This window comes from Janibacter sp. CoH_79_TC_3 (assembly GCF_058197955.1).
The window spans coordinates 1-41,097 of the sequence record NZ_JBXWIV010000025.1; the positions used below are offsets into that span (position 1 = coordinate 1).

The 41,097-nt window shown below is 42.1% G+C and carries 34 protein-coding genes and 1 pseudogene; 14 read left to right on the forward strand and 21 right to left on the reverse strand.

The genetic code is table 11. The features are described 5' to 3' along the window. Positions 1-48 precede the first annotated feature (48 nt). From AC2FA3_RS13735 to AC2FA3_RS13745, 3 genes are all read right to left on the reverse strand, one after another. Complete coding sequence (locus AC2FA3_RS13735) at positions 49-876, reverse strand: APC family permease (protein WP_490510067.1); 828 nt, start codon at positions 874-876, stop codon at positions 49-51. A 255-nt stretch (positions 877-1,131) separates the two neighbouring features. Then, complete coding sequence (gene gabT / locus AC2FA3_RS13740; protein WP_490510068.1) at positions 1,132-2,436, reverse strand: 4-aminobutyrate--2-oxoglutarate transaminase; 1,305 nt, start codon at positions 2,434-2,436, stop codon at positions 1,132-1,134. 163 nt (positions 2,437-2,599) lie between these two features. Continuing rightward, on the reverse strand, positions 2,600-4,072 hold the full coding sequence (locus AC2FA3_RS13745) for an NAD-dependent succinate-semialdehyde dehydrogenase (RefSeq protein WP_490510069.1): 1,473 nt from the start codon (positions 4,070-4,072) through the stop codon (positions 2,600-2,602). A 277-nt stretch (positions 4,073-4,349) separates the two neighbouring features. On the opposite strand from AC2FA3_RS13745, the gene AC2FA3_RS13750 reads away from it, so the two are divergent. Continuing rightward, positions 4,350-5,108, forward strand: a complete 759-nt coding sequence (locus tag AC2FA3_RS13750) for an IclR family transcriptional regulator (protein WP_490510070.1) — start codon at positions 4,350-4,352, stop codon at positions 5,106-5,108. Positions 5,109-5,171: 63 nt separating this feature from the next. Here AC2FA3_RS13750 and AC2FA3_RS13755 read toward each other — a convergent pair whose 3' ends face one another. Continuing rightward, positions 5,172-6,371, reverse strand: coding sequence for a CaiB/BaiF CoA transferase family protein (locus AC2FA3_RS13755; RefSeq protein WP_490510071.1), 1,200 nt, complete (start codon positions 6,369-6,371; stop codon positions 5,172-5,174). Positions 6,372-6,644: 273 nt separating this feature from the next. Then, entirely contained in the window at positions 6,645-7,829 is a 1,185-nt protein-coding gene (locus AC2FA3_RS13760) for an acyl-CoA dehydrogenase (RefSeq protein ID WP_490510072.1), read from the reverse strand. 175 nt (positions 7,830-8,004) lie between these two features. On the opposite strand from AC2FA3_RS13760, the gene AC2FA3_RS13765 reads away from it, so the two are divergent. After that, entirely contained in the window at positions 8,005-8,832 is an 828-nt protein-coding gene (locus tag AC2FA3_RS13765; protein ID WP_490510074.1) for an IclR family transcriptional regulator, read from the forward strand. A gap of 114 nt (positions 8,833-8,946) precedes the next feature. Here AC2FA3_RS13765 and AC2FA3_RS13770 read toward each other — a convergent pair whose 3' ends face one another. From AC2FA3_RS13770 to AC2FA3_RS13785, 4 genes are all read right to left on the reverse strand, one after another. Continuing rightward, complete coding sequence (locus AC2FA3_RS13770; RefSeq protein WP_490510099.1) at positions 8,947-9,369, reverse strand: transposase; 423 nt, start codon at positions 9,367-9,369, stop codon at positions 8,947-8,949. A 229-nt stretch (positions 9,370-9,598) separates the two neighbouring features. Next, a complete protein-coding gene (locus AC2FA3_RS13775) occupies positions 9,599-10,747 on the reverse strand; it encodes a catalase family protein (protein WP_490510075.1) in 1,149 nt (382 codons plus the stop codon). 61 nt (positions 10,748-10,808) lie between these two features. After that, entirely contained in the window at positions 10,809-12,383 is a 1,575-nt protein-coding gene (locus tag AC2FA3_RS13780) for a Dyp-type peroxidase (RefSeq protein WP_490510076.1), read from the reverse strand. A gap of 127 nt (positions 12,384-12,510) precedes the next feature. After that, the gene (locus tag AC2FA3_RS13785; RefSeq protein ID WP_296194071.1) at positions 12,511-13,143 is read right to left on the reverse strand and encodes a hypothetical protein; all 633 of its coding nucleotides are present in this window, start codon (positions 13,141-13,143) and stop codon (positions 12,511-12,513) included. Positions 13,144-13,635: 492 nt separating this feature from the next. Between AC2FA3_RS13785 and AC2FA3_RS13790 the strand changes: the two genes are divergently transcribed. Both AC2FA3_RS13790 and AC2FA3_RS13795 read left to right on the forward strand, forming a co-directional pair. Further along, positions 13,636-13,842 (forward strand): transposase, encoded by a 207-nt coding sequence (locus tag AC2FA3_RS13790; RefSeq protein WP_490510078.1) that lies wholly within the window; start codon positions 13,636-13,638, stop codon positions 13,840-13,842. Next, positions 13,839-13,961: a hypothetical protein gene (locus AC2FA3_RS13795; protein ID WP_490510079.1), complete on the forward strand. Its 123-nt coding sequence runs from the start codon at positions 13,839-13,841 to the stop codon at positions 13,959-13,961. Before AC2FA3_RS13790 ends, AC2FA3_RS13795 begins: the two co-directional genes overlap by 4 nt. A 77-nt stretch (positions 13,962-14,038) precedes the next feature. Here the strand turns inward: AC2FA3_RS13795 and AC2FA3_RS13800 are convergent, their stop codons facing one another. From AC2FA3_RS13800 to AC2FA3_RS13820, 5 genes are all read right to left on the reverse strand, one after another. Then, a complete protein-coding gene (locus AC2FA3_RS13800) occupies positions 14,039-15,229 on the reverse strand; it encodes an endonuclease/exonuclease/phosphatase family protein (protein ID WP_490510100.1) in 1,191 nt (396 codons plus the stop codon). Beyond that, positions 15,226-15,633, reverse strand: coding sequence for a PKD domain-containing protein (locus tag AC2FA3_RS13805; protein WP_490510081.1), 408 nt, complete (start codon positions 15,631-15,633; stop codon positions 15,226-15,228). Before AC2FA3_RS13805 ends, AC2FA3_RS13800 begins: the two co-directional genes overlap by 4 nt. A 229-nt stretch (positions 15,634-15,862) precedes the next feature. Then, positions 15,863-17,827 (reverse strand): alkaline phosphatase D family protein, encoded by a 1,965-nt coding sequence (locus AC2FA3_RS13810; protein WP_490510082.1) that lies wholly within the window; start codon positions 17,825-17,827, stop codon positions 15,863-15,865. Positions 17,828-18,247: 420 nt separating this feature from the next. Further along, positions 18,248-18,463 carry a hypothetical protein gene (locus tag AC2FA3_RS13815; RefSeq protein ID WP_201624534.1) on the reverse strand — a complete coding sequence of 72 codons (216 nt, stop codon included), beginning with the start codon at positions 18,461-18,463 and terminating at the stop codon, positions 18,248-18,250. A gap of 697 nt (positions 18,464-19,160) precedes the next feature. Further along, entirely contained in the window at positions 19,161-20,654 is a 1,494-nt protein-coding gene (locus AC2FA3_RS13820; protein ID WP_490510083.1) for an esterase-like activity of phytase family protein, read from the reverse strand. A gap of 777 nt (positions 20,655-21,431) precedes the next feature. Here AC2FA3_RS13820 and AC2FA3_RS13825 point away from each other — a divergent pair. Then, the gene (locus AC2FA3_RS13825) at positions 21,432-22,496 is read left to right on the forward strand and encodes a 2,3-butanediol dehydrogenase (protein ID WP_490510084.1); all 1,065 of its coding nucleotides are present in this window, start codon (positions 21,432-21,434) and stop codon (positions 22,494-22,496) included. A 416-nt stretch (positions 22,497-22,912) separates the two neighbouring features. Further along, a complete protein-coding gene (locus AC2FA3_RS13830) occupies positions 22,913-23,068 on the forward strand; it encodes a hypothetical protein (RefSeq protein WP_490510085.1) in 156 nt (51 codons plus the stop codon). Positions 23,069-23,140: 72 nt separating this feature from the next. On the opposite strand, the gene AC2FA3_RS13835 is transcribed toward AC2FA3_RS13830, so the two are convergent. The 4 genes from AC2FA3_RS13835 to AC2FA3_RS13850 form a co-directional block, all read right to left on the reverse strand. Continuing rightward, positions 23,141-23,395 (reverse strand): Txe/YoeB family addiction module toxin, encoded by a 255-nt coding sequence (locus AC2FA3_RS13835; protein ID WP_201624209.1) that lies wholly within the window; start codon positions 23,393-23,395, stop codon positions 23,141-23,143. Beyond that, a complete protein-coding gene (locus AC2FA3_RS13840) occupies positions 23,392-23,682 on the reverse strand; it encodes a type II toxin-antitoxin system Phd/YefM family antitoxin (RefSeq protein WP_490510086.1) in 291 nt (96 codons plus the stop codon). The genes AC2FA3_RS13835 and AC2FA3_RS13840 overlap by 4 nt, the downstream gene beginning before the upstream one ends. Before the next feature lie 718 nt (positions 23,683-24,400). Beyond that, complete coding sequence (locus AC2FA3_RS13845) at positions 24,401-25,381, reverse strand: IS30 family transposase (protein ID WP_490510087.1); 981 nt, start codon at positions 25,379-25,381, stop codon at positions 24,401-24,403. Positions 25,382-25,586: 205 nt separating this feature from the next. Then, entirely contained in the window at positions 25,587-25,718 is a 132-nt protein-coding gene (locus AC2FA3_RS13850) for a hypothetical protein (RefSeq protein ID WP_265088027.1), read from the reverse strand. Between AC2FA3_RS13850 and AC2FA3_RS13855 the strand changes: the two genes are divergently transcribed. The 3 genes from AC2FA3_RS13855 (at position 25,717) to AC2FA3_RS13865 (ending at position 29,638) form a co-directional block, all read left to right on the forward strand. Continuing rightward, positions 25,717-26,220 (forward strand): hypothetical protein, encoded by a 504-nt coding sequence (locus AC2FA3_RS13855; RefSeq protein WP_490510088.1) that lies wholly within the window; start codon positions 25,717-25,719, stop codon positions 26,218-26,220. The two genes, AC2FA3_RS13850 and AC2FA3_RS13855, sit on opposite strands and share 2 nt — an antisense overlap. A 258-nt stretch (positions 26,221-26,478) precedes the next feature. Further along, complete coding sequence (locus AC2FA3_RS13860; RefSeq protein WP_490510089.1) at positions 26,479-28,782, forward strand: TonB-dependent receptor; 2,304 nt, start codon at positions 26,479-26,481, stop codon at positions 28,780-28,782. An 88-nt stretch (positions 28,783-28,870) separates the two neighbouring features. Continuing rightward, positions 28,871-29,638, forward strand: a complete 768-nt coding sequence (locus AC2FA3_RS13865; RefSeq protein WP_490510090.1) for a sulfite exporter TauE/SafE family protein — start codon at positions 28,871-28,873, stop codon at positions 29,636-29,638. 75 nt (positions 29,639-29,713) lie between these two features. Here AC2FA3_RS13865 and AC2FA3_RS13870 read toward each other — a convergent pair whose 3' ends face one another. Both AC2FA3_RS13870 and AC2FA3_RS13875 read right to left on the reverse strand, forming a co-directional pair. Further along, positions 29,714-30,652, reverse strand: a complete 939-nt coding sequence (locus tag AC2FA3_RS13870; protein ID WP_490510091.1) for a response regulator — start codon at positions 30,650-30,652, stop codon at positions 29,714-29,716. 33 nt (positions 30,653-30,685) lie between these two features. Next, positions 30,686-33,043, reverse strand: a complete 2,358-nt coding sequence (locus tag AC2FA3_RS13875) for an ATP-binding protein (RefSeq protein WP_490510093.1) — start codon at positions 33,041-33,043, stop codon at positions 30,686-30,688. 308 nt (positions 33,044-33,351) lie between these two features. On the opposite strand from AC2FA3_RS13875, the gene AC2FA3_RS13880 reads away from it, so the two are divergent. Beyond that, positions 33,352-33,555: a hypothetical protein gene (locus AC2FA3_RS13880; RefSeq protein WP_490510094.1), complete on the forward strand. Its 204-nt coding sequence runs from the start codon at positions 33,352-33,354 to the stop codon at positions 33,553-33,555. 53 nt (positions 33,556-33,608) lie between these two features. Here the strand turns inward: AC2FA3_RS13880 and AC2FA3_RS13885 are convergent. Beyond that, a pseudogene (locus tag AC2FA3_RS13885) lies at positions 33,609-33,752 on the reverse strand (transposase); the annotation flags it as partial. Between the two features lie 320 nt (positions 33,753-34,072). On the opposite strand from AC2FA3_RS13885, the gene AC2FA3_RS13890 reads away from it, so the two are divergent. The 4 genes from AC2FA3_RS13890 to AC2FA3_RS13905 all read left to right on the forward strand — a co-directional run bounded on the left by AC2FA3_RS13890 (position 34,073) and on the right by AC2FA3_RS13905 (position 41,028). After that, positions 34,073-35,866 carry a DUF1302 domain-containing protein gene (locus AC2FA3_RS13890; protein WP_490510096.1) on the forward strand — a complete coding sequence of 598 codons (1,794 nt, stop codon included), beginning with the start codon at positions 34,073-34,075 and terminating at the stop codon, positions 35,864-35,866. A 75-nt stretch (positions 35,867-35,941) separates the two neighbouring features. Further along, positions 35,942-37,117: a saccharopine dehydrogenase family protein gene (locus AC2FA3_RS13895; RefSeq protein WP_490510097.1), complete on the forward strand. Its 1,176-nt coding sequence runs from the start codon at positions 35,942-35,944 to the stop codon at positions 37,115-37,117. Between the two features lie 35 nt (positions 37,118-37,152). Next, positions 37,153-39,642: a LuxR C-terminal-related transcriptional regulator gene (locus tag AC2FA3_RS13900; RefSeq protein ID WP_490510098.1), complete on the forward strand. Its 2,490-nt coding sequence runs from the start codon at positions 37,153-37,155 to the stop codon at positions 39,640-39,642. Between the two features lie 114 nt (positions 39,643-39,756). Next, the gene (locus AC2FA3_RS13905; RefSeq protein ID WP_490510101.1) at positions 39,757-41,028 is read left to right on the forward strand and encodes an MFS transporter; all 1,272 of its coding nucleotides are present in this window, start codon (positions 39,757-39,759) and stop codon (positions 41,026-41,028) included. Positions 41,029-41,097 lie beyond the last annotated feature (69 nt).

Consider the following 41,097-nt stretch of genomic DNA (forward strand, 5'->3'; position numbering starts at 1 on the left):
ATTATGATAATTTAACCCTGTCAGGCATTGCTGCCTGACTCAAGTAAATCACTCTCCGATAAAGTCGGGGCGGTTCACTTGTGCTTCTAGCAGCGGCAAGGTTCGACCGACGCTCCATGCCACACCGACATACCACATCACTGCTATAACAATCGAGATAATCAAGAATTTACCAATATTAGGACGGGTAAGATCGATCTCTTCTGCTGCTTGCGGAATAACATCAAAGCCTACGAACATAAAAGGAACCATAACAATAACCGTCATCATGCCACCGATCCCACCGATAAATGCTGGCGCTTGTACGGCTGTCGACGTCGCAGGATTATAGAGCACTGCCCCAATAAATAGCAAAGTACCGACAAACAAGATACCCAATACTGCTGTTTTCTGAAACCAAGCGCTGACTTCCATACCACGAATATTGAGCCAGGTGACAATCACTGAGCCAAGCATACCTACCCCAACCCAAGTAGCATAAACATCCCACCCAGCGATGGTCCATAGATAACCTTGGTTATAATTGGGAATAAAATATTCAACCACCGTAGGCAATGCTACAGCTTCGAAAGCCACAACTGAGAAGTAACCAAATAAAATACTCCATGAGCAAATAAAGGAAACTGTGACCCCTAAAGCACGATGGGTATAAGTATGTTCACCGCCAGTAACCGGCATCGACGAGGCCAATTCAGCATAATTGACCCCTATCATAATAACAGCTAGGCCACCAACCATGAACGCTAACATCGCGCCCCATGTTCCTGCCGAGAGAATCCAATCACCCGCCAGAACTACCCAGCCCCAACCGACCATAGCACCGAATGCTAAGGCAATAATATCAAACATACCTAGCGTTTTTTTTAGCTCAGACATAACTTCCTCCTTGTCCGTGTATCATCCATGTCAATCCTTTGTGATTCACTATTTTTTGTTTAGCAGGGTAGTACCCATCATCTTCATCTTTCCGTACTGTCAATTGATAATTTTGATCGAATTTCCTAAAGGCTCGCCTAAAGTATAGATAGCAGAAACAAAAACGGCGTCTTATATTACAAGGCGCCGTTGTAAATCTTTTACTCAGAATAGAGAGCCTGAGAGCGTCTTTTTAATGTTCTTATTAATCATTAATTAACACTTAAGCAGTCCAGTAACACTAATAGGCTGATTAGAGTTCTTGGCTACTAATATGTCTTTTATAATATCTAAGCCTTCTTGTAGCACTTCATCTTCGACCGTTAAAGGCACCATCACACGAATAGCGTTACCATACATACCGCAAGACGCAAGCAGCAATCCTTGTTCAAAGGCTTTGGCTTTTAAATTAGCTGTTGCTTCAACATCCGGCTTGCCTTCGCTATCGATTAGCTCAAACGCTAGCATGGCGCCTTTATGTCGAATATGACCGATGCTGCTTAAGTTTAAATCCTTTAAGAAAGCTTCAATTTTGTCGCCAATCTCAATACTGCGCTCAAGTAGGTTTTCTTCTTCGATAACTTCCATGACGGCTAAAGCTGCCACACAAGCCAGTGGGTTACCAGCATAAGTACCACCCAACCCACCGACTTGCGGCGCATCCATAATATCCGCGCGACCGATCACGGCAGAGATAGGATAACCACCCGCCAAACTCTTGGCACTGGTCATTAGATCCGGCTCAACACCCAATTGCTCAGACGCAAACAACGTACCCGTACGGGCAAAACCACACTGTACTTCATCAAAAATCAGTACAATGCCATGCTCATCACAGATATCGCGTAGAGACTTAGCAAATGAGGGGGTAACTTGATGGAAACCGCCCTCGCCTTGTACTGGCTCGATAATCATCGCCGCCACTTCGCTTGGGTCGATATCCGCTTGGAAAATCATCTCAAGGCTATGCAATGCTTGTGCTTCAGTGACATTTAGCTCTTCAGCTGGGAATAGCGCATGAAATACAGGACCTGGCATCGGACCAAAGTTCTTTTTGTAAGGCAATACTTTACCCGTCAGGCTCATGCACATAAGCGTGCGACCATGCCAACCGCCAACGAAAGAAATCACACCCGGACGACCGGTTTTTGCACGAGCAATTTTGATACAGTTTTCAACTGCTTCTGCACCAGTGGTCAAAAAGAAGGCTTTGGTATCACCGCTGATAGGGGCTTTTTGGCAAAGCTTTTCAGCAAGCTCAACATAGCATTCATAGTTAATCATTTGCGCGGCAGTATGGGTAAACTTGTCTAGCTGCTCATGTACACGCTGAGTGATTTTTGGATGGCTGTGACCGGTATTTAGTACTGAGATGCCACCAACGAAGTCGATATAACGATTGCCTTCAATATCCCAAACTTCTGAGTTTTTTGCTTTTTCTGCGAAGATAGGAAAAGCGACACCCAGTCCGGTTGGTAATACAGCTTTACGGCGTGCAAGTAGTGATTGATTGGTAGTCATAAGAATATCCTTTTCTTTCTTTTTACGTAGATGCCAGTGATGTGATGGCGGTTTATAGAATAAGGTTTAGTAATATTGGGGATTCATGGAGCTGAATCCCGTTTCATGCTGTGTGACTATTAAAAATGATATTTATATAAAAATTTAAAATATAAATCAGAGCTTAGCTGACATCAGAGCACCAATACTTGGTCACGACATATTCTTCGATGCCGTATTTTGAGCCTTCACGACCAAATCCTGACTGCTTGACGCCGCCAAATGGTGCAACTTCGGTAGAAATAAGACCGGTATTATGACCGATGATGCCGTATTCAAGACCTTCAGTAACGCGCCATGAGCGTGCGTAGCTACCACTGTAGAAGTAAGCAGCCAACCCATAAATAGTATCGTTAGCTTGACGAATCACGTCGGCTTCATCTTTAAAGGTAAAGATGGTCGCGATAGGACCAAAGATTTCTTCGTGGGCGATATCCATGTCACTACTGATATCGGTAATCACCGTAGGATTATAAGTCAGCTCTGACGCGCCATTGGTGCTGCCGCCCGTAATAAGGGTTGCGCCTTTATCTAAGGCGTCTTTTAGCAGGGCTTGCACTTTTTCCAAGGCTTTTTTGTTAATCAATGGGCCAATATCAACGCCTTCATCCATGCCGTTACCGACATTCAGCTCAGCGACTTTTTTCACAAATACGTCTAGGAATTTGTCTTTGATACTGTCTTGCACATAGACACGGTTGGCGCAAACACAAGTTTGACCCGCGTTACGATATTTAGAAGCGATTAAGCCTTCAGCAGCTTTTTCAAGATCGGCATCATCAAAGACGATAAATGGCGCATTGCCGCCTAGCTCTAATGACAGTTTTTTGATGGTTGGGGCGCATTGAGCCATCAAGGTACGACCGACTTCGGTAGAGCCGGTGAATGATAATTTATGAATGCGGGCATCGCCGGTCAGGATATCACCGATGACTGATGATTTGCCCGTTACTACTTGGATGACGCCTGCTGGAATACCCGCTTGCTCAGCCAATGCAACCAGTGCCAAGGCAGAAAATGGCGTTTCGGTTGCAGGTTTGATAATCATGGTACAGCCCGCTGCTAGTGCAGGTGCGGCTTTACGGGTAATCATCGCTGCAGGAAAATTCCAAGGCGTGATAGCCGCGCAAACACCAACAGGCTGTTTTAGGATGACATGGCGCAGCTGTGCTTGATTGGCAGGGATAACATCGCCGTAAACACGCTTGCCTTCTTCAGCAAACCAGCGGATAAAGCTATTGGCATAGCCAACTTCCCCGCGTGACTCGGTTAAAGGTTTACCTTGCTCGGCGGTCATGATGATGGCCAAATCTTCTTTATTGGCATCGATAAGATCTGCCCACTTTTGTAGTAGTTCAGCGCGCTCTTTTGGGGTTTTGGCCGCCCACGTGATTTGTGCTTCATGAGAAGCCGCAACCGAATCGTTGACATCGTCGGTCGTCAGGCTTGGCACGCTACCGATAATCTCGCCGTTAAAAGGATTGCTGACGTCAATAGTCGCGTCATCACTAGCACCATGCCAGCCATCTTTGATGTAGCACTGCTGTTTGAGTAGGTCTGGGTTTGATAGCGGTAACGTATGTGGCAGTTGTGACATGTTGATACTCCTTGTCAGCGTTATTATGAAAATAGGGTTTGCAGATTTATAGCGATAAACGAATGGCTAAAAATAAAAACAACTAAAAATAAAGGTTATTGCTTAAATATTTATTGATAACTTATTATTTGTTCAATATACTGAACATCTATTCTATATATGAGACATCATTATAAGAATGATAATCTCCTATTTGCAACCCCTATTATCAATTTTGTGCTGATTTAACATTTTATTTTGATAATTTTTCAATTTTATCGACTTCTATAGGTTCCTTATGAGCACTACCGCCGTTCCTGCTTTGGACAAAACTTTTCAGATTTTAGATTTGATAACTGACAGCGCCCAACCTTTAACGGCGGCGCATATTGCCAAAGCGCTTAATCTGCCACGTAGCTCAACCCACAATATTTTGCAAAGTTTATTAGCCAAACATGTCATCTATAAAGACAGCGACAACCGCTTTTATCTAGGCTCTTACCTGATGTACTGGGCAGGCAAATATGAGCAGCAGCAAAGCGTTATCCAGTTATTTAAAGACCTTATTGTCCAGTACCCGATTCTTTTGCAGCATACGGTGACTTTATCTAAACTAGATTTAGGTGAAGTAGTATTTTTGGCCTGTCATGAAGCGCCGGCTCCGCTTGGCTTTACTTTCCGTGCTGGTGTTCGCGTTCCAGCAGTATTTTCTGCTACCGGTAAAGCCATGCTTTCTACCTTTTCTATGGAAAGTATAAAATCCATCTATGCCAGCGGTTTCCCTACGCCTATTACCCAGCATGGTGTCGATAACTTTAATGACTTATCCACCGAGCTGGCGGCTATTCAAAACAGTCGCATCTCCCTTGACGATGGGCAACTGCGCGAAGGTATGTATTGCTTAGGCACTTATATTCGTAATGCGTCAGGAAATGCCGTAGCAGGTATGGCAGTCAGCTTTTTACAAGCAGAGTATGAGTCTAAACGAGCTGAGGTCAGTGCTGTCCTGATTGAATTGGCAGAACAAATTGAGCAGCGTTTAGGTTTTAAGGCGTAGCATTGAGCATAACGTTGATATTATTCAATGCTCGCGCCTCATTACCTTTGGCGAAAAACCAGCTTAAACAATCCCATCTGCTTTAAGCTTGGCTATCATCTCACTGTCATAGCCCAAATTAGCAAGCGTGCTATCGGTATGTTCGCTCAAGCGCGGTGGCGGCGTACGATAAGTGACCGGTGATGCAGATAATTTAATCGGACTACCAAGCGCTCTTACCGGACTGCCTTGATCGGCAAAATCAACCACCATCTCACGTGCCAACGTTTGTGGCATCGCTAATGCCTCAGCGATATTATGAATCGCCCCACAAGGAATACCCGCTTTATCCAACACCTCTAACCAATAGGTGCGAGGTTGCTCGGCAAATTGCTTAGTCAATTCATCACAAAGTAGCTCACGATTGGCAACGCGTTGTGGATTGGTCGCAAAACGGCTGTCGCTATGCCAATCAACGCCCAACATATTACAAAGCTTGGCGAACTGACTGTCATTACCACAAGCTAAAATAAAGTGCTCTTCTCCTGCTGCTGCAAATACTTGATAAGGCACGATATTGGGATGTTGATTACCCAGTCTTGGCGGGACTTTGTCGGATGCCAAATAATTCATACCGACGTTAGCTAACATCGCAAGCGCGCTATCAAGCAATGCCACATCGACATGCTGCCCAAGACCAGTATTTTGACGCGCTAATAATGCCGCTTGAATACCAATGGTCAGCTGCAAACCTGCAAACAAATCGACCACTGCCACGCCAACCTTATGCGGTTCGCCATCACTCGGACCCGTAATACTCATCAAGCCTGATAAACCCTGAATAATATAGTCATAACCGGGACGCTTGGCATCTGGTCCTGTCTGACCAAAGCCCGTCAATGAGGCATAAATCAGGCGCGGATTTTCTTGTTTCAGACTGTCATAATCTAAGCCGTACTTCTTAAGACCACCAACCTTAAAGTTCTCAACCACAATATCGCTCCTAGCGATAAGTTGCTTGATAATGGTTTGCCCTGCAGGGGTAGTGATATCGACAGTAAGGGATTTTTTATTGCGGTTAATGGTGGCGTAATAAGCGGAGGTGTCATCGCTGAATTTTGGCGGTGCCCAATGACGCGTCTCATCGCCAATATGCGGACGCTCAACCTTGATGACTTCAGCGCCCAAATCTGCAAGTACTTGGGTACAAGAAGGACCGGCCAATACTCTCGATAAGTCGAGCACCTTAATACCGTGTAATGCGCCTTTTGCCATATCAGTCATAATCTTCCCTTATTATGTCACTTATTCTTTGATAAAGATTTGATAAAAAATTACTATGTATCATTTAGCTTTTACTGTCTTTTCTTCAATGCCTTAATACCTTTTAAGAACAGGCACTGCTAAATAAATGATGCATAACAACGATGGATAAAAATAATTAACAAAAACTCAGAAGCGTACGCTCCTGTTTATAACAGCTTATGAAAAAGCCAAACAGTAACGTACGTTAATGGTCTAAAAACTAGCCAGCACTTATTACCTAACAACCATTAATTAATAAAACGCTTGAATCCCTGTCTGCGCGCGACCTAAGATGAGCGCGTGAATATCGTGCGTCCCTTCATAGGTGTTTACTGCCTCTAGGTTCATCACATGACGGATAATGTGGAACTCATCAGAGATACCATTGCCGCCGTGCATATCACGAGCAATACGTGCAATATCTAACGCTTTACCGCAGTTATTACGTTTAATAAGTGAGATCATCTCGGGAGCGGCATTGTTTTCATCCATCAGTCGACCAACACGTAGCGCTGCTTGCAGACCCAACGTGATTTCTGTTTGCATATTGGCAAGCTTCAACTGTACCAACTGCGTCGCAGCTAGCGGACGACCAAATTGCTTACGGTCTAGCGTATACTGACGGGCAGCTTTCCAGCAGAACTCAGCCGCACCCATTGCACCCCATGCGATACCGTAACGGGCTTTATTTAAGCAACCAAATGGGCCTTTTAGACCACGAATATCTGGAAAAGCATTGGCTTCAGGAACAAATACCTTGTCCATAACGATTTCACCGGTAACTGAAGCACGTAGTGAAAACTTGCCTTCAATTTTTGGTGCTGATAACCCTTTCATACCTTTGTCTAAAACAAAACCGCGAATCTCACCGGCATCGTCCTTTGCCCAAACGACAAACACATCAGCGATAGGGCTGTTGGTAATCCACATTTTATTACCCGTCAGCTCATAACCGCCATCAACCGCGCGTGCACGGGTCGACATCGAGGCTGGATCTGACCCCGAATCCGGCTCAGTCAGACCAAAACAGCCAACATATTCGCCACTAGCAAGCTTAGGCAAATATCTCTCTCTTTGCTCTTCAGTACCGTATGCATGGATAGGATGCATCACTAAGCTTGATTGCACACTCATCGCTGAACGATAGCCTGAGTCAACGGCTTCTACTTCTTTGGCAATCAAACCATAAGCAACACTAGATAAACCCGCACAGCCGTAACCTTCAATCGTGACGCCAAGCAAACCCATCTCACCCATTTGACGCATGATATTACGGTCAAAATTCTCATGACGATTGGCTTCAACGATGCCAGGCATCAGCTCTTTTTGAAAAAACTGGCGCGCGCTGTCCGTTACCATGCGCTCTTCATCCGTCAACTGATCGCGCAATAAAAAAGAATCTTCCCAGTCAAAACTTGGACGCGTAGATGTTGCCATGTGGATCTCCTTGATGTCAGTCATCCTGACCGACGAGTAGTGATTAATGAGTAAATTTACTTCATAGAGTATTGACTTGCTAATTCCGCTGTGCGAAACTTAGTTTCATAATTTAAATCTATTTAAGCAAAGTTTTACGGCGCTGTAAACCTTTATCAAAGAAAATGAGTGCAAAATGACAAAAAACGTATCAGCGGCTCTCCCGTTACTGGGTCGAATCAATAAAGTCCTTGCACAAAGTAAGGAAGATAACGATAGACAGTTTGTGACTGCCTTAGGCCGTGGACTGACTTTGTTAGCGGCGTTTGAGCAGCATCAGCAGCTTAGTCATCAGCAATTGTGTCAAATGACTAATTTGCCAAAAGCGACTATCACTCGGCTTATTCATACTTTGATGACACTTGGTTTTTTACGCGTAACCGAGCACGGACAGTATCAATTGGGCAGTAGCGCGGTGCGACTCAGCGCGACTGCATGGAGTCGTCATGATATGGTCGCGGCAGCTGAGCCGTTACTAAGACAGTTTGCCAGTAGAAATGAAGTATCAGTAAATTTGGCAACTGAGGTCGAAGGAGAAATGCGCTATCACGCTTGCTGTCGTAGCCCTGCTCGCCTATCAGTCAATTTGCAAGTTGGCTCAGCGGTACCTGTCACACGAACGGCTATTGGACGCGCTTTTTATGCAGCTAGCTCGCCAGCGAGACAGGCTTCAATTCGTAATAATTTACAAGAGCACTTATCTACAGAAGATTATAACCATGCGCAGTCTGCTCTATCTGACGCTGCAGAGCATTATAGATTGCATGGCTATACGGTATCAGATGGTGATTTTTCTACGGATATATTGGCAGTAGCCGTTGGTGTCTTTGATGTTGCCACTGGGCAGTATGCTTATTCGCTTAATGCCAGTGTGCCTCGCGCTAATTGGGAAGCAGAAGAATATAAGACGATGATTGTACCAAAGCTACAAATGTTAGCGCAGCAGATTGGTAATGGCGTTTAGAGAGACTACTTTAATCTATAGTTATGTCTTTATAAAATCGATATAGCCTATGTCATGAAATAGTTTAGGCAGATTATTCTCCATTCAGCCTTGGCTTAGAAACTTAGCCTGTGCCTATTTTTTCTCGATGAGATTTAGATCAGGACTGTAGGGTGGGAGCCATAGAATACGATGGCCGTGCCTGTTCAGGGTTTTTTGAATATGCTTATGAAAGCGAATCATTCGAGCACAGCTCTCAGCTTTCGCTCGGGCAAAGCAGTGCTTTGCTTTATCCTCGCTCATATCCATAACGATCACGCATTTAGTTTTAAGACTTAGAATAAGCTTAAACTTGCTCCAGTCATAAAATATATTGCCATTGATATTCTGTTCAAAATAGTCCAGCGCAAACAGCATCTTTTCATACAGAGCACCGATAACATTAGTACGTCTTGAAGCTTGCCAGTTGTAGCGATCAATACAAGGCTTACCTATCGGCGCATAGCCGTAAGAACGAATAGTTTCAGCCTCAAAGCCACTTTCTTCCGTATATACGATGGGATAGCCTTGCTACGTAACTAAAATCTCCCAAGTTTAATTATACGGATTTGACGACAGGGGCCATGGCTGATTGGTTTAATAAAATATGATTGCATAGCACAATTGGTTATATGACACCTTTTGAATTTGAAAAGAGGTATTATGATAATTTGATTCGGTCAGGCATTGCTGCCTGACTCAAGTAAAACGCTCTCCGATATAGTCGGGCGGTTCAATTTAAACATAGTTAAAAGAATGACTTATCAAAGGTTTCTTTTAAGCTCTTAGGCTCGCGGCGTTTAACGTCATTCAGTTTATGACGAGTCTGCGACGCTATTTGATATGCTTTTAGACGCGACTGTTGCAAATTACCAATCGGACGGTTTTCCTCTAAGCAACGAAATGGCGTAAAAGACAAGTTTTCCATAATATCAAAATGACCGTCATCAGGCACATCTTGGCAAGGAATCGTCAACGTTGCTACCGTCACAAATGGCGCATCAGACTCTTTCCATTCGGTGGTTATCTCTTCAATTGGCTGCTTTTTTAAATCACGACAAAGCTGAATCTGGACATCAAACTGATAATCATGCTCGCGTATTTCATCGATAATCAGCGGGCGAACAGCTTCCTCGCGTGCATTTACATCAAGCTCACGACGGGTAATTTTCTTAGCCGCTGCTTTGGTTGGCGTGACTCTTATCTTCGCCATATAGTCGCCATGACGCACCACGCCTTGTGAATGGAAATCATAAAGTAAGGTATTTTTTGGCTCAATCGTTGTAAATCCACCAACTGCTTTAAAGGTTTTAAAAGATTCTCTAGTCGGTAACCTTGAGCCATAGTTGGTTAACCAATTAAAAGCCAATTGCGCTTTACCTCTTCCGCCTTTTTCAGTGTATTTTGGTAGCTCTAAAAACAGCTTAGAGATATAAGCATAATCTTCGATTCGATTACAGAAAAACACCGGATGATTGATCAAATTAAAATCAAAGTTAGTGCTGTCTTCTTCGCCTGGCGCGAGTTTTTTACCTGCTACATCAAAGACCTTAATCGCTAAACCTTGCGCTAAGCCAAGCTTACGATCAGGCGAAACACGCGAGGCACCATTAGAAAAACGGATAACGGCATCATGAATGCCTGATTTGGCATAAAAACCTTGCGCGTATTCAGCAGGCAGATTGTCTAATATCTCAAACTTGGCTTTAAGGGCGCAGTAGCCTTTGGCATGAGCATCGCGCGTATGATAATCGATGTTGCTGGCTTTATCACTTCGAGCGATATAGTTTTTAATATCGTCGGTAATGGTGCGGATATTACGTTCGTCTTCTGCGCTCAGTTGAATATATTTTGCATCATAAGGCACATATTTAGTTTTGAATAATTTTTTTAACATGATTTTGCAGTCCTTTTTTATAAATAGCTATTCTTGTAAATGAAACGGTATTTTTAAACTTTTAAGACAATTCACTAATCCATTTTAATGCCGATAAGCTTGGGATAAATAAATACTCACCGCCGTACAAGGTATTAAAGGTTTCGATACCGTGATAGCGCTGACGAATAGGGTCAGCAGGTACGGTAAAGGTATCGGCAGCAGCATCTTTATCGCCGTGATGCACACCAAGCATCGGATCTTTCTCTTCTCCCAAGCTCATAAAATTACCATCATTGATCCATTGCGATTGCAAAAACTCAACGGTCTCCATAGCATGGGCGTTGATACCAATAAAAAATAGCCCGCGCTCTTTGCCATCATCCTCAGTTACATCGGGTGACAATGCCTCACCAAAACCAACGCTGCGTCTAACGATACGATGCAAACGCACATCAGATAAAATAAAGTCTTTGCTGTCTCTTGGATTCATACGCCTAGCATGCGCGCCAAATGGACATTTTTTACCATAAGGGTCATCTTTATAACCGAAATCATTATTACGGCTTGGATCATCACCAAGCGTTTGGTCATCATGCTCAGGAGACAAGACTAAAGGCGCACCTGAACGCCAACGTCCCCACATCTTGGCACCTAGTAACTCAGCTTCTTCAGCGTTTGCGCTATTGTCTTTTAGGAATTTATTAAAGGCGGCCACATGACTGTTATAAGCCCTCAATACCATAAACGAGCCGTTTTTTCCCAAGACTTCTGGCTGCGGTATTGGTGCTATCGTACCCGCCTCGCCTTCATAACCTAATACAAACTCCCCTGCTGCAATGGCATCATCTGTATTACTGGACGGTGTCTGAATACCGCTGCCTTTAATCTCTGGATTACTGATACCATCACGATAACCAAAGACATTTTTGACATTATTGTCTGAACCGAAAGCATGCTCCATGAGAATTTCAATATCGCCTTTTGCTGGATTATTCTCATCGATATATGACTTGATATTGTCTTGCAGCTCCTTCAGCTTTATTTGCCACTTTTCTTTGCTATCAGCAATAATCGCCGCGCAAACATGGATATCGCCCTGTTCACCAAAAGGAGCAACCCAATTTCCTGGTGCATTGACGCCAGCATCACGTAATTTATCAGCGCGTCCTGCCATACCTGCTTTAAAGGATTCTGGAAAACTATCTAATGACGACTGTGGAACGCCTAGCGCCTCCAAGCCCTGGTAAGTCATGACAATAGATAGCGTCGCCTGCATGTCTTTATGCCACGCCTTACTGCAAGTCACGTCTGTCAAAACGGTTTTGAGTAGTTGCCGCCCGACTTGCGCATTGTTAATCTTTAGGGCGACGACCGTGCCGAAATAAGGCGTCGGTCGATCGCGTAAAATAATAGATTGAATATCCTCTAATTGCATAGTGACTTTGTTTGGATTAAAGACGCCGCGTGCTTTATGGGCTAGTGTCTCGATACCATCGCCGACTTCTTTTTTAATATCTGCTAACCAAGATTCAAAATTGCTGTCTTCGATACGATTGCCGAACTCGTCTTTCAATTCGTGTAATTTGGTGGTTAAAGGATGATTGTCTTTTGAGGTACTATCATTTTTATTATTATTTCCAGTATTTTTACTCATTATTAAACCTATTCTTATCATTTTATGAGTTTACTTTGCCATTCTTTTACATCGTCCAGCCCATTTAAAAATGGTGATATAAAAGAATGGCATAAATTAGTAATATCTTACCGCTTCACTACCCGCATTAAGATTGTGCTTCATCCAACGCTTTATTAATGCCTTTGACGATGCGGTCTTGGCGGCGAATATCTTGAATTGTAAGATGCGGGATACCCACATACCAACCGGCGGCAGTGATTTGATGATCTAGAATGAACTGTTTGACACTAGGGTCTTTAATGCCGGGCCAACCTTCAACGCTGCCAAATAAGATATCCATTAGCTCAGGGATTTTGGTCGCAAAGTCGTCGATATAAGGGTCCCAATCGCCATCATAAGCGGTACAAAATAGCACTCTAGTATCGTCATCTAAAAATACAAAGCGCAAATCGTGCAACGTCCCAACCCGCGTGGCACCTTTTAGATTGCCGCCAGCGATTTTTAAAATCTCCTTTAGACGCTCTGCACCGCCTTCTTTTAGAGGTGCGATGACCGTTAACTCTGAAACCTTACCTGATTTAAGCCCTTTCTCACCGGCAGTGGTCGTTGAATGATCGTAGCCATCATCCCCGCCTTCTTTTATATTGGCCATCAGAAGATTGGCACGCAGCTTAAAAGCATCGATAGACTCAGTGATTTTGTCTTTTAGATCTTCAGAATTATCGATAACAGGTTTTTTCTTTTTTTTAGCATTATTGTTTTTAGAATCAGTACTCATAATATTCACCCTTATAATTATGTTGTTATAATTTGGAAACGCCTTATAGAAAGATATCTTCTAAAAAGATACCTTGTACAAAATATATTTATAAAAATAAGTTGTCGATTCGCTATCAACTTATTGGTTTTTACCATAACAGACATGATAAAAATCTCGAAGCGGAGCAACTTATTTACACAAAATTAAACAGAGAGTAAACGTCAACCTCATTTAAATCTTGAACAAAATTTCAAATTTATATTGATTGTTTTATAGTTAAGTCTTTATAAAATCGATATAGCCCATGTCAGGAAACAGTTTAGGTAGATAATTTACCATCCATCCTTGGTGCAGAAACTTATGTTGTGCCCAGCTTAATTCTATTTATTAGGTGTCTTAAGTTTGGGAGGGTTACCACATGAATGGATAATAAGGCCCTAGCGGCTGATTTAAAGGCCATCCATGGGGTTGATACGCTTGAGATAGCAGAGGTCAATCTCGAGCAATTCGATGAGGTATGGGCGGGATAAATACTCGCATGTGGTCAAGTCTTGGCGCAGTAATTGGGAGGGCTTAACGGTTTTCTTTAACTACCCTAAAGACATCAGAAAAGCGATTTATACCACTAATGCGATAGAGTCACTAAACAGTGTGATTCGAACGGCGGTGAATAAGCGTAAAATATTCCCTTCTCTGATTAGGCGGCATTCAAAGTGATGTACTTAGTAACGCAGCAGGCATCCAAAAAGTGGTCGATGCCGATCCGTAACTGGACGTCTGCTATTAATCGCTTTATGATTATGTTTGATGACCGTATCAGTAAGCATTTAATCTAAAGGGCGGTAACACAGAATCTGGGATGGTCTCGTCGAGTGGCTTTTAATAAGTAAAATTAAGTTGGTAATTAATCCTCCTATTTAATGACCATTGATACGTCTGTCCAAACCAAACGGTGGTCTGAGCTCTCAAAGTCACTGCTATCTGTCGTGTTGACCAAATAGTAAAGACTGTCTGAATAATTAGGCCAAAACACACCTGTTTGGTTAATATCGAAACCATATGCTGAGGGTAAGACGTAATCTGCTCTCATTTTCCAATTTGCAGTATGATATCTTGCGTTCTTATTATTTGGTGCATTTTGTTTGCCACCTTGACTACTGGGGATCATGTTTTCAGGTGTATCTTCTGATAAAAGTGAGTTGATATGTTTCGACTTTAAAAGCTGATTGATTGCGGTCACCTTATTAACGGTGGTTGCATCACCTTCGGTAGCCGAGGCATTGTAATCACCCAAAATAATAAAGCGGGTAGCCGAGCTCAGCATCACGTTTTTATTTCCACTATCATCATAAAGATAGCTTGATGCTGAGTTGATATAATCTGTCCATAGTCTTATTTCATCAAAGTTACGTCGTCCGTTACGATCTTCTTCACTGTCAAATACTGGTGGAGTTGGATGTGCAGCAAGAATATGCAAAACTTGATTGTCCACTAAAATGGGCACGTCGACATGATTTTTTGAGGATAACCTGAAATTCTGCCATGCTTTTTCTTGGTACCAGCTACTGCCATCAGTATTCAATGGCTGTAAGGCATTAGGCATATCTTTCCATAAAAAATTTTGAAAGGTGTGAATGTTTTGAGTATCAATTGGGTATTTAGAAAAAATAGCCATACAGTATTGACCTGGATAATTACCAAATCCGTAGGCATCGTCAGCATCTTGTGTTTTACCATTATTATTTAAGTCGTAACCTGAAACGATTCCGGTATTACAAGTGGGTGTATAGATGTAAGGGTAATTGATGGGTAAAGTTCCATTTTGTGCTACTTGAAGGTAAGCTGAGTTAAAAGTATTCACTGTTTCTGCATTATCATTACCATCAATTTCATTTAGTAATAATATATCAGGATTGGTACGCTGAATAATCTCAGCTATCTTTTTGGCTTGTGGATTATCACCAGCGCTCAAGGCCTCATTTAATAGCCCTTGTGCAGTCACAGGTTTCTGTTGGCCGTTAGCCCTAATTGCATCTAAACCTGCATTAAAAGTGGCAACACGAATTCCTGCTTTGGGCGGTATAATATACTTTGTAGCATTCAGAACATTGACGAATTCTTGTTGAGTTTTTTGTCTCCCTTAGCATTCGTAGTGAGGAGTTCTACCATATGAGCACCTGGCGTGCTGAACATATGGCTAACACTATCGCCTCGCTTAATGATAGTGTTGTCCCCTTCTAAAAACCTCCATTCATAATGCAGTTCTTGAGCAGCATCTGATTTTTCATCAGTACTAAATGTTAATTTGTGCTTTGTATAAAGGATATTTTGATCTACCTTTATAGTGGGGTTGTCTAAATCCTTTGGCGTATCTGTTGAACTGTCGCTATCGTCGTTGCAGCCTGATAAGGAAGCAGATAATAGAAGCAGACACATAGAAGACATCAAGCGGTATTTGGCTGAGAAATCAGTAGCAGAAAAAGGGGGTTTTACAGAAAAGATGAGCATAGAAATCTTCCTATATGGCGATAAAATCCAGTATTAAAGTGTCTAAACAAACCATCATGACCATGCACAAAGCTAGGCTCCCCTTAGCGTATTCTTTGATTTTGATAGGAAACTTGCAAGTATTCGGTGTCTTTCTGTGCGCAACATAACTTTATAATTGTCTCAATATCACTATTTATTAAAAATTGACCAGTTTTTAACGACTACTGATGTTTAAGCGAACCATTACTTAGTCACTCAACTTATTTTCACCAGCAACCACTTTGAGCGTTTGCCCCACTTCACTGCTATAAGTCTGTTTAAGTATGTCACTGACAAACACCCATTCTGACTGACAGGATTCGGGGGTGGCAGTGATAATCATATATCCACGCTGATTCGGATTCATATATTTCAAATCAGTAATCAACTGTGTCAGTACCGACTGTAATGCCGCTGGTGGAATATTAGGAAGGTATTCTTCAAAACCTGGTGAGCTAACGGAACTGGTCGCAAATTCGACACCGACTGACTCGCCATTCTTATTCGTCAAGTTGCTTGCCCACGCATTGTGGGTGTCGCCAGACAATACCACTAGGTTTTTATTTAATTTTTTGGCAGCATTTAGTAGCCACTCACGCGCTGAACCATAACCGTCCCAAGCGTCGAGATTATAAGGAACCAAAGGCTGTGACAAAATTATTTGTTCTTGCACAGTTAGCTGTTCTGGAATGGTTTGTGCTTTTTGTACCAATCCTAAATAATCATCAATTGCCAACCCAGCATTTGGATTGGCAAGGTTTAAAATGACTGGTGCAGGCAACATCATGCGTGCCATCAGTACTTGTTGACCAAGTATCTGCCATTTTGCGGCTGATTGTTGTAATTGGCTAACCAGCCAGTTGCTTTGCCTTAATCCTAACAATTGTCTTTCGGGGTCATTGGTGGCCAATGCAAATGCATCTGTATCGATATACGGGTTCCCAATACCATCTACTTTAATAAAACTGGCATAATTAAGTTGTTCATCACGCCCAATGACACGTGTATCTAACATATGTAGGCTTATTAAATCACCAAAATCAAAGCGCCGATAGATTTCACTCTGTACTTCATTACGTATTGGCATCCATTCATGATAAGCGGTGACAGCTGCCAGCTTACGATCATCCCATCTTCCTTCAGTATTAGGTTGGTGATTCTCAGCGCCGCCATCATAGGTGTCGTTCGCTAATTCATGATCATCCCATACAGCCATCATGGGCACAGCAGCATGCAATGCTTGCAAATCTGGGTCTGTTCTATATTGGGCATAACGAGTGCGATATTCATTAATATCGACGATTTCCTTCTCTGGCATTACTTCACGATTAAGAGCTGATGCGTTTATCGAAGCATACGCTGGTATGACCATTCCTTGGGAGTCCGTACTGGTACGTCCATATTCGTAGATATAGTCCCCTAAATGGATACAAACATCTAAATCATTGCGTTTGGCTGCATCTGCATATACATGAAAAAACCCTGCTGGATAATTGGCACAGCTAAATACAGCCATTTTTGCGTGATTAACATTGCCAACCGGCAAGGTCTTAGTTCGACCAATAGGACTGGACGTCTTGTTTACTCTAAACTGGTAGTAATAAATGGTATTAGGCTCTAGAGAATCCACATCAACTTTAACAGTATAGTCATTTGTAGCGCTCGTCGTTACCTTACCTTGCGCCACCATATTGCTCATTTGCTCGTCACGCGCCACAACCCATTCAACCAAAAATTGATGAGAACCTGTCTGTTGGGGCGTCACTCGTGTCCACAATATAACGCGATCAGATAAAGGGTCGCCACTGGCAACACCATGTATGAAGCTTGCAACTTCATCATTGGTGTGACTGCCATTTTTTGCGTCATCACCACATCCTGTTAATCCTAGACCAGTCGCTCCTACCGTTGTCACACCCAGTGTGTAGCCAAAACCTTGGATAAATCGCCGTCTATCTAGGCGTGTTGCATTTTGAGTCTTGTTGAGGCATTTGTTAGAAGCGTTGGTACTAGTAGAGGATTTAGAAATAGGTAGGTTAGTAGGTTGTTCTAATGTATCCACAAAAATATTATGTATAACTTCTTTTGTTGTACCGCCATTTGCATCAGCATTTTTTTTGGTATTTACTTTTACGGTCTTATTTTTTTTCATCTTGTTGTTGTGCTGATTCATGGTTCACCCTTACCTTTATTTACAATCGAGACAGATTAAAGTTGGTACGAGATAAATATAGTATTCAAAAAAATTGGACAGCCTATAAACGGTTTACTCAATAAGGTTCACGCTGTAAGCGTTTTACAAATAATCGCACTGTAGTAACTTATCATCATTGATAGGGCTTATTATTTCTTATAAGTGTGTCATAAATATGACGACCGAACGGTTAGCCCTCCCCCTACCTATATTTCTGCTATTTATTTTGGACTAATGCATAGTCAGGATAAGTATTATCACTACACATTTAAGGTTAGAGCTAAGAAAACGAGCGTTAACTATCAAGATATGGCCCTCTAGTGTACTAGAGGGCCATATCTTGATAGTTAACCGCTAAGGTATTGTCGGAGACCAATACGACAATTCCGGGGCGGTTCTTCAGCCATTGAGTTCATACTCTGGATTAATAGCTACCTTCAACCGACGTATCACAGCACTTAATAACATCTCATCAATATCAGTTAATGAGTTTAGTCCGTAGTCATAAGTTTTTAAAATCATAGCTTGTTGGTCTTGCGTTAAGTGTACAGTTATATCGCCATCTACAGTAAGGTGTCTGTAGTCTCGTAATTTTTTTAGATTTATATTGCTCATTTCCTTATCCTGTTTTTTATTTTATAAGTTGTAGTTTTGGTTTTTTACTTCCACTGCTTTTTGTTGATGTGCCAGCTTGCTGAAATATATTTTTGATGCTGTATCTACTAAGTATATCGAGGATATATTTCAGTAAGAAACGTTATGACAGATAACTTCGGATAGCAGAAGGCGGTTTTCACTAGTTCCCTTGAGGTGTACCCTATACGGCTAAACCTATAGTGCTATATGGAGAATTGGGAAGAGCTTTCCCATATCGTCCAATGGCGACCGTGCCATGACTTTTAAGTCCGAAACGGTTCACTAACGCTGATAACTGTAGCAAGCTCTTTATATAAACTTGCTAATTTAGCTTTGTCAGATGTAACGGATAGTCCCCACAAGACAGTACGAGTGAATTTTAATCTGGATGAGGATAAACACATTACCCTCAAACGGTACGCGCTTGGAAGCCGAAAAACGGTCACTGAGCTATTAACTGAGATGATCGAGGAAAAGCTGGTTGAGAGGTAGGTATAAAAAGTGGGGGCCGTATAGATTTTATATTGAACTGACTATACGCTATATGCCTAAACAGGTAGTCCAGTATCTAGAATGAACTTAACAAACAACAAAAAAGATCAGAGCACTATACTCGGCAATGTTTTGATCTTTTTTAACTTATCCAAAGTAACTCAGCACTGAGTCAAATGAAGGTTTAATATTCCACGCCAGTGGCGATATACAGACGATTACTGTCTATGTTGGTTTTAGTTTTATCCAACTGCTTTTGCTCGAGCACACCATCGGTTGACCAAGTGGCAAAATCATCGTCATTAAGCAAACCAAGACGACCATCACCCATTACCCACAAACCCTCTAGCTTATCATGCGGATAGTTGAAGGCTTTTACGGCGTCTAATACCAGTTTTTTGCTCACAGGTTGAATACCTGATTTGATCAGAGTATCCCAGCCAGAATTTTTATTGAGTGCAGTTATATCAAGCAGATATTGCTCTACAGTTTTGCCAGAAAGCATTAGACCCAGCTTATCGTTTTGCTGAATATTTTTACTTTCTTTAATGCTTTCTAAATCCGTCGCACCATTTAATGAAATTTTATAGATATGCTTTTGTACGCCCGGTTTTTGCAACTCGAAACCACCGTCCCGCTCAATTACCAAGAAGTTATGATTATCTAAAGCCACAATACCGGAGTTCGAGTTTTGAGCTTTCTCTTGCTTATACAGATACTGTGACACTTTACCCGTTTGTAGATTAATGGTCACGATACGAGTGATGTCCTGCTTACGTACTGCTTTAGTCGGATTGTCCATAGTAGACTGCATGATACCGACCAGCGTGGTCTCATCTGGCGTTATCGCAAGCCCTTCCATTCCACGGTTAGCACGGCGGTTGGCAAACTCAGCAGGTAGTAGAACTTGTTTTTGATTCACAATTAAGTTATTGCGCGCATCGTCAGCAAAAGCATTAATACGACCAATTTCTTTACCCGTGGCATCAAAATGAACGATATGTGGGCCGTACTCATCACTTACCCAGAATGTACCGTCTTTGAGAGCGACTAAACCTTCGCCGTCTAGACCAAAGTTATCGGTTTTTGTTGGATTGGTGGTTTTATTAAAGGGCTTAGTGCTGTCGACCAAAATAGGGTTACCCGATACGTCATAAGGCGTCTCACCTGTGCCGCCAAAATTAGCCTGATTAGGCAGACCAGAAATTGGTTTTCCTGAGGTATCTTTGAGTAAAATATCTTTAATTTTGATTATTTTGCCTTCTTGGGTAAGCTCAAATAAGCTAATACGCGGAGTATAGTCTGGTGTTGGGAACATTTTTCCTTCACCCAAAGCGCCTTCACTATTGGCATTGGGTCCGCGATCTGTCAAGGCATAAAACTGCATTAGGTTGGTCGGATGTGCTACCGCATCAGAGCCATAGCCACCATTGCGTATTTCAATCACTTCCCCTGACTTTGCAAGTTTTACTTGTAATAAAGGCGAATAGGGTAGGCTCGTACCTTGCTGGTATGTAGCAATTGTCTCATTCAATATTTGGTTAGTTGCCATGATCGGCGTCTGCGTTTGTACTGGCGCTTGTTGTGTAGTACTACAACCACTGACAACGGATGCAAGGAGTGAGTTGCTTATTGCTGTTATGAGAAGTTTGCTCGAGAAGTTATTAGTCTGATTCATGGTTTAGTCCGATTGATTGAGGGTTTAATCTCTTGCATGTGAAGGTATGATCTGTAGTTTTTGCTTCAAGCCTGATAAGCCGCTTAATCTAAGGCTTAAAGTAAGGTTGTACTAAGTTTTTTATCAAAAAGCATATAGGTTAATTATGTCAGTACGATTAAATCTGAATACCCCCATAATTGTCGGAGACTCAATCCTACCTTGTTAGTAATTTCTGCCTGACTCAGGTAAATTAACCTCCGATAAAGTCGGGTTGGTTCAATGACTTGATAGCAAAGAGCATGCTGAAAAATCTGACTCTTCTGGGCGCAGTACCAGCTATGAGATAGAGCTCACCTAATTTCTACGGAATTGACATCCTACACCAGTTGATAATTGTGGATCATATTGCTCATAGCCTTTGAGCTTGCCTTCATTCACTTTACTCTGCCAATTAGATAACGTTTGCATCTCTATTCCGAGCTACTGAGCAGTTGCACTCAAGTTACGATTGTTGTCTGCTATCTTTTTGACAGTTTCTGCTACAAATTGAGTGCCATGTTATGCCCTTTTAATGCCATAAATCTGATATCGTTCTCTTAGGCTTATATGCGTGTAGCTCACGGTTGCAATCTTGCTTTGGCAGTGGATAATGATTTTGAGGTTGGGGCATCTAGGCCTATTCTTTATCTACTCAGCCAAATATTTACAACCGTCCATTATGGCTACGTTTGATGCCAGCATAATTTCTGATGCACCATCCAATATTTTTTTTAATGACAATCAAAGGAGATTTATATGAAAGCGGCACGTTTTTATGACAAAGGCGATATTCGTATTGAAAATATTCCAGAGCCTACTGTAGAGTCGGGTACCGTTGGAATCGATGTCGCTTGGTGTGGCATCTGTGGTACTGACTTGCATGAGTTTATGGAAGGTCCTATTTTCATTCCCCCTTGCGGTCATCCTCACCCCATCTCAGGAGAGTCTGCCCCAATCACTATGGGTCATGAATTCTCAGGCGTCGTTTATGCTATCGGTGAAGGTGTTGATGATATTGAGATCGGTCAGCATGTTGTGGTTGAACCATATATTATTGCCGATGATGTTTCTACCGCGCCTGGTGAGAATTATCACTTATCAAAAGATATGAACTTCATTGGTCTTGGTGGTCGCGGTGGTGGTTTGTCTGAAAAAATTGCGGTCAAGCGCCGCTGGGTACATCCTATCTCTAATAAAATCCCATTAGATCAAGCAGCCTTGATTGAACCGTTAGCCGTTGGCTATCATGCTTTTGTGCGCAGTGGTGCCAAAGCAGGTGATGTTGCTTTGGTTGGTGGCGGTGGTCCGATTGGATTGTTATTGGCTGCAGTTTTAAAAGCCAAAGGCATTACCGTCATTCTCACTGAATTGAGTGCCAAGCGCAAAGAGAAGGCTAAAGAAAGTGGGGTTGCCGATTACATTTTAGATCCGACTGAAGTAGATTTGACTGAAGAAGTCATGAAGCTTACAGATAACCGCGGTGTGGACGTGGCCTTTGAATGCACCAGCGTCAATAAGGTATTGGACTCACTGGTTGAACTTACTAAACCTACTGGTGTGGTTGTGATTGTCTCTATCTGGAGCCACCCAGCTTCCGTAAATGTACATAGCGTAGTCATGAAGGAGCTCGATGTACGTGGGACTATTGGTTATGTAAACAATCATCAAGAAACCATCAAATTGGTCGAAGATGGCTTAGTGAACCTTGAGCCCTTTATTACTCAACGTATCAAATTGGATGATTTGATTGCTAAAGGCTTTGAGACTTTAATTCACAACAATGAATCAGCAGTGAAAATTATTGTGAACCCAAACCTGTAAACGGTAAGGCAAGGGGATATCTGGCTAGCTAGGGGGTTTTAATCCGCACGTTAGAATCAACCAAATCTCAAGTTGCCCAAATTTACCTAGGAAACCTTAGACACACGGTGACACTCCTAAAGCGATTTAAAGTACTTGTGCCAATTGATTATGACGGTACCTAAAGATTTTACCAGAATCATAGCGAAGGACTAAACAAAACAAAACCTCTGGGAGTTGACTCCCAGAGGTTTTGTTTGTCATACAGACAAGGTTTTTAATATCTGGTTCTTCGTTAAATTGGTTAGGCTTTTCTTGTCATCATTTAGCATAAGCATTTCAATTATTTCGAAGTTAGCACTTAGTACATCTTCATAAGACGCTAAGCTTACGACGATCCTGGGGTTGTTCACTATGAACACCGCTATAGTCGTCAGATGCAAGGTTTTGCAGGCGGTACTGAGAAGCAGCAAATCATCGCAAGTCTCTTAAAAGGTGACCATAGCTATTTTGAAATACAGGTCGTGGCTAAGTGCTCGAGTAAGCTGATTGCTGAGATGCCTCAAGAATTAAAGAGTGCTTATGAGCAGTAACTATCTACCTATCACTATAAAAAAGCGCCTAATTTCAAATCAGGCACTTTTTTTAAGCTGTCATATCCTTACTTAATAATGATAACGGCACTGAACGATAATAATCGCATCATCTTGAACTTCATAAACCAGTCTATGCTCTTGATCAATACGACGAGACCAGTAGCCTGCAAGGTCGTGTTTGAGCGGCTCAGGTTTGCCAATACCCTCAAATGGGTCACGTTTGATGGCTTTGATCAGCTTACCGATCTGTTTAACTTTGTCTTTACTAGTTTTTTGCCAGTATTCATAGTCCTCCCACGCGTCTGCTGTCCAAGATAATATCAAGCGTCTACCTCGTCATCAAAAGTGAGGGGTATATCTTTGCTATCAATCTCACGTTCAATAAAGCGACCAGCTTTAGCATCAGCAATAGAGCGTCTGAGACGCTTGGCATTGGTAGTGCTTCTTAAAAGATGCAGTGTTTCCTCATACGAGTTAAACTCTTCTAGACTCATCAATACTGTCGGTTTGGCGTTTTGTCTGGTAATGAGTATCGGGCCTTTATCCGTATCTACCTTATCGATATATTTGGCTAAACTCTTTCTAAAATCAGTGTAGTTCACAACGTCCATAATAGTTACTCCATATTTAATTATGTTGGTTATATGATCTATCATTATAGATTAATTACCGCTCTAGTATACACTATATATGTACTTATTTCTGTACATATATAAGGGAAGAGCAAAGGGATGCTTTGATATCTGTTTATGTATACCTTTTAAAACGTACGTATGAAAGCTGACATATTTACCTTGTTTTAAATTGTTTGATGCATTTGCCGCATTATATTATCGACAGAACCAGAGTTTACTTAAATACTTAAATACTTAAATACTTAAATACTTAAATACTTAAATACTTAAATACTTAAATACTTAAATACTTAAATTGTCTGAAAAGTCTAACGCTTATTGTCAAGTTAGGGCGTGTGCTCATTTTAAAAATGGTGATAAAAATGAGATAAATTGTGGCCAAACAAAGAAAATAGTGCAGTTAATATCGGGATATTAACCAGCTATTTGACGAAGTTTGGCCATTTTTAGACCATTTAGATGTCTATCGATTGAATTGAGGACACGCCCTAGTACCTTTCAAATCTTCAATTATAGAATGTTGAGCTTCCGAAAACATTAGGACATTTCGAATAAATCTAAATTACATCTAAGATATCGGAGGCAATTTTTTCGAATCAGGATATGTGATTAAAATCTACAAAATTAACCACTATGTATCTGATAGCATTGTGTCTATAAAAAGCCTAGATTAACACACCAAGTGCAACGCTAATTAATGGAATAAAACACCTAGTTTGGCGTTTAATTTGTCTTCAATATTTTGCACCTCATCATCAGATACTTGTCTAAAATCACATCCTTTAGGCAAGTACTCTATAATCAAGCCATTGGTATTTTCGTTTGTTCCTCGTTGCCATGAGGCATAAGCATCAGCAAAGTAGAACCCACTATAGAGTCTTTGCTTAATAGCTTTATGATCCGCAAATTCCTTGCCATTATCGGATGTAATCGTCTTAACGTGTAGTCTCACTGGAGTTAGCATAACTACCATCGCATCCGCGACCAGATGAGCACTCTTTTTAGTCACTCGCTTCATCTTAACCAAACCTGTCTTTCGCTCTACTACTGTCACGATAGCTTGTTTGTGGTTTTGACCAATGATGGTGTCCGCTTCCCAATCACCGATGCGAGATCGCTCTTTTACTACATGAGGGCGCTCATGAATTGAGATCCTGTCATTAATACGCCCACGAGTCTCAGTGGTAAGCCTTTGACGATAGGGTTTGGCTTTGCGTCTTAAATATTGCCATAGCGTGCCGCCTTGCCTCTTATCAGTCCATAAGTAACGATAGATACTCATGTGACTGACTCCACTATGAACGCCTGCTATTTGCTCAGGACTCCACTGCAGTTTAAGCTTAGTCACGACCCAGTCCCAGACGTTTAAAATGATGGTGAAGGCATTATTTGCTCGCCTCGCTTTAGCTGTTTTGTCTGCATGCTTTGCTCGGTACCCTCGTAGGCTTTTATTGCGTCTAAGCTCTCTTGATATGGTGCTTGGACTTCTGCCTAACGCCCCTGCTATAAACTTAATACTATGTTGTGCCCCTCTAAGGGCATAAATCTGATATCGTTCCCCTAGGCTTAGATGTGTATAGTTCATGGTTGCAATCTCACTTTGGCGGTGGATAGTAGCTTTGATGCTAGCGCATCTAGGCCTACTTTTCACCTGCTCTTTGATATTGCACTTCATGTGTTAATCTAAGTTTATTATTAAATGACTATAATTGACTACTACAGTCGCTACAAAAACAATGCAAACTTGAAGCTTGTAAAGGATATACCCATTGTCTTAGAATGGCATTGTTAACGATAATGTCTATTTTGTTAAGTATTCTTTCTAAAATCTTTTAAACTGATGTTTTAAGTTAGCACACCTCCTTAATTATAAATGTTACCTATGCATCATCAGCATGCTGGTAATACGATGACCCTATCATGTCTACTAAGCGCCACAAGCTTGTTTTACGATATTCATCACCGATAACGATGTGGTTCGGCATGTTGGTCGCATGTTTTGCTTGGATCATGCACATCACGCTGTTGCTCACACCTCTATGGAATGATAATGCCCACTTAGGTCATGGTATCTGTGCAGAGCTTGCACCGATTGTATCGGCAGCCAAACAGTATGAGCAAATACAGACTGATATTGCGCAAACGAATCACAACATACCCATTGATAGTGCCGCTCGTCATTTCCTTCATCATAATGCATCCTTATCTTTAGCATCGCCTGCGACCGTTAAGCCAGTCATAACGGTTGATGCTGCACCTTTACAGGAAGCCTTATATAGCAAAGATAAGATTGAAAGCTCTGAATCTAACCCTGATGCCGTAAAATACAGTGGCTGCGACCTTTGCACTGCCATGTCTGCGGCACTATTGCCAGTCGCTTTTACACATACTGACTCGGCTTTGATTGAGCTATCTACTGTCTCAGTCACTTTTTTGTATCGCTCACATACCTACTCTCCTAGTAATTTTTTACGACCCCTCGCACGCGCTCCACCATCAGACACACCCATATAATCATCCATATTTATAGTCAAATATTTTTAGAGCATTAATGACAATGTTCTCAATCAACGCGCTCATTTGACGCTCTGATTGAGGCACTTGTACCTATTTGCCTAAAATACTGTACTCAAAATACTATCTATTTATATCGGAAAATATTCGGTAAGTGCCTACTCTAAGCCCATAAATAGCTTGGCTTACATTGCAGTTTGGTAAAAAACTGAATAACCGATTTCATAAAATATTTTTGCAAATTTCTGGGAAAATAAGATGTCATCTTCATCAATGAACGCTGTACCTATTTTAAAACTAAGTGTTTTAGCCTTGTCTTTATTGCATATCAGTAGCGCTTATGCCGATTCTACAACCGTAAAGGCGTATATGCATACTACGGATGATGAGCCACATATCCGATTGCCAGAAATCGTCGTTTATGCGACAGCAGCGGATAAGCCATCTAGTACCGATGCACTTGGAACAGCAGCCAGCCTTAATCGAAAATTTATTAGCAGCAAACAAGTGGCAAGCAGTGATACGGCCACTATACTGACAAAAATACCCGGTCTGAATGTACAAAGTGCCGGTGGCATCTCAAACTTGCCCGTGATGAGAGGCTTGGCGGACAACCGTCTGCGTATCTTAGTGGATGGCGTTGACTCAATCGCCTCTTGTCCGAACAGTATGAACTCACCCTTGTCTTATATTGCGCCAAGCGCTATAGACAAGACCACCGTTTATGCAGGTGTGACGCCTGTGAGTGTCGGTGGTAATAGTATTGGCGGTACTATCGCTGTCGAAACAGCAGAGCCTATCTTTTCAACGGATAGCGACATACTAACTTCAGGTGAAATTGGCACATTTTATCGTAGTAATGGTGACGCCTATGGGGCTAACTTGTCGACCACAGCGGCAAACGATCAGCTTAGCCTCACCTATAAAGGCAGCTTCGCACAGGCAGATAACTATAAAGCTGGTGGTGATTTTAAATCTTATACCCAAACAGGTAACCCTAATAAAACATTAGCGAAAGACGAAGTTGGTTCAACCGCTTATGAAAGCAAAAATCAGTCATTAGACATTGCTTATAAGAGTGGCAATCATCTGCTACAAGGAACTTATCTGTGGCAAAACGTCCCAAAAGAGCTATATCCAAATCAGCGGATGGACATGCTCGACAATCAGCTTGACCGCATTAATTTGCGTTACAAAAGCGAGTTAAATTGGGGGCAGTTAGAAGCACAGGCCTATCATGAAAAAGTCGATCACTATATGAACTTTGGAGACGACAAACAGTTCTTATATGGCGCCGCCACAGGCATGCCTATGAATACTAATAGCAAGACTATTGGAGCCAATATTAAAGGTATTATCGATTTAACCAACCAAGGCACGATCAATATAGGTGCTGAATATCAAGACTATAACCTTGATGACACATGGGCGGCATCTGGCGACAGTATGATGTCGCCAAATGACTTTCAAAATATCAACAATGGTCAACGTCAGCGTATCGGTATCTATGGCGAGTGGGAAAAAGCCATCTCTTCTGAATGGACGACCCAGCTTGGTGCGCGCTATGAAAACGTACGTACCAGTGCTGATGAAGTACATGGCTATCAAATCGGTGGTCAAAACAATATGACCAATCAGCTGCGAGATAGCGCTAACTTTAATGCCAGTGACCGCCAAACCACCGATAACAACTTTGATATTACTGCACTCGCACGCTACGACATTGATTCACAAAAAAATCTAGCCTTAGGTCTGTCGCACAAAGAACGCACGCCAAGCTTATATGAACGCTATACCTGGTCCACTTGGAAAATGGCGGCCATCATGAATAATACCGTTGGTGACGGTAATGGCTATTTTGGTGATCCTAATCTACGCCCAGAAAAATCCAACACCCTATCTGCCACCTTAGACTGGCGCGGTGCTGATGATAGCTGGGGCGTTAAAGCCACGCCTTACTATTCAAAAATTGATGACTATGTCGATGCCATACAGTGGAACCCCATGGCAAACACAGCAGCTAGCACTCAAACAGCGAATCAATATAATGTGCTTCGCTATACCAACCAAGATGCTGAGATATATGGCATAGATATCTCAGCCAATCGGGAGCTGGCAGCAAATGCTTGGGGGTACTGGAATATGGTAGGCTCCTTAAGCTATACCAAAGGGAAAAATAAAGACAGCGGCTCAGACTTATATAACATCATGCCATTCAATGGCAGTGTTGCCCTGAATCGGGAAAATAACGGTTGGACAAACCAAATCGAAGTGGTGGGCGTCGCGGCTAAAAATGATATCTCAACCCCTCGCAACGAAATTAAAACGGCGGGTTATGGTCTCTTAAATCTCAGTACAGGCTATCAGTTTAAAGAGGTAGCGATTGAGGCTGGTATCGATAACGTATTCGATAAAAACTATGCCCTACCTCTAGGGGGCGCATACATGGGTCAAGGCAAAACCATGTCGATGAATGGCGAAATAGGCAACGGTTCTAACTGGGGTACTGCCGTCCCTGGCGCGGGACGATCATTGTATGTGGGTGTCAACTATAAGTTTTAGGTGTCATTAAGATAGGTCATTAACTGACTATCATAACGACTAAACCTTCAACGGATTTTATTTATTTTATATCTTAGGAAGCACCTTCATGACTATGGCACTATTAATTGCAGCATTCTTAATGGGATTTTTTGGTTCGCCGCATTGCTTAGGTATGTGTGGCGGTATCGTCACCGCATTCGGACTATCGATAAAAGAAACCAGTCCAGCAAAAAAACGCGGCCTCATTGCAACTTACCATTTGGGGCGCTTACTCAGTTATGCCCTATTGGGCTTAATTGCTGGAGTGATTGGCACCACTGTATTAACCCCTCTGATGGTTGGCAATAGCACACCTCGCATTCTACTAGGGTTGGTCTTGGTATTTGTAGGATTAACCATGCTAGGGTTGCCTTTTTTAAATAGGCTTGAACGTCTTGGTATGCATTTTTGGCAAGCTCTATCACCTCTGCGGCAGAAAGTATTTCCCTTAAACACTTTTCCTCGAGCATTAACAGCAGGTTTATTATGGGGATTTTTACCCTGTGGTCTCGTTTATGGCGCATTACTTATTGCGGTCGTCGGTCATGACCCGCTCACAGGTGCCGTATTAATGTTTGTCTTTGGTCTAGGAACCGTACCCATGCTCGTCGCCACGCACGGAACGGTCAACTGGATGCGCAATCAAATCGGGCGTTTACGCCTAAGACAAGTGAATGGCGCAATCATGATGCTATCTGGCTTAGCCGTCATAGCGGTGCCGATGGTCATGGCCAATATGCATGGTGGACACGGGCAAATGAATCATGAGCAAATGAATCATGAGCAAATGAATCATGAGCAAATGAATCATGAGCAAATGAATCATGAGCAATAAAAACGTCTCTCATGTACATAGGAGGCAATGATATTTTAAATTATGGATAGGGCATTTTTAGCGTGCCCTATTTTTTTATCTGCTAATGCGCCAACCTCTGAACTTAGCAAAGAAACCCTTAAGTCTTTCAGAAAAATTCAAAGCCTCCAATTCTGTTACCTCCTCGACATGATGACGAGCCGCCAGTATCGGCTGCTGCACCAATCTTTCGTGATGATCAAAAGCACGATCCAGACTGATACTCATGATAGAGAAGTTGGTCGGCCGTGGTAGACAACGATATACCTGACCTTTATTAATTAAATCAATGACCATATGGGCATCTTTGAATTCAGTCAACATAAGAACCATCAAATCTGGCTGGATGTTTTTTAAGGCATAAACAATGGGGGTAATATTTTCTTTATTGAGCGTCGAATCCGTAATCGTGACGCCAAAGCGTTTCTTTTGTAATAACTTTGCTGCCTGTTCAAGGTTACTGGCCCAACTCACAGTATAAGCACTCTTAAAGTGACTTTTTATTTGCTGATAGACGCTCTCGTCGTCATCTAACACCAATATATTACGATTGCTACCAGTACTGCCACCACTAACTTGTTGAGTATCATTACCTTGCATAGTGTTTTGGATGGTTTCTTGAGTTTGCTGAGCTATTTCTGTGGCTTTATTGACGATTTGTTTAAGCTCATCATTCTGCCATGGCTTTGTAATATAACGATAAATTTCGCCCTCATTCACAGAGTCAATCACTGCATTCAAATCAGCATAACCGGTCAGCAAAATACGCAGCGTATTTGGTGAGGCCGCTTTGATATCACGTAACACTTCTGTACCTTGCTTATCTGGCATGCGTTGGTCGCTGATGACCACTTGCACATCATGCTCGCTAACATACTTCATCAATTCGCTAGCATCAGTGGTGATAAATACATCATGTGACTGGCGAAAATGCATTTTTAAACTGCGTAAAATGCGTGGCTCATCATCAATAAAAGCGATTTTTGGTTTTTGCATGACGCTCTCTTTAAATAAGTGATTGGAAGTCTCTCAACTTTCAAATAAAGCTTGTGAAGGTTTAGGTTCATGAGCGCTAGACTGTATCGGTAGCGTGAGGGTAAATGTCGTGCCCTCCCCAACTATTGAGCTAACCTCAATGCGTCCATCATGTTGCTCCATAATTTGTGCCGTAATGGCCAATCCCAATCCTGTGCCATCGCCTGCTTTTTTGGTGGTAAAAAACGGCTCAAAGATATGATTTAAAACATCCTCTTTGATACCAGATCCATTGTCTATAATGCGTACCACAACATGTTGCTGCGCCTTATCAACAGACGACGTGACTTGTAATGTCCCTTTATGATCACTCGGTATGGCCTGGGCGGCATTATTAAATAGGTTTAATAGTACTTGGTTGATTTGCGAAGGATTACATTGAATCAGCGGCAGCTCTACTAGATTGGTTTCGACGTCTAGAGTTTTTAAATTATTGCGCGCCATAATCAATGAGGTATTGATGCAATCATTGATATCGACATCTTTTACCTTAGATTCATCAATTCGAGAAAAGTCGCGCAAGCTGACGACCAGCTCGGCAATCTGATCGACGCCGTAAAGTCCATCTTTAATCAAATCGGCCAAATCCTCACTGATCTCATCTTCTTTAATTTCCTCGCAGCACTGCAAGGTCTCCTCTATCAATTGAGTCACTTGCGCTTGGTCAGTCTCTGGTTCTTTTAACGCATGCAATAATTGATCAGTATGTTGTAGCAACTCATCAAAACGCATAAGGTTATCGCCAACCAATTCCATGTTACTACGCACGTAGCCTAGCGGCGTGTTGACCTCATGCGCCACACCTGCCACCATTTGGCCAAGGGTAGCCATTTTTTCAGAACGCACCAGATGCACTTGTGAGGCTTTTAACTCATCCATGGCTTGCTGTAAATCTTGTGTGCGGGCGGCGACTTGTTTTTCTAGATGAACATTGATTTCAGCAAGTGCGCCTTCATTCTCGACGACGCGATCAATCAATTGATTGGTCTGCTCACTAATAACTTGAATCTCACTGACATTTGAATGAGGAAGTTTGTGCGCGCTTAATTGTTGATATTTTTTTTGCTCAATTAACACCCCCATGTCAGCCACTGACTGTGCCATGTGCTTTAGCGGCCGCGTAAAGTAGCGACGAAATACCCATGCGGTCAACAACAAGATAGGAATGAAGCCCAACAGCATGGCTTGAATCAGTTTATTAGACAGGGCATTTGCCACGCTCATCAGGTCATTATCAGGCTTGACGATAACCATCTTCCAATATGTAAACGGCATGCGAAAAACAAAGGCGGTGGCGGGCTGCTGCAACAAAAAGTCATTGGGCACAGCGATGGTGTCGACCAAATGACTGTCTACCAAATTAAACGTTTGATCGATATTTAACAGCAATAATGCTGAGAGCAATTTGGACTCTTGCTCGCTGATTTTATTCAGATTGGTCGTACTTAGAATACTACGAGCAGCGAGCGTATAGCGGCTTTCATCTTTAGTTACTGCCTCGTCTATCAGTGTCTGATTAATACTATCTAGACTGTCCGCAATAGGGGCAAAGCTAGGGTTACTCTCAGCTAACTGCCGTGCCGTTACGACCTGGCCCTGACCGCTATCTTTAGTTGCGTGCATGACCATCGACTGATCTGGAAAGGTCAAAAACCGATTGTCCAAGTCTACTAAAAAGACATAACCACCGAGCTTATCTTGCCACTTTTTCATCGCCTCACCGAGGTTGTCTAATAGCAGATTAAAACTTACAACCCCATCAAAAGCTTGATTGCGACTGTCATACAAAGCCTTGGCGCAAGTCATCATCGGCTGATTACTCATTGGATCGACATAGGCACGACTCCAAACACAGTGGTCATGACGCGCGTACATTGCAGGAATGTACCACCAATCACGATAATAGGGATTGGGAGTTTGGCGCGCTTGATTGTAACGCACTAATGGCTGCATGCTACCTGACTCATCACGTGCCCATACAAACGACTGGCGCTCTCGGCCCTGAGCGTACATGTTGGGGTCAAACCACACGCCGCCGCCTACAATGCGTTGATCCGTTTGTTGCATGAGATTGCCAAAGGTTTCTTTATAAAGGGCGTCTTCTTTTGGTAAGCCACCAGCCATCGTACTGGTGGCTTTGGCCAATCCGTCGACATGATTGATACTCGCCATAATGCTATTGATGGCTTCGTTACCTGTTTCAACCACTGTCTCTGAGGTCATCTCCAGTATGCGCGGCTTAGCTTGGGTTTCGATGACCCAGTACACCAGCAAAATAATGAGTAAAAAAGCCAATGTTAAAATAATCAGTATACGGGTGGAGATACTACCAAACCGATCAACAACCTTCATAAACACACCTGATATCTATGCGCTAACTGTTATCAACAAATCAGTGAATGACTAAAGATATGAGTGATACGCAACCGCTATTTATAGTGAGCTCAAGAATACGATGCCGTTATGACAATATGATGACAATAATCGTGTTTGACCGTATGTTTGCTATTGCCTCGTTATTCGCGGCAGCCATATGATCTCTTCATTATTTATTCCTGCGACTTTTTTTAGCATAAACGACACTCCTCTTATGGGGAGCATATGTCAGGCTGAACCACCCCGGGATTATCGGAGACTTAACATTCTGAGAAAATACAACAATGAAAAAACAAACCTACACTCCCAAGATTAAAGAACGTGCCGTTTGGATACTAATAGAAGCGGCAGGAGATTATCCCTCCACATGGTCAGCCATTCCTGCCTCAGTACAAACGCAAAGCCAAGAACAACGTATTAAAGAGCCTGAACGTGAAAATAAAGATCTCAAGCAAGCCAACAAAAAAAAGCATCAGCTTTGCGTATAATTTTGTTGGCTTGCTTGAGTGAGCTATGCTGCAGAAACCATAGAGATAAACTCAGCTTTGTTTCTCCAGTTTGATAAGGTTTGCATGGCGATGCATAGCTGCTCTGCAGCCGCTAAGATATTCCCGATGTTCTCTGCTGTTTTCTTAACAGCTTCAGTTTTAAATTCTGTGCTGTAAGTTCTGATTTTCTTAGTCATAGTAAACTCTGACTAATAAGCTTAGTTTACAAATTCTACTTGTACGGTTTCTTCAGCATAGCTCAGTAGTTTGACTTTTACCGTCAAACTGCGTAATTAAAATCTCCCAAGTTTAATTGTACAGATTTGACAGCAGGGCCATAGTACTTATCTATTACATCCCCAAACCGATCTTTAGAACTCCTTTAGTATAGATCCATAAGAAAAAAGAGGGGGTAGTGAATTACTCTTTAGAGTAATTTTATCGAGGTAAAGCATTACCTAATATGTTCCTTGTGAGTTGAATACTTTTATTCAATAAAGTACAGGGAGTACTGATTATGAAAATAATGATTCACGGTAATTTGGCGTTAGCAGCATATGGGCTATTATTAAGCTCTCCTGTATTAGCGTTTGAATTTGAAAACGGACCAGTCCATGTTCAACTTGAAAGCAATATCAGCGCTGGTATTGGTTGGTCAACAGATGACCCTGACCCCTCTTTAATTGGTGTAGGCAATGGTGGAACGGCATCTACCCTATCTTCTGATGATCACCGTCTCAACTTCGAAAAAGGTGATAGTTACACACAAGTCATTAAAGGAATGCATGATCTAAAATTAGACTATAAGAATATAGGTTTATTTGCACGCGGTAAGTGGTGGCACGATATTGAGCAAGAGAATCATTCACAGCGTTTATATGATATTAGTAATGAAGGTCGTGACTCTCACGCCCAGACGTCAGGTATCGAGTTATTAGATGCTTATGGCTTTGCTCGTTGGAAAGTGAATGAGCTAGATGGTGAAATTCGTGTCGGTAATCAGGTGGTTACTTGGGGTGATGATGATTATACTCATGCTTTAAACGACCTATACGCTTACGATGGTAATGCCTACCGTCGACCTGGTTCGATTTTAGAAGAGTCTCTTATACCTGCGCCAATGATTAAGCTCACTCAAGAATTAAGCCCTAATATCGATATCGACTTATTTTACCAATCTAAATGGCAAAATACGGTTTTAAGTAATTGTGGTACTTTCTTCTCAACGACAGATGTCGCTCAACTTGGATGTAATACAGGTAATCTTATCTACGGCAGCGATTTTCGACCAAACGATCCAGATTACCTCTACATTCCCCGCTTAGAAAACAATACTCCTAAAGACGGTGGCGAATATGGTGTAGCCTTAGGTTTCAGCAACCCTGCCATTAAAAACACTAAATTCAATTTATATGCTACTCGCTATCATAGTCGGTCTCCCTATTATAGTGTAATAACTAGTAGCATTCTGGATGTAAAAGACCCGCTGTTTGATAATGACTTAGTTGGCAATTCACCTATGGCTGGCTACAAAATGGAATACCCTGAGAATGTAGAATTATATGCCGCTACCTTTAAAACAGAATTAGCAGATGGCACTACCAAATTTTCTGGTGAGTTGAGTATACGTCCTAATATGCCATTACAGATTAATAGTACTGATTTGACCTACACAGCTTTGGGTGTCGATAGTATTTCTCAGGAAATTATCGGTAAGCCGATCAGTCCTACGGTGATCCAAGGCAAAGGTAGCATAGCAGAGGACACTTATGTTAAGGGTTACGATCGCCTACCCCTGTCTCAAGCTCAGCTTGCTTTTAGTCAGTTCTTACCTGGTGCATTCGGTACAGAATGGTTTTTGTTTAGAAGTGAAATTGCTGGGAATCATATAGGTGACTTAAAGACCGGACCGGGTGCAGTTCGGTTTGGACGCGACTCTCTTTATGGTTATGGTGAAGTAGGAGCTGAAGGAGTTTGTGAGACGCTACTTAATGTAGACAACCCACAATATTGTAATGGCGACGGTTTTTATAGTAAAAACTCTTGGGGTTATCGTGCTGCTCTTATTACACAATTTCCAAATGTAGGAAATACAGGTGTCAATTTACGACCAATGCTGATATGGGGTCATGATGTTAATGGTTGGGGACCTAATTTCAACCAAGGTTCTAAATCTGTTGAGCTTTCTTTGACGGCTCTTTATAAAGATCGTTATGAGGCCACATTAAAAACTAAAAACTATTTTGGTGGTGACTACAACTATCTAGTAGACCGAGACTTTGTCTCATTAAGTATGGGTGTGAAATTTTAATTGGCTACGTAGTTAGCCAACATTTAGTCTGACATATATAACGTGCGGGCTTATTTAACTTCAAGGAAAATTATAATGAAAGTATTAGCAATAGGTGGTGGCGGTAGTATGGGACGTGCTGCGGTACGAACTATGAAAACCTTTGATTTTATAGAGCAAGTAGTACTTGCGGGTATAGACTATGATCGTGCATCTCGTTTTGCATCTTCTTTAGAGGACGAACGTTTTTCTGCTCAGTATCTAGATATTACTAACATTGAAGAGATGCGACTTGCTATTCGAGAGTGTGATGTCGTTATTAACTCGGCAGGACCTTTCTTTCGCTTTGGTGTACCTGTATTACAAGCCGCTATTGATGAAGGTAAGCATTATTGCGATATTTGTGATGATTGGGAACCTACTTTAGAAATGATGGATTTACATCAGCAAGCTGTTGATAAAGGTGTTACAGCAGTTATCGGTTTGGGAGCCAGTCCTGGTATCGCTAATATGCTAGCGATGAAAGCCACCCAACAATTGGATCACGTTGATACCCTATATTCTGCTTGGCGCTTATCCAATGCTCATAATGAAGATGACGGTTTCTTTGAAAAAGGCGAAGCTGCTGCGAGTGCGGATGCAGCCGCGGTACATTTAGTTCATTGTTTAACAGAGAAAATCCCTTTAGTACAAGACGGAGTCGTAGAGGATCACATGCCTTTGGAGAAACGTAGTTTTAATTACCCAGGTTATGGTTCACTAGATTTATGGAGCATTGGTCATCCTGAAGCAGTGACTTTCCCACGTAAATTCCCAGACTTAAAAAATTGTATGAACGGTATGCTTGGCGTTGAAGCTATCATTGATGATCTGCAGACGATATCTAATCATGTACGTGAAGGCTCTATGACTATAGATGCTGCTGCTGCCGCTCTCATGAGTGATGGCGGTCGTGAAAAAAGAAGAGAGCGTTTAAATGAAGTTGAAGAAAGAGATGCTCTAGGTATCGTAGCTTATGCTGAAGGAACAAAAAACGGTCTTCCGCTTCGTGTTGGTGCCACTCTTAAAGCAGTTCCTGCTGGCGGGATGAGTGCAGTGACCGGTATTCCACTGGCTCTGTTTTTACCTTTACTCTTAAATAATAAAATTCAAGGTACTGGTGTGATGTCTCCTGAACAAGCAGTAGACCCTGACGCGTTCTTCGAGCTCTTGGATGGGTTTACAGGCGCACAGGGTTGCGGATTAACAGTAACTTGTGAGTCTGGTATTTAAATCGTGTATTAAAGGTTAAATAAGGAGATCTTGCTATGGATTATTTAAGTTCTCCTAGTACTCTCGATGGTGTCATTGCTCGTCCGCGTTTACTGACGGCTTTAGCGCCAGAAAAAATACTTCAAATTAGGCTGTTGTGCGCTCCAGCTGGGTTCGGTAAGACAGTATTAGCATGTCAGTTCTCTGAATTAGACAGTATTTTTAGAGTGCTAAGAATTTCACTACCCTCTAATCAGCCGTTGACGTCAGCGCTCATCATGACTCGGATTTCGGCAGCTCTAGGGCTGCCGGAAACTGAGGATCACAGGTTATGTGAAGACTTACTTGAAGCTTTAGACGCTTGTTCTAACGCTTTAATTATACTGGATGATTATCGGCCTAGTGCTGATACTGATGATTGGTTACTAGACTTTATACAACAGAGTAGTAGCCAGTGGTTGATAACGGCTCGTCATAAACCAAAGTGGCCTCTTGGCCGACTTTTATTAGAGGGGCAACTAATAGAGTTAAATAGTGAGGATTTAGAGCTCACAGTGCCAGAACTCACTTCTATACTAGCTTTAATGTCTCCTGAAGAAAGCTTCTGTGCTAAAAGCTTATATGATCAAACAAATGGCTGGGTTGCAGGAGTTCGTTTATTTCTTTATGCCCAAACTAGTCGCCAATCTCATACGCAAACCAATCTACACCGTTCTCCATATTTACTCGATTACCTTGATCAAGAAGTATTAGGGTTAATGCCTTTGTCTGATAGACATTTGCTTAACGTTATCGCACATGCCCCATTTATTGATAGTGCGATTTGCTCTGTAATATCTGGAGAAAAGTTCTCATTACAGCAACTGATAGCGAGACAATCCTTTCTACGCACGTTACCAGGTAGTACTAATCGTTTTACTGTATATGAGCCTTTACGCTCGGTATTGAGAGAACGTTACCCTGATGCTAAAAAAGCATTAATTGGTGTGCTCGATTGGCTTGATCTTAGCGAACAAAGCTTAACTTTATTTAGCTATGCTATTAGGGTTTCGGATACTACTCGTGCCGTAAAGGCACTTTCTAAAGTTGCTCTTAATCAACTATTTGCTGAAAACAATCTATCTCTTATTTTATCTGGTCTTAATGAATTAGAAGTAGATGATTTTACTCATCAACCTAAAGCCTTAATCGTTGCAACTCGTTCTTTAATTATGGCTGGTAATTTAGAGTTGGCTGAGTGTTATTTGTCTACTCTTCCAAACCAACAGCAGTGGATTGGCAGCAAATTGGCTATACAAGCTGAGTTGGCCTTGCATAGAGGACAAGCTCAAGAAGCTTGTCATTTGAGTAGTCAGGCTTTGATTGAGCTTAATAAAAATAAAGACTGGACTCAAATGATTCTATGCTTTTCTTGTATGACGCGGGCGCAGTTGGCTTTAGGTCAGTATGAACAAGCTCAACGTCACCAAATGCAAGGATTAGAATTGGCTCGTCTTAAAGACAAGATGCTGCTTGAATGTCAATTATTATTAGATCAAGTGCAAGTTGAAGAGTTAGCAGGTCATTTGCATAGAGCTTTGCAAGTACTAGATAAGCTTAAAGTACTAATTGGTCAAAGTGGCGGTTCTACCCTGCTCAGCGGTTCAGAACGTATACGCCACGGATGGCTATTAATGTTAACAGGTGACGATGACGGTGCTCGACTACCCTTAGAGCAAGGACAAGAGTTATCAATGGCATCTGGCACACCAGTATTTTTTTATAGTTATATCTTATTAGCACAGATAGATGCGCGTAATGGTAATCATGAACAGGCACAGCAGCGACTAGCTGAAGTGCAACGAGCCTTATATGCACGAGGTGTATCAGAGCCGATATATCGTAGTGTACTTATCGTAGGAAAAGCTAGTGTTGAGCTATTAGCCCAACAATACCAACCTGTTATGAATATTTTAGAGCGTCTGTGGCAAAAGTATAATGACCCAACTTCACTTACTCCTCCTAGTTCTACTCCTGAACTGTTTGCGTTGATGAGCTTTTTACATGCTCAGGCTCTAACTTCTCAGGGGTCACTAGATAAAGCCATACAAGTATTAACTCAGGTTTTAGAAAAAGCTGAAGGATTCGGCTTTCAAGTTATTGTGAGTCAAGCTTTGATGGCTCTTGGAAAGGCGCGTCATCAACGTGGTGACATACGGCAAGCCGAACGTATGCTCGCCTCTGCAACGGTTATGGCGATTCGTCAGGGACAAGGCCAGATTCTATTAGAGGGTCATTCTAACTCCGCTATAGCGTTTAATGAGAATCCAAAGACGAAAGTACTCCCTACAACCATCACTGCAAGTACTGAAACACTGCTAAGCCCACGTGAGCATGTTGTTCTAGAACTGATAGCTAAAGGTCATTCAAATGCTGAGATTGCAGAAATTTTATCGATTTCACTTCATACCGTAAAGGCTCATGCGAAGCGTATCAATGCAAAATTTCAGGTTAATAGCCGAGCTTTGGCGGTGGCTAGAGCAAAAACACTAGGTTTGCTGATGTAGACACATAGCTTTTCAATATAACAAGGATTTTAATCTTAGGAGATTCAAAGGATGAATCAAAATCGACTTACAGCATCTGGGTTACCAACTCGCTGGTTTGCTCCTTCATATGGCATGGGGAGTCTTGGACCTGCCATATTCATATTAACACCTCAAATTTTACTGCTTTTTTTCATGACGGAAATTTTAAGCATTCCCCCTGGTGCGGCAGGGTTAGGAATTCTTATTCCTAAAATTTGGGAGTTAGTATTTGATCCTCTACTAGGACGGTGGTCCGATCGTCTTAATACTCGTTGGGGACGACGACGTCCAATTATGGCAGTCGGAGCTATAGTATTCTCGATTGCTTTTGTCATGATGTTTTCGCCACCGAATCTATCAAGTTGGCAATCAACTCTGGCATGGATAGTAGTATTTTATACGCTAACAAGTACAGGATATTCACTATTTACAGTCCCTTATGCGACATTACTCGCAGAAGTTACAGACGATCCGCATACTCGTACGCGAATAGCCGCTTGGCGTAGTGCTATCTTGGCGTTAGGTTTTCTATTAGCAGGAGCAGTAGCTCCTCTGTTAGTCTCAAGTAAAGGTGGCGGGTATGATGGTTATACTTACATGTCCATTATCATTGCTTTAATTGCATTTGCTGGCATGGCTAGCGCTGTGATTGGTACTGGTGGATCTCAGATTAAGCGCTCGCAGTTAAATGTAAAAAGTGGCTCGATTCTAGCTCCTTTTCGGAATCGAGCCTTTAGCTGGTTATGGATAGCTTTTTTAATTCAAATGCTATCAGTCGCGTTAAGCACAGCAATGCTGCCATTTTATAGCAAGTATTGGTTAGGTAATAATCCTGAGACTATCTCTAAATTATTCTTAGGTTTAACTTTATTAACAGTCGCTACCACTTGGTGTTGGACTTGGCTTGCGCGCCGCATCGGTAAGCACAACGGTTTCGTCGTTGCGACTATTCTTTATAGCGCTGCTACAGCGTCACTTTGGCTTGCCATGTATGGTCCTGTCGGATTCTGGTTCGCAGTAATATTATTTGGTATAGCCAATGCTGGTCAGCAATTATTTTGCTTTGCGATTGTTCCGGACATTATTGCGCAACAAAGACAAAAAACAGGTGTTGATGATGAGGGTGCGTTTACTGGTATATGGATTTGGGGCGAAAAAATTGGTTTAGCCTTGGGCGCTGGCTTAGCAGGTCTTATTTTACAAGTGGCTGGCTTTCAGCAAGGTTCTGGAAGTACCGTCATTGAGCAACAATCACCTTCGGCATTGCTAGCAGTAGCATTGTCGGTATCGATATTACCAGGGATAATATGCATACTCTCCTTACCCGCCATAATGCTTTCTAAAAAAAGGGTTATTGTGAACTGACCCCCAAATATTGGACGGTTTAGTTTACCCCAAGGACTGAGTTCTGTATTGCACAGGACTCAGTCCTTT

Bases quoted from the DNA above. Each gene is read 5' to 3' on its own strand.
- AC2FA3_RS13900 (WP_490510098.1), top strand. From the start codon at position 37,153: ATGGATTATTTAAGTTCTCCTAGTACTCTCGATGGTGTCATTGCTCGT.
- AC2FA3_RS13830 (WP_490510085.1), top strand. From the start codon at position 22,913: ATGCAAGGTTTTGCAGGCGGTACTGAGAAGCAGCAAATCATCGCAAGT.
- AC2FA3_RS13825 (WP_490510084.1), top strand. From the start codon at position 21,432: ATGAAAGCGGCACGTTTTTATGACAAAGGCGATATTCGTATTGAAAAT.
- AC2FA3_RS13790 (WP_490510078.1), top strand. From the start codon at position 13,636: ATGAGGTATGGGCGGGATAAATACTCGCATGTGGTCAAGTCTTGGCGC.
- AC2FA3_RS13780 (WP_490510076.1), bottom strand. From the start codon at position 12,383: ATGAGTAAAAATACTGGAAATAATAATAAAAATGATAGTACCTCAAAA.
- AC2FA3_RS13745 (WP_490510069.1), bottom strand. From the start codon at position 4,072: ATGTCACAACTGCCACATACGTTACCGCTATCAAACCCAGACCTACTC.
- AC2FA3_RS13785 (WP_296194071.1), bottom strand. From the start codon at position 13,143: ATGAGTACTGATTCTAAAAACAATAATGCTAAAAAAAAGAAAAAACCT.
- AC2FA3_RS13805 (WP_490510081.1), bottom strand. From the start codon at position 15,633: ATGCTCATCTTTTCTGTAAAACCCCCTTTTTCTGCTACTGATTTCTCA.
- AC2FA3_RS13850 (WP_265088027.1), bottom strand. From the start codon at position 25,718: ATGATCCAAGCAAAACATGCGACCAACATGCCGAACCACATCGTTATC.
- AC2FA3_RS13735 (WP_490510067.1), bottom strand. From the start codon at position 876: ATGTCTGAGCTAAAAAAAACGCTAGGTATGTTTGATATTATTGCCTTA.
- AC2FA3_RS13875 (WP_490510093.1), bottom strand. From the start codon at position 33,043: ATGAAGGTTGTTGATCGGTTTGGTAGTATCTCCACCCGTATACTGATT.
- AC2FA3_RS13865 (WP_490510090.1), top strand. From the start codon at position 28,871: ATGACTATGGCACTATTAATTGCAGCATTCTTAATGGGATTTTTTGGT.
- AC2FA3_RS13750 (WP_490510070.1), top strand. From the start codon at position 4,350: ATGAGCACTACCGCCGTTCCTGCTTTGGACAAAACTTTTCAGATTTTA.
- AC2FA3_RS13820 (WP_490510083.1), bottom strand. From the start codon at position 20,654: ATGAATCAGACTAATAACTTCTCGAGCAAACTTCTCATAACAGCAATA.
- AC2FA3_RS13880 (WP_490510094.1), top strand. From the start codon at position 33,352: ATGAAAAAACAAACCTACACTCCCAAGATTAAAGAACGTGCCGTTTGG.
- AC2FA3_RS13760 (WP_490510072.1), bottom strand. From the start codon at position 7,829: ATGGCAACATCTACGCGTCCAAGTTTTGACTGGGAAGATTCTTTTTTA.
- AC2FA3_RS13905 (WP_490510101.1), top strand. From the start codon at position 39,757: ATGGGGAGTCTTGGACCTGCCATATTCATATTAACACCTCAAATTTTA.
- AC2FA3_RS13870 (WP_490510091.1), bottom strand. From the start codon at position 30,652: ATGCAAAAACCAAAAATCGCTTTTATTGATGATGAGCCACGCATTTTA.
- AC2FA3_RS13845 (WP_490510087.1), bottom strand. From the start codon at position 25,381: ATGAAGTGCAATATCAAAGAGCAGGTGAAAAGTAGGCCTAGATGCGCT.
- AC2FA3_RS13810 (WP_490510082.1), bottom strand. From the start codon at position 17,827: ATGAATCAGCACAACAACAAGATGAAAAAAAATAAGACCGTAAAAGTA.
- gabT (WP_490510068.1), bottom strand. From the start codon at position 2,436: ATGACTACCAATCAATCACTACTTGCACGCCGTAAAGCTGTATTACCA.
- AC2FA3_RS13890 (WP_490510096.1), top strand. From the start codon at position 34,073: ATGAAAATAATGATTCACGGTAATTTGGCGTTAGCAGCATATGGGCTA.
- AC2FA3_RS13860 (WP_490510089.1), top strand. From the start codon at position 26,479: ATGTCATCTTCATCAATGAACGCTGTACCTATTTTAAAACTAAGTGTT.
- AC2FA3_RS13755 (WP_490510071.1), bottom strand. From the start codon at position 6,371: ATGACTGATATGGCAAAAGGCGCATTACACGGTATTAAGGTGCTCGAC.
- AC2FA3_RS13775 (WP_490510075.1), bottom strand. From the start codon at position 10,747: ATGTTAAAAAAATTATTCAAAACTAAATATGTGCCTTATGATGCAAAA.
- AC2FA3_RS13815 (WP_201624534.1), bottom strand. From the start codon at position 18,463: ATGAGCAATATAAATCTAAAAAAATTACGAGACTACAGACACCTTACT.
- AC2FA3_RS13840 (WP_490510086.1), bottom strand. From the start codon at position 23,682: ATGGACGTTGTGAACTACACTGATTTTAGAAAGAGTTTAGCCAAATAT.
- AC2FA3_RS13855 (WP_490510088.1), top strand. From the start codon at position 25,717: ATGCACATCACGCTGTTGCTCACACCTCTATGGAATGATAATGCCCAC.
- AC2FA3_RS13765 (WP_490510074.1), top strand. From the start codon at position 8,005: ATGACAAAAAACGTATCAGCGGCTCTCCCGTTACTGGGTCGAATCAAT.
- AC2FA3_RS13895 (WP_490510097.1), top strand. From the start codon at position 35,942: ATGAAAGTATTAGCAATAGGTGGTGGCGGTAGTATGGGACGTGCTGCG.